Annotated in this window: 52 protein-coding genes (2 of these 52 only partly in view); 23 read left to right on the forward strand and 29 right to left on the reverse strand. The window is 65.3% G+C overall.

Going from position 1 to position 56,824, the window contains the following annotated elements; genetic code table 11:
• Positions 1–1,070, forward strand: the final stretch of a protein-coding gene (locus ACY34H_RS19955) for a glycoside hydrolase family 31 protein (protein ID WP_464979209.1). It extends 1,321 nt beyond the left edge of the window; the window shows 1,070 of its 2,391 coding nt (coding positions 1,322–2,391); the start codon falls outside the window, past its left edge; it ends in the stop codon at positions 1,068–1,070.
• A 301-nt stretch (positions 1,071–1,371) separates the two neighbouring features.
• Here the strand turns inward: ACY34H_RS19955 and ACY34H_RS19960 are convergent, their stop codons facing one another.
• Genes ACY34H_RS19960 through tyrS form a run of 4 tightly spaced genes read right to left on the reverse strand, consistent with a single transcriptional unit; the run spans position 1,372 to position 4,433 of the window.
• On the reverse strand, positions 1,372–2,025 hold the full coding sequence (locus tag ACY34H_RS19960; RefSeq protein ID WP_464979210.1) for a histidine phosphatase family protein: 654 nt from the start codon (positions 2,023–2,025) through the stop codon (positions 1,372–1,374).
• Entirely contained in the window at positions 2,022–2,666 is a 645-nt protein-coding gene (locus tag ACY34H_RS19965) for a YbhB/YbcL family Raf kinase inhibitor-like protein (protein ID WP_464979211.1), read from the reverse strand. Before ACY34H_RS19965 ends, ACY34H_RS19960 begins: the two co-directional genes overlap by 4 nt.
• A 22-nt stretch (positions 2,667–2,688) precedes the next feature.
• The gene (gene dtd / locus ACY34H_RS19970; protein WP_464979212.1) at positions 2,689–3,138 is read right to left on the reverse strand and encodes a D-aminoacyl-tRNA deacylase; all 450 of its coding nucleotides are present in this window, start codon (positions 3,136–3,138) and stop codon (positions 2,689–2,691) included.
• The gene (gene tyrS / locus ACY34H_RS19975; RefSeq protein ID WP_464979213.1) at positions 3,135–4,433 is read right to left on the reverse strand and encodes a tyrosine--tRNA ligase; all 1,299 of its coding nucleotides are present in this window, start codon (positions 4,431–4,433) and stop codon (positions 3,135–3,137) included. The genes dtd and tyrS overlap by 4 nt, the downstream gene beginning before the upstream one ends.
• Positions 4,434–4,588: 155 nt before the next feature.
• On the opposite strand from tyrS, the gene ACY34H_RS19980 reads away from it, so the two are divergent.
• Together ACY34H_RS19980 and ACY34H_RS19985 are read left to right on the forward strand one after the other, a co-directional pair.
• On the forward strand, positions 4,589–5,974 hold the full coding sequence (locus ACY34H_RS19980) for a peptidoglycan DD-metalloendopeptidase family protein (protein WP_464979214.1): 1,386 nt from the start codon (positions 4,589–4,591) through the stop codon (positions 5,972–5,974).
• A 183-nt stretch (positions 5,975–6,157) separates the two neighbouring features.
• Complete coding sequence (locus tag ACY34H_RS19985) at positions 6,158–7,255, forward strand: anhydro-N-acetylmuramic acid kinase (RefSeq protein WP_464979215.1); 1,098 nt, start codon at positions 6,158–6,160, stop codon at positions 7,253–7,255.
• A gap of 6 nt (positions 7,256–7,261) precedes the next feature.
• Here the strand turns inward: ACY34H_RS19985 and ACY34H_RS19990 are convergent, their stop codons facing one another.
• A complete protein-coding gene (locus ACY34H_RS19990; protein ID WP_464979216.1) occupies positions 7,262–7,465 on the reverse strand; it encodes a DUF4287 domain-containing protein in 204 nt (67 codons plus the stop codon).
• Positions 7,466–7,629: 164 nt separating this feature from the next.
• Here ACY34H_RS19990 and ACY34H_RS19995 point away from each other — a divergent pair, with 164 nt between their 5' ends.
• On the forward strand, positions 7,630–8,043 hold the full coding sequence (locus ACY34H_RS19995) for a DUF2061 domain-containing protein (protein WP_464979217.1): 414 nt from the start codon (positions 7,630–7,632) through the stop codon (positions 8,041–8,043).
• A 92-nt stretch (positions 8,044–8,135) separates the two neighbouring features.
• Here ACY34H_RS19995 and erpA read toward each other — a convergent pair whose 3' ends face one another.
• From erpA to rplM, 4 genes are all read right to left on the reverse strand, one after another.
• Positions 8,136–8,498, reverse strand: coding sequence for an iron-sulfur cluster insertion protein ErpA (gene erpA / locus ACY34H_RS20000; protein ID WP_137316107.1), 363 nt, complete (start codon positions 8,496–8,498; stop codon positions 8,136–8,138).
• Between the two features lie 119 nt (positions 8,499–8,617).
• The gene (gene argC, locus ACY34H_RS20005; RefSeq protein ID WP_464979218.1) at positions 8,618–9,655 is read right to left on the reverse strand and encodes an N-acetyl-gamma-glutamyl-phosphate reductase; all 1,038 of its coding nucleotides are present in this window, start codon (positions 9,653–9,655) and stop codon (positions 8,618–8,620) included.
• Between the two features lie 173 nt (positions 9,656–9,828).
• Entirely contained in the window at positions 9,829–10,221 is a 393-nt protein-coding gene (gene rpsI, locus ACY34H_RS20010) for a 30S ribosomal protein S9 (protein WP_119811272.1), read from the reverse strand.
• 9 nt (positions 10,222–10,230) lie between these two features.
• Positions 10,231–10,659 (reverse strand): 50S ribosomal protein L13, encoded by a 429-nt coding sequence (gene rplM, locus ACY34H_RS20015; RefSeq protein WP_107140762.1) that lies wholly within the window; start codon positions 10,657–10,659, stop codon positions 10,231–10,233.
• 277 nt (positions 10,660–10,936) lie between these two features.
• Here rplM and ACY34H_RS20020 point away from each other — a divergent pair, with 277 nt between their 5' ends.
• The 4 genes from ACY34H_RS20020 to ACY34H_RS20035 all read left to right on the forward strand — a co-directional run bounded on the left by ACY34H_RS20020 (position 10,937) and on the right by ACY34H_RS20035 (position 14,841).
• Complete coding sequence (locus ACY34H_RS20020) at positions 10,937–12,370, forward strand: alpha/beta fold hydrolase (protein WP_464979219.1); 1,434 nt, start codon at positions 10,937–10,939, stop codon at positions 12,368–12,370.
• 40 nt (positions 12,371–12,410) lie between these two features.
• Entirely contained in the window at positions 12,411–13,127 is a 717-nt protein-coding gene (locus tag ACY34H_RS20025; protein WP_464979220.1) for an ABC transporter ATP-binding protein, read from the forward strand.
• Positions 13,124–14,308 (forward strand): ABC transporter permease, encoded by a 1,185-nt coding sequence (locus ACY34H_RS20030; RefSeq protein WP_464979221.1) that lies wholly within the window; start codon positions 13,124–13,126, stop codon positions 14,306–14,308. Before ACY34H_RS20025 ends, ACY34H_RS20030 begins: the two co-directional genes overlap by 4 nt.
• A 110-nt stretch (positions 14,309–14,418) precedes the next feature.
• Positions 14,419–14,841 carry an OsmC family protein gene (locus ACY34H_RS20035; RefSeq protein ID WP_464979222.1) on the forward strand — a complete coding sequence of 141 codons (423 nt, stop codon included), beginning with the start codon at positions 14,419–14,421 and terminating at the stop codon, positions 14,839–14,841.
• Between the two features lie 36 nt (positions 14,842–14,877).
• On the opposite strand, the gene ypfJ is transcribed toward ACY34H_RS20035, so the two are convergent.
• The 3 genes from ypfJ to ACY34H_RS20050 form a co-directional block, all read right to left on the reverse strand.
• Positions 14,878–15,744: a KPN_02809 family neutral zinc metallopeptidase gene (gene ypfJ / locus ACY34H_RS20040; protein WP_464979223.1), complete on the reverse strand. Its 867-nt coding sequence runs from the start codon at positions 15,742–15,744 to the stop codon at positions 14,878–14,880.
• A gap of 82 nt (positions 15,745–15,826) precedes the next feature.
• Positions 15,827–16,474, reverse strand: coding sequence for a 2-polyprenyl-3-methyl-6-methoxy-1,4-benzoquinone monooxygenase (gene coq7, locus ACY34H_RS20045; RefSeq protein ID WP_464979224.1), 648 nt, complete (start codon positions 16,472–16,474; stop codon positions 15,827–15,829).
• Positions 16,475–16,658: 184 nt separating this feature from the next.
• Positions 16,659–17,105, reverse strand: coding sequence for a hypothetical protein (locus ACY34H_RS20050; protein WP_137316099.1), 447 nt, complete (start codon positions 17,103–17,105; stop codon positions 16,659–16,661).
• 275 nt (positions 17,106–17,380) lie between these two features.
• Here ACY34H_RS20050 and ACY34H_RS20055 point away from each other — a divergent pair, with 275 nt between their 5' ends.
• From ACY34H_RS20055 to ACY34H_RS20070, 4 genes are all read left to right on the forward strand, one after another.
• Positions 17,381–18,271, forward strand: coding sequence for an ABC transporter ATP-binding protein (locus ACY34H_RS20055; protein WP_464979225.1), 891 nt, complete (start codon positions 17,381–17,383; stop codon positions 18,269–18,271).
• A gap of 9 nt (positions 18,272–18,280) precedes the next feature.
• Positions 18,281–21,862 carry an ABC transporter permease/M1 family aminopeptidase gene (locus ACY34H_RS20060; protein ID WP_464979226.1) on the forward strand — a complete coding sequence of 1,194 codons (3,582 nt, stop codon included), beginning with the start codon at positions 18,281–18,283 and terminating at the stop codon, positions 21,860–21,862.
• 113 nt (positions 21,863–21,975) lie between these two features.
• Positions 21,976–22,482 carry a hypothetical protein gene (locus tag ACY34H_RS20065; RefSeq protein ID WP_464979227.1) on the forward strand — a complete coding sequence of 169 codons (507 nt, stop codon included), beginning with the start codon at positions 21,976–21,978 and terminating at the stop codon, positions 22,480–22,482.
• A 32-nt stretch (positions 22,483–22,514) separates the two neighbouring features.
• Positions 22,515–22,958 (forward strand): DUF3597 domain-containing protein, encoded by a 444-nt coding sequence (locus ACY34H_RS20070; RefSeq protein WP_464979228.1) that lies wholly within the window; start codon positions 22,515–22,517, stop codon positions 22,956–22,958.
• A 42-nt stretch (positions 22,959–23,000) separates the two neighbouring features.
• Here ACY34H_RS20070 and ACY34H_RS20075 read toward each other — a convergent pair whose 3' ends face one another.
• From ACY34H_RS20075 to ACY34H_RS20095, 5 genes are all read right to left on the reverse strand, one after another.
• Entirely contained in the window at positions 23,001–24,539 is a 1,539-nt protein-coding gene (locus ACY34H_RS20075; RefSeq protein WP_464979229.1) for a methyl-accepting chemotaxis protein, read from the reverse strand.
• Positions 24,540–24,781: 242 nt separating this feature from the next.
• Positions 24,782–27,460, reverse strand: a complete 2,679-nt coding sequence (locus ACY34H_RS20080; protein WP_464979230.1) for a DNA topoisomerase III — start codon at positions 27,458–27,460, stop codon at positions 24,782–24,784.
• A 424-nt stretch (positions 27,461–27,884) separates the two neighbouring features.
• Entirely contained in the window at positions 27,885–28,361 is a 477-nt protein-coding gene (locus ACY34H_RS20085; protein ID WP_464979231.1) for a Smg family protein, read from the reverse strand.
• A 54-nt stretch (positions 28,362–28,415) separates the two neighbouring features.
• Entirely contained in the window at positions 28,416–29,582 is a 1,167-nt protein-coding gene (gene dprA / locus ACY34H_RS20090) for a DNA-processing protein DprA (protein WP_464979232.1), read from the reverse strand.
• A 7-nt stretch (positions 29,583–29,589) separates the two neighbouring features.
• Positions 29,590–30,684 (reverse strand): LysM peptidoglycan-binding domain-containing protein, encoded by a 1,095-nt coding sequence (locus tag ACY34H_RS20095; protein ID WP_464979233.1) that lies wholly within the window; start codon positions 30,682–30,684, stop codon positions 29,590–29,592.
• 383 nt (positions 30,685–31,067) lie between these two features.
• On the opposite strand from ACY34H_RS20095, the gene def reads away from it, so the two are divergent.
• The 4 genes from def to metH all read left to right on the forward strand — a co-directional run bounded on the left by def (position 31,068) and on the right by metH (position 37,548).
• Positions 31,068–31,607 (forward strand): peptide deformylase, encoded by a 540-nt coding sequence (gene def / locus ACY34H_RS20100; RefSeq protein WP_464979234.1) that lies wholly within the window; start codon positions 31,068–31,070, stop codon positions 31,605–31,607.
• 11 nt (positions 31,608–31,618) lie between these two features.
• On the forward strand, positions 31,619–32,575 hold the full coding sequence (gene fmt, locus ACY34H_RS20105; protein WP_464979235.1) for a methionyl-tRNA formyltransferase: 957 nt from the start codon (positions 31,619–31,621) through the stop codon (positions 32,573–32,575).
• Between the two features lie 234 nt (positions 32,576–32,809).
• A complete protein-coding gene (locus tag ACY34H_RS20110; protein WP_464979236.1) occupies positions 32,810–33,484 on the forward strand; it encodes a PEP-CTERM sorting domain-containing protein in 675 nt (224 codons plus the stop codon).
• Between the two features lie 293 nt (positions 33,485–33,777).
• Positions 33,778–37,548 (forward strand): methionine synthase, encoded by a 3,771-nt coding sequence (gene metH, locus ACY34H_RS20115; protein ID WP_464979237.1) that lies wholly within the window; start codon positions 33,778–33,780, stop codon positions 37,546–37,548.
• 51 nt (positions 37,549–37,599) lie between these two features.
• Here metH and ACY34H_RS20120 read toward each other — a convergent pair whose 3' ends face one another.
• From ACY34H_RS20120 to rsmB, 10 genes are all read right to left on the reverse strand, one after another.
• Positions 37,600–38,760: an ABC transporter permease gene (locus tag ACY34H_RS20120; protein WP_464979238.1), complete on the reverse strand. Its 1,161-nt coding sequence runs from the start codon at positions 38,758–38,760 to the stop codon at positions 37,600–37,602.
• Between the two features lie 8 nt (positions 38,761–38,768).
• The gene (locus ACY34H_RS20125; RefSeq protein WP_464979239.1) at positions 38,769–39,710 is read right to left on the reverse strand and encodes an ABC transporter ATP-binding protein; all 942 of its coding nucleotides are present in this window, start codon (positions 39,708–39,710) and stop codon (positions 38,769–38,771) included.
• A gap of 67 nt (positions 39,711–39,777) precedes the next feature.
• Positions 39,778–41,070 carry an EAL and HDOD domain-containing protein gene (locus ACY34H_RS20130; protein WP_464979240.1) on the reverse strand — a complete coding sequence of 431 codons (1,293 nt, stop codon included), beginning with the start codon at positions 41,068–41,070 and terminating at the stop codon, positions 39,778–39,780.
• A gap of 25 nt (positions 41,071–41,095) precedes the next feature.
• Positions 41,096–41,902 carry a class II glutamine amidotransferase gene (locus ACY34H_RS20135; RefSeq protein ID WP_464979241.1) on the reverse strand — a complete coding sequence of 269 codons (807 nt, stop codon included), beginning with the start codon at positions 41,900–41,902 and terminating at the stop codon, positions 41,096–41,098.
• A gap of 112 nt (positions 41,903–42,014) precedes the next feature.
• Positions 42,015–42,272: a BTH_I0359 family protein gene (locus ACY34H_RS20140; protein ID WP_130186215.1), complete on the reverse strand. Its 258-nt coding sequence runs from the start codon at positions 42,270–42,272 to the stop codon at positions 42,015–42,017.
• Positions 42,273–42,383: 111 nt separating this feature from the next.
• On the reverse strand, positions 42,384–42,773 hold the full coding sequence (locus ACY34H_RS20145; protein ID WP_464979242.1) for a GTPase: 390 nt from the start codon (positions 42,771–42,773) through the stop codon (positions 42,384–42,386).
• 28 nt (positions 42,774–42,801) lie between these two features.
• Positions 42,802–43,524 carry a response regulator gene (locus ACY34H_RS20150; RefSeq protein WP_464979243.1) on the reverse strand — a complete coding sequence of 241 codons (723 nt, stop codon included), beginning with the start codon at positions 43,522–43,524 and terminating at the stop codon, positions 42,802–42,804.
• An 81-nt stretch (positions 43,525–43,605) separates the two neighbouring features.
• Positions 43,606–45,900: a sensor histidine kinase gene (locus tag ACY34H_RS20155; protein WP_464979244.1), complete on the reverse strand. Its 2,295-nt coding sequence runs from the start codon at positions 45,898–45,900 to the stop codon at positions 43,606–43,608.
• Positions 45,901–46,437 carry a DUF4390 domain-containing protein gene (locus tag ACY34H_RS20160; RefSeq protein WP_464979245.1) on the reverse strand — a complete coding sequence of 179 codons (537 nt, stop codon included), beginning with the start codon at positions 46,435–46,437 and terminating at the stop codon, positions 45,901–45,903.
• 197 nt (positions 46,438–46,634) lie between these two features.
• Complete coding sequence (rsmB, locus tag ACY34H_RS20165) at positions 46,635–47,960, reverse strand: 16S rRNA (cytosine(967)-C(5))-methyltransferase RsmB (protein WP_464979286.1); 1,326 nt, start codon at positions 47,958–47,960, stop codon at positions 46,635–46,637.
• Between the two features lie 539 nt (positions 47,961–48,499).
• Here rsmB and argS point away from each other — a divergent pair.
• From argS to ACY34H_RS20200, 7 genes are read left to right on the forward strand one after another with little or no spacing between them, the layout of a single operon-like run.
• Positions 48,500–50,212: an arginine--tRNA ligase gene (gene argS, locus ACY34H_RS20170; RefSeq protein ID WP_464979246.1), complete on the forward strand. Its 1,713-nt coding sequence runs from the start codon at positions 48,500–48,502 to the stop codon at positions 50,210–50,212.
• Positions 50,213–50,238: 26 nt separating this feature from the next.
• Positions 50,239–50,922, forward strand: coding sequence for an SPOR domain-containing protein (locus ACY34H_RS20175; protein ID WP_464979247.1), 684 nt, complete (start codon positions 50,239–50,241; stop codon positions 50,920–50,922).
• Positions 50,923–50,932: 10 nt separating this feature from the next.
• Positions 50,933–51,616, forward strand: coding sequence for a thiol:disulfide interchange protein DsbA/DsbL (locus ACY34H_RS20180; protein WP_464979248.1), 684 nt, complete (start codon positions 50,933–50,935; stop codon positions 51,614–51,616).
• Positions 51,616–52,410, forward strand: coding sequence for an SDR family oxidoreductase (locus ACY34H_RS20185; protein ID WP_464979249.1), 795 nt, complete (start codon positions 51,616–51,618; stop codon positions 52,408–52,410). The genes ACY34H_RS20180 and ACY34H_RS20185 overlap by 1 nt, the downstream gene beginning before the upstream one ends.
• Positions 52,407–53,204 carry a biotin--[acetyl-CoA-carboxylase] ligase gene (locus ACY34H_RS20190; protein WP_464979250.1) on the forward strand — a complete coding sequence of 266 codons (798 nt, stop codon included), beginning with the start codon at positions 52,407–52,409 and terminating at the stop codon, positions 53,202–53,204. The genes ACY34H_RS20185 and ACY34H_RS20190 overlap by 4 nt, the downstream gene beginning before the upstream one ends.
• Positions 53,201–53,980 (forward strand): type III pantothenate kinase, encoded by a 780-nt coding sequence (locus ACY34H_RS20195; RefSeq protein ID WP_464979251.1) that lies wholly within the window; start codon positions 53,201–53,203, stop codon positions 53,978–53,980. Before ACY34H_RS20190 ends, ACY34H_RS20195 begins: the two co-directional genes overlap by 4 nt.
• Before the next feature lie 7 nt (positions 53,981–53,987).
• Positions 53,988–54,671, forward strand: coding sequence for an SPOR domain-containing protein (locus tag ACY34H_RS20200; protein WP_464979252.1), 684 nt, complete (start codon positions 53,988–53,990; stop codon positions 54,669–54,671).
• A 52-nt stretch (positions 54,672–54,723) separates the two neighbouring features.
• Here the strand turns inward: ACY34H_RS20200 and ACY34H_RS20205 are convergent, their stop codons facing one another.
• Together ACY34H_RS20205 and rodA are read right to left on the reverse strand one after the other, a co-directional pair.
• Entirely contained in the window at positions 54,724–55,770 is a 1,047-nt protein-coding gene (locus ACY34H_RS20205) for a septal ring lytic transglycosylase RlpA family protein (protein WP_464979253.1), read from the reverse strand.
• On the reverse strand, positions 55,770–56,824 hold the 3' portion of the coding sequence (gene rodA / locus ACY34H_RS20210; RefSeq protein WP_464979254.1) for a rod shape-determining protein RodA. It continues 61 nt past the right edge of the window; the window shows 1,055 of its 1,116 coding nt (coding positions 62–1,116); its start codon lies off the right edge, out of view; it ends in the stop codon at positions 55,770–55,772. Before rodA ends, ACY34H_RS20205 begins: the two co-directional genes overlap by 1 nt.

The following is a 56,824-nucleotide window of genomic DNA, read 5'->3' on the forward strand; positions in this document are numbered from 1 at the left end:
GCTTGCGTTTTTCGATCGGCACGGGCGACCGCTACCGCAACCTGTATCCGCTGGTGCACGTGGAAGGCTTTGCCGAGGGCATGCGCGCGTGGAAGCCGAACCGCCGCGTGCTGATCCTGTCGCGCGCCGCCTATCTCGGCTCGCAGCGCACCGGCGCGCTGTTCTGGTCGTCCGACATCAAGTCCACGTGGGAAGCGCTGGCGCGCCAGATCCCGGCCGGCCTGAACATGACCGCTTCCGGCATCGCCTACTGGGGCAACGACATCGGCGGCTGGCAGAACCTGCCGCAGACAACGGAAGCCACCAGGGCGCCGCTGCTCGATCCATCGGACGCCCGCAACGTCGTCGGCCAGAACCACGATTACCCGGAACTGCATACCCGATGGTTCCAGTACGGCACGTTCACGCCGACGCTGCGCCTGCATGGCTCGCGCAAGGAAGCGGAGCTGTGGTCGTTCGGCAAGCAGGCCGAGGCGGTGATGGCCAAGTTCAACGCCCTGCGCTACCAGCTGATTCCCTATATCTACAGCCAGGCGAAAATGACCTACGACACCGGCGCGCCGTTCATGCGCCCGCTGTGGATGGACTTCGGCGGCGATCCGAACGTGGCCAATATCGGCACGCAATACATGTTCGGCCCCGCATTCCTGGTGGCGCCGGTGACGGAACAGGGTCAGACGGAAAAGAACGTCTACCTGCCCGCGGGCACCGACTGGTACAACTGGTGGACCAACGAAAAGCTGGCCGGCGGGCAATGGGTAAAGGTGGCCGCGCCGATCGACCAGATCCCGGTCTTCGTCAAGGCCGGCTCGATCGTGCCGCTGGGCGCCGCCGTGCAGTCGACCGCCGGCAGGCAGGCGATCGAACAGATCCTCGTCTACCCCGGCGCCGGCGATGCCGAGTTCACGCTGTACGACGACGACGGGCTGTCGTACGACTATGAAAAGGGCAAGGGCGTGGTCAGCGGCAAGCTGCGGTGGAAGCAGTCGGACGGCACGCTGAGCGCCAGCGGCGGCCCATCCGGCTTCGCCGCCGCGGCACCGAAGCTGGTAAAGGTCATCGGCCGCTGACAAATAAATAGGACGGACCCAAACAAATAGGGACGGACCCTGTTTTTAGGGAAATTTCTGGCAAACATGCTGAAAAATAGGGACGGACCCTGTTTTTAAAGAAATACCCTGAAAAACATGTGGTCCGGTGCCCTTGCTGCGTCCCTGAATGTCGATTGCTGTTTCGCTGGATACGCCGGCCTGGTGGTGCAGAACATTCATGCCCACCCTATTGGTGTTGCCTCAAAAACAGGGTCCGTCCCCATTTTTGTATTGGTGTTGCCTCAAAAACAGGGTCCGTCCCCATTTTTGCGGCAACTTTTCAGACGATGTCGTCGAGCGCCTGGGCCAGGTGGTCGACGTTGCCCCAGTGCGTAAGGGCCAGCTTGCCGTCGGCGAAGGTGAAGCGGTTGATGCTGGCGTTGCGCACCTGGAAGTCGCGCGGGCTGTCGAGTGTCATTTCGCGGGCGGCGCGGTAGGCGCATTCCAGCACGCCGCCGTGGGCCACGATGGCGATCTTCTGGCCGGGATACTGCCCGGCCCAGCGGCCGATGGCGGCGATGCAGCGCTCGTAGAAATGGCGGAAGCTTTCGGCATGGCGCTCGCCGTGCGGCATGATGGAATCCACGTGCCGCCCCTGCCATGCGGCGAAGTGATCGGGATAGCGCTCCTCGATTTCCGTATATAACAGGCCTTCGAATACGCCATAGCCGCGCTCGCGCAGTGCGCGGTCCGTGTGGAACGGCACGTGGTGATATTCAGCAACCGCCTCGGCGGTGTGCATCGCGCGCTGCAGGTCGGAAGCCACGATGGCCGCCAGTGGCTCGGCGGCCAGTGCCCGCGCCAGCGCGGCGGCCTGGCGCCGGCCGGCGTCGTTCAGGCCGATGTCCAGGTGGCCCTGCAAGCGGCGCACGGCATTCCATGCCGTTTCGCCATGGCGTATCAGCAGCAGCTCGGTGCTTGTGTCTTCCCTCATGCGCGCTTCAGGGTGGGGTTGAACAACGAATAGGTGCCGATGATCTGTGCTTCGTCGAGGATATGGCCGTGCAGCGCGGCGAGCGCCTGCTGGGCCGTGAAATCGCCTTCCACGGGCAGTTGCGGCACGTCGATCGCATACAGGCGGAAGATGTAATGGTGCACCCGCTCGTCGTTCCACGGCGGGCATGGGCCGTCGTAGCCGAAGTAGCTGCCGTTCATGTCCGGATCGCTGGCAAACCAGCCGGTGTAGTCGTTCAGGCCGTGGCGCAGGCGGTTGCCGCCGTTGGCAATGACGGGGCCGGGTTTGCCGCGCGGCGTGACGCCTGCCGCGTGCGACCCGGCAGGCAGGCTGGACAGCGAGGGCGAAATGTCCACCAGCGCCCAGTGATAGAAGTCGCCGCGCGGCAGCTCCAGCGGCAGCGTCCTGCCTTCCTGGTTGACGTCCGTGCCGACCGTCGGCGCGTCGCCGTCGATGCACAGCAGCACCAGCGATGCCGTGCCGGGCGGAATATCGTCCCACGCCAGGTGCGGGTTACGGTTGCCTGCCAGGCGCACGTGCGTTTCCGGATCAGGCTCGGCAAACGCGAATTCGGCGGGAATCGCGGCGCCATTCTTGAATGAATCGCTCCACAGTTTCATGAATCGTCCTTTGGGTTCGTTATTATTTACTTGGACCTGTCTGGAGCCAAAAGGTTACCGGACCATCGTTGGTCAAGGTCACTTTCATGTCGGCACCGAACTGCCCGGTCGCCACGATGCCATGGCGGGCCCGGGCCTGCCGCACGAAATGATCGAACAGGCGCCGGCCGTCTTCCGGCGCGGCGGCCGGCGAGAACGACGGGCGGGTGCCGGAACGGGTATCCGCGGCCAGCGTGAACTGGGGCACCAGCAGCAGGCCGCCGGCCACGTCGGTGACGCTGCGGTTCATCTTGCCGGCATCGTCGGAAAACACGCGGTAGGCCAGCAGCTTGGCCAGCAGCGCGTCCGCTTCCTTCTCGGTGTCGCCCTTCTCGGCGCAGACCAGCACCATCAGCCCGCCATCGATGGCACCGACGACGGCGCCATCGACGACGACCTGCGCCGCCGTCACGCGCTGCAACAGGCCGATCATGCCGACAGGACGATGCGGGCGAACTTGCGCTTGCCGACCTGCAGCACGAACGTGCCGGCTTCGGCCTTCAGGGCCTTGTCGCTGACGACTGTGCCGTCGATGCGCACGCCGCCCTGGTCGATCATGCGCATCGCCTCGGAGGTCGATGCACACAGCCCGGTTTGCTTGAGCAGCTGCGCCACGCCCAGCGGCGCGCCGCTGACGGCGATCTCGGCGATATCGTCCGGAATGCCGCCTTTCGAACGGTTGACGAAGTCGGCCAGCGCATCCTCGGCCGCCTGGCGGGAGTGGAAGCGCTCGACGATTTCCTGGGCGATCGCCACTTTCGCGTCGCGCGGGTTGGCGCCGCCTTCGATGGCCTTCTTCAGCGCCGCCACATCATCGAGCGAGCGCCACGACAGCAGTTCGTAGTAACGCCACATCATCGTGTCCGAGATGCTCATCACTTTCGCGAACATCGTGTTGGCCGGCTCGGTGATGCCGATGTAGTTGTTTTTCGACTTCGACATCTTGTCGACGCCGTCGAGACCTTCCAGCAGCGGCATCGTCAGGATGCACTGCGGCTCCTGGCCCCAGTCCTTCTGCAGTTCGCGGCCGACCAGCAGGTTGAACTTCTGGTCGGTGCCGCCCAGCTCGAGGTCGCTCTTAAGCGCCACCGAATCGTAGCCCTGCATCAGCGGGTACAGGAACTCGTGGACCGAGATCGGTGTCCCATTCTTGAAGCGTTTCGCGAAATCGTCGCGTTCCATCATGCGCGCCACGGTATAGCGCGACGCCAGCTGGATCATGCCGCGCGCGCCGAGCTGGTCGCACCATTCGGAGTTGTAGCGGATTTCCGTCTTCGCCGGATCGAGCACCAGCGAAGCCTGCTTGAAGTAGGTCTGGGCGTTCTGTTCGATCTGTTCGCGGGTCAGCGGCGGCCGCGTGGCATTGCGGCCCGACGGATCGCCGATCATCGACGTGAAGTCGCCGATGAGGAAGATCACCTGATGGCCCAGGTTCTGCAGCTGGCGCATCTTGTTCAGCACCACTGTATGGCCCAGGTGCAGGTCGGGCGCCGTGGGGTCCAGGCCCAGCTTGATGCGCAGCGGCACGCCGCTCGCTTCGGAACGCGCAAGTTTCTGAGCGAATTCACTTTCGATCAGCAGTTCGTCCACTCCCCTCTTGGCGATGGCGAGCGCTTCTTGTACGGTGTCACTGAGAGGCAATGCCGGCGTGGAAGCGGAAGTAGCGGAAGTAGCGGGAGTAGAAACAGCGGCTGCTGGAGCGCCTGGCGCCGGGGAATTTGTATCCATGTATCCGAAAATTTTCTCAAAATGTTGGCGTAGCGCAGGAGTTTGTTATAATGCCCGATCCCGTCAATCTTGCCCAACGAAAACTAAATAAATCAACAAGTTAGAACAAAAAAGCAAAAATTCAACAGTTCAAGCGGCAAATTTTAACTGATTGCATGAACCCTATACATAAGTTCACAAGCTCGCGCTTGTACCATCTGCTAGGTTCGACCCGCAAGGCCCGCATCGTCAGCGCGTCCGCAGTGGCCCTCGCCTTGTGCGCCTTCGGCGCCGCCGGCGTGGCTCCGCTTGCTCCGGATGCCAGCGATCTGCCGGTTAAAACGATCTCGCAAGATCTTGCCTCCCCGAACCTCGCCTCCCAGATCACCGCCCTCGACGAACAGGACGGCACGCAGAAATACGTGCGCGAAGAGCGCATCCGCGCCGGCGACACGCTGGCGACGCTGCTGCACCGCCTGGGCATCGACGACGATGCCGCGGAAACCTTCATCAAGAAGGACAAGACCGCCAAGGGCATCATGCAGCTGCGCAGCGGCAAGCGCGTGCTGGCGCAAACGGACGACAACGGCCAGCTGCTGTGGCTGCGCGCCAGCGTCGTCGATGGCCAGGATGTCCCCGTCAAGAATATTTCCGTCATCCGCAAGGGCGATGCGTTCGTGGCTGAAGCAGCCCCGGCCAAGCTGGAGCGCCGTGTCGAGATGCATGCGCGCGAGATCAAGACCACGCTGTTCGCAGCCACCGACTCCGATGCGGACGGTGCGCGCCTGCCGGATTCGGTCGTGCGCCAGATCCTGGAAATGTTCTCGACCAATATCGATTTCCGCTCCGATGTGAAGCGCGGCGACCGGTTCAACGTGGTGTACGAAACGTTCTGGCAGGATGGCGAATTCGTCAAGGCGGGCCGTATCCTGGCCGGCGAGTTCACGAACCGCGGCGTCACGTATCAGTCCGTGTGGTTCGACGATCCGTCCACCAAGGGCGGCGGCGGTTACTACAGCCTGGACGGCAAGTCGCTGAAGAAGGCGTTCCTGAAGTCGCCGCTGGAATTCACCCGTATTTCTTCCGGCTTCTCGATGCGCGTGCATCCGATTTCCGGCAACTGGAAGGCGCACAAGGGTATCGACTTCGCAGCGCCGACCGGCACGCCGATCCGCGCCGCCGGCGACGGTGTCGTCGACTTCGCCGGCAAGCAGGGCGGCTACGGCAACGTGGTCGTGCTGAAGCACTGGAACAACTACAGCACCGCCTACGCACACATGAGCCGCTTCGCTTCCGGCCTGAAGAAGGGCCAGAAAGTCAGCCAGGGCGACCTGATCGGCTATGTGGGCTCGACCGGCTGGTCGACCGGCGCGCACTTGCACTATGAGTTCCGCGTGGGCGGCCAATCCAAGGATCCGACCAAGCTGAACGTGATTGCCCAGGCACCGCTGACGGCAGCCGAGATGGCGCGGTTCAAGATGGTGTCGAATGAAATCGCCCACCGCTTTGCGCTGCTGCGTCCGCAAGGCGCAAACCCCACCGATACGCTGGCGCAGAAATAAGCCCCACGCGACAAGCACCGGCTATCCGGTTGAAAGACGGCGCCCCGAGAGGCGCCGTTTTTCATTCCTCCCTCACTGTGAAACCAGTGTACGCGCGTGCCGCGACCGCGACCGTTAGCTGGCTAACACTGATGCACATCAGGCACAATGCCGCCATCTTCACTTCACTTCCGCGGATACACGATGAGCTTGTTCATAGGGTTAATGTCGGGCACCAGCCTCGACGGTGTCGACGGCGTGCTGGTCGACTTCTGGGCCGGTGCCGCCCGCACGATGGCCACGCACCACGTACCCTATCCACCGGCGCTGCTGGACGAACTGCGTGCACTGCAGGCCGCCGGTCACAACGAGCTGGAGCGTGAAGCGCTGGCCGGCAACGGCATTGCGCGCATGTATGCACAATGCGTGGCGGCGCTGCTCGAACAGTCCGGCATGCAGGCGGCGGACGTGCGCGCGATCGGCGCCCACGGCCAGACCGTCCGTCACCGCCCCGAGCTCGGGTATACGCGGCAGACCATCAACGGCGCCCTGCTGGCAGAGCTGACCGGCATCGATGCGATCGTGGACTTTCGCTCGCGCGACGTGGCGGCCGGCGGCCAGGGAGCACCGCTGGTGCCGGCCGCGCACCACGCGCTGTTCGGCGAGCCGGGCAAGACGCGCGCGCTGGCCAATATCGGCGGCATCGGTAATATCAGCGTGCTGCAGGCAAGCGGCCACGTCACCGGCTTCGATACCGGCCCGGGCAATGTGCTGATCGACGAGTGGACGCGCCTCCACCTGGGCAAGCCGTACGATGCGGACGGCGCCTGGGCCGCCTCCGGCCACGCATTGCCGCACTTGCTGGCCGTGCTGCTGTCGGAACCTTATTTCACGCTGCCGCCGCCAAAAAGCACGGGGCGCGACCTGTTCCACCTGGACTGGCTGCGCACGCGCCTGGCCGGCTTTGCCGGCGCAGCACCGGCCGACGTGGCGGCAACGCTGACACGGCTGACGGCGGTCTCGGTCGCGCACGCCATCCACACCCATGCGCCGGACACGGATGCGCTGTACGTCTGCGGCGGCGGTGCCTTCAATGGCACGCTGCTGCGCATGCTGGCGGAAGAGCTGGGCGAGCGCGTCAATGTGCAGACCAGCGCGGCACTGGGGGCCGATCCCTCCCACGTTGAAGCCCTGTGCTGGGCCTGGCTGGCATGGCGCTTCGACGATCGCAAGCCGGGCAACCTGCCTTCGGTGACCGGCGCGCGTGGCGAACGCGTGCTGGGCACCCTGTATCCGCGCTGAACCCTGCTACCGCTGTGCGAGATGAAAGGCCACGAGCGCGTTGGCATGCCCATGGCCGAGCCCATGCTCGCTCTTCAGCCAGTTGACCAGTTCCATGTGTATGCGGCTCCCCTGCAGGCCCAGCAGGGTGAACCAGTGCGCGACCGGATGGCCGTACCTGGCTTCGATCGAAGGGAAATAGGACGCGGGGCCTTTGACTTGATCGGACATGTCATCTCCTAGTGGTGGGTTCCCTGTAACGACGTTCGAGCGCCGCTATGATCGACAGGAGCGTCATTGTAAAAATCAATCGCACTGGTGAACACAATCAATTTTGATATTTGAACGAGAATCGTTATCATCTGTCTCAACAGTTATCCAATGCAGAGGCAGCCATGATCGTCGCAGCGAAAAAACTCAGCCAGGTCACCACCCACATGGCCATCGCGTTCACCCTGATGTACCTGATGACAGGATCGGTGGCGTTCGGCGGCCTCGCTGCGATTCTCGAGCCGGTCATCAATGTGGCGTTCCTGCCGATGCACGAAGGCTTCTGGCGCCGCATCAGGGCACGCTCCGCCTATAACGCAACCGCGCTGCTGGCGGCCGAAAAGCTGAGCCAGACGCTGTTCCACATGGCGGTGGCGTTCGGCGTGATGTTCTGGGCCACCGGCTCGATGGCTTTCGGCGGCGTTGCCGCCGTGCTGGAGCCGATCCTGAACGTGATCGCGCTGCCATACCACGACCGGCTGTGGGACCGCCTGGAAGAGCGCCTGGCCGCCAATGCGCGGCTCGCCGCGGCCGCCTGATTCCAAGACGAGGCTCGGGGCCTCTTCCGCTTTCCTGGACGAAAAAAAAGGCGGTCAGCTCGCGCTGACCGCCTTTTTTGCTCGAGCGAAACTTACACCGAGAACGAGGAACCGCAGCCGCAGGTCGACTGGGCGTTCGGGTTCTTGATCACGAACTGGGCGCCTTCGAGGTCGTCCTTGTAGTCGATTTCGGCGCCGATGAGGTACTGGTAGCTCATCGAGTCGATCAGCAGCTGGACGCCGTTCTTGACCATCGTGGTGTCGTCTTCGTTGACGATTTCATCGAACGTGAAACCGTACTGGAAACCCGAGCAACCGCCACCCTGCACGAATACGCGCAGTTTCAGGTCGGGATTGCCTTCTTCTTCGATCAGCTGGGCCACTTTATCGGCCGCGCTGTCGGAAAAGACGATCGGTGCCGGGATCACTTCTTGCGCTTCGGCTACTGCATTCATTGGAAACTCCCACTAAAAATCGTTGCGTCCATTATAGACCTTTGCGCGACGCCCTGCTCCGGCCCGCCCCATTTCTCCAGGGATATGAGGCGAAGATGCACCACTTCAATGGCGAAAGTTCAAGGCAGCAGCGCGATCGTGTCCAGGCCCAGGCTTTCGTCGAGGCCGAACATCAGGTTCATGCACTGCACGGCCTGGCCGGAAGCGCCCTTCACCAGGTTGTCCTGCACCACGAGCACGATCACGGTGTTGCCGTTGTCCGGCCGGTGCACCGCCAGGCGCAGCATGTTCGAACCCTTGGTGGTGCGGGTTTCCGGGTGCGAGCCGAACGGCATCACGTCGATGAATTTCTCGCCGGCATAGGCGTCCTCGAACAGCTTTTGCAGTTCCTCGTTGCTGATGTCCCTGGTCAGCTTGCCGTACAGCGTGGAGTGCATGCCGCGGATCATCGGCACCAGGTGCGGCGTAAACACCAGCGATACCTTGTCGCCGGTCAGCCGCTGCAGCTGGGCGGTGGTTTCCGGGGTGTGGCGGTGACCGGCCACGCCGTAGGCCTTGAAATTGTCGCTCGACTCGGAGAACAGGATGCCGATCTCGGCCTTGCGGCCGGCACCGGACACGCCCGACTTGCAGTCGGCGATCAGGTTGCCCGCATCGATCGCGCCGGCCTTCAGCAGCGGCGCGAAACCGATCTGCATGGTGTTCGGGTAGCAACCCGGGTTGGCGATCAGGCTCGCGCCCTTGATCTCTTCACGGTTCAGCTCGACGAGACCGTACACGGCCTGCTCCAGCAGTTCCGGCGCCGTATGGTCGATCTTGTAGGTCTTCTCGAACACGGCGCGGTCCTTGATGCGGAAATCCGCCGCCAGGTCGATCACCTTGACACCCTTGGCCAGCAGTTCCGGCGCCTGCGCCATCGCCACACCGTGCGGGGTGGCAAAGAACACGACGTCGCATTGCGTCAGGTCCGCCTTGTCCGGCGCGGAAAACGCCAGGTTCACGCGGCCGCGCAGCGACGGGTACATGTCGGCCACCGGCAGGCCATCTTCCTTGCGCGACGTGATTGCCGTCAGCTGCACTTCGGGATGGACTGCCAACAATCGCAGCAGTTCCACGCCGGTGTAGCCGGTGCCGCCGACGATGCCAACTTTGATCATGTTCTTGTTCCTTGCAAAAGATGAATGAGTGAGAGCGAATTTTATCAGCCTACGGTGACAGGCGTCTTACCCCTGCCGAAATGCAAAAAAGCCGCTGGAGACCAGCGGCTTCTTCTGTTGCCAGCCCGGCGAACCGGGCGGCGGCAGGACAGGAAACGCGAATCGGAAACCGATTAACGCTTCGAGAACTGCTTAGCGCGACGTGCTTTACGCAGGCCGACTTTCTTACGCTCGACTTCACGGGCGTCACGGGTAACGAAGCCGGCACGTGCCAGATCGCCCTTCAGTGCTGCGTCGTAGTCGATCAGTGCGCGGGTGATACCGTGGCGCACTGCACCTGCCTGGCCGGACTCGCCGCCGCCATGCACGTTGACCTTGATGTCGAAACGCTCGACGTTGCCGGTCAGTTCCAGCGGCTGACGGATCACCATCAGGCCGGTTTCGCGGGAGAAGTACTCGGAAGCAGGCTTGCCGTTCACGATGATCTGGCCGGTGCCGACCTTGATGAACACGCGAGCCACTGCACTCTTGCGACGGCCGGTGCCGTAGTTGTAGTTACCGATCATGTCAGTTCCTTAGAATTCGAGTGCTTTGGGTTGCTGGGCAGCGTGCGGGTGCGAACCTTCGGCGTACACTTTCAGCTTCTTGATCATTGCGTAGCCCAGCGGGCCCTTCGGCAGCATGCCCTTGACGGCCTTTTCCAGGGCACGGCCCGGGAAGCGCTGTTGCATTTTCAGGAAGTTCGTTTCGTAGATACCACCCGGGTAGCCGGAGTGACGGTAGTACGTCTTCTCGGTGGCTTTGGTGCCGGTCACGCGCAGTTTGCCTGCATTGATGACGACGATGAAGTCGCCGGTGTCGACGTGAGGGGTAAATTCTGGCTTGTGCTTGCCGCGCAGTCGGCGTGCCACTTCGCTGGCAACACGGCCGAGGACTTTGTCCGTCGCGTCAATCACGAACCAGTCGCGCTGGACTTCATGGCCCTTAGCGGAAAAAGTTTTCATGTTTGACTTCCTAATGAAGAAATAAATAAACGCTCAAAACGGTGGTTCCGCGCCAAGGTGCAAACACCTCGATTCAACGGACGCATCCTTCTTATGACTTTTCCTGAGCGAACGGAAAGCTGGCGATTATAGCGTGCCGCGCGCCGCCGGGTCAACCCGCCAGGCAAGGAACTTCCCCGCCCCCGGCACCCGGACCGCCGCCCGGCGTGCCCTCGGTTGCTCATCCGGCAATTCCCGCGCTAGTATTGCCCACCGATATTGTCGAGAGGGCTTTGCAGTGAGATTCTCCCTGGTCACCACCCTGCTGCTGGCCGCGCAGCTGGCGCTGCCGCAGGCGCATGCCGCGACCACGCCCCAGGCCGGCCGCACCTGCCACCTGCCCGGCGTGGAAGAAGCGCTGCGCTGCCTCACCGTGCAGGTGCCGCTCGACTACGGCAAGCCGGGCAAGACGATCACGGTGCATGCCACGGTTGCCCCGGCCTTCCGCGAAGCGGCACGGCGCGACCCGCTGTTCGTGCTGGCCGGCGGCCCCGGCCAGGCCGGCAGCGATATCCTGCCACTCGTGCATGCCGCGTTCCGCCGCGTGCGCGCCACCCGCGATATCGTGCTGATCGACCAGCGCGGCACCGGCCTGTCGGGCAAGCTCGATTGCAAGTCGCCGCCCGAGATCGACACGATGACGGAAGAACAGCTCGACGCGGATGCCCGGCGCTGCATCGAATCGCTGGGCGCGCCCTACGGCAGCTACACGACGGATGCGGCAGCCCGCGACATCGAACGCGTGCGCCTGGCGCTGGGTTACCCGCAGGTCAACTTGTGGGGCGGCTCGTACGGCACCCGCCTCGCGCAGCATTACGCTCGCCTGTTCCCGTCGAACGTGCGCGCCATGGTGCTCGACGGCGTGGCCGCCCCGGACCAGGTGATTCCCGCCGGCGGCCGCGATGCCCAGGCCGCGCTGGAGACCACCTTCCGCCAGTGCGAAAAGGATGCGGCCTGCGCACGCGCCTTCCCCGCGCTGCGCGCCGAATTCGCCGCGCTGGCGGAGCGCCTGGCGAAGGCCCCGGCCAGGATCGAGATGGCCGATCCGCGCACGGCCGCGCTGCGTCCCGTCACCATCAGCCTGCGCCGCTTCACCGCCACCGTGCACCGCGTGCTGTACTCGCAGGCGGATGCGCACACGCTGCCGTTCCTGATCCATAGCGCCCATGGCGGCCGCTGGGAGCCGTTCATCGCCCAGAGCAATCGCGACAGCGATTTTTCCACCGACGGCGCGATGGCCGGCCCGCTGTATCTCGCCGTGGTGTGCGCCGAGGATTTCCCGCGCCTGACGCCGCAACTGGTGGCCGATGACACGCGCGGCTCCTTCCTCGGCGCGCCGCAGGTCACGCAACTGGCCACGCTGTGCCCGGTCGTCAACGTGAAGCCGGTCGCGTATGCGGCGCCGGGGCGCATCGACGCGCCGGCGCTGCTGCTGTCCGGCGCCCAGGACCCGGTCACGCCGCCGCGCCGCGCGGAAGCGGCGGCGAAGCTGATGTCGGCGGCCCAGCACCTGGTGGTGAAGAACGGCGGCCACATCGTTTCTCCCCTGGGCTGCGTGCCGCGGCTGATGCGCGAATTCCTCGATGCGCCGCACCAGCGCGTGGCCGCGCGCTGCCTGGACGAGATTCCCGCGCCCACGTTCCAGCTGAACAGCGCCGGCCCGCAACCCTGAACGGATCAATGGCAGACAAGCGATGATAGAAGTCCACGATGTGACGAAACATTTCGGCAAGGTGCAGGCGCTGTCCGGCGCCACGTTTACGGCGCGCGACGGCCAGGTGACCGCGCTGCTGGGCCCGAACGGTGCCGGCAAGACCACGCTGCTGCGCCTGCTGGTCGGCCTGCTGCGGCGCGACAGCGGCACGATCCTGATCGACGGCATCGATCCCGGCACCGATCCGCTGGCCGCGCGCCGCAATATCGGCTTCCTGACCGACCAGTTCGGGCTGTATGAAAAACTCTCCACCCGCGAGTACCTGCGCTACTTCGGCGAACTGAACGGCATGGACCGCCGCGTCATCGAGCAGCGCATCGACGAGGTGACGGCCCTGCTGTCGCTGGAAGATATCCTGGAGCGCCGGTCGAAAGGCTTTTCGCAGGGCCAGCGCATCAAGGTGGCGCTGGCGCGCACACTGCTGCACCGCCCGCGCAACCTGCTGCTCGACGAGCCCAGCCGCGGCCTCGACGTGATGAGCACCCGCGCGCTGCGCCGCGCCCTGGACGCGCTGCGGGCCGACGGCTGCTGCGTGATCATGGCCACGCACGTGATGCAGGAAGTGACCAACTCCTGCGACGACGTGATCGTGATCGCGCGCGGCGCCACGGTGGCGCAGGGCACCCCGCAATCGCTGTGCGAACGCACCGGCATCGCCAGCCTGGAAGATGCGTTCGTGAAGCTGGTCGGCACCGACGAAGGGATTACCGCATGAGGCCATTGTTCTTCGTCGTCTTCGTGAAGGAACTGCGCGAAACGCTGCGCGACCGTCGCGCGCTGTCGCTGCTGCTGCTGTTCGTGCTGTTGTATCCGGTGGTAGTGGGCGGCATCCTGTACCAGCAGATCAATCGCGCCACGGCATCGGACAAGGAAGGCATCGAGCTGACCGTGATCGGCGCCAGGCAGGCGCCGACGCTGATGACGCAGCTCCGGCAAAAGAACGTCAACATCACCGAAGCAGAGCCGATGGCGGAGGAACAGATCACCGCCCTGCTGCGCGCACAAAAGACGGCCGCCGTGCTGCGGCTGTCGCCCGCCTACGCCAGCGATTACCGCGACATGCGTCCGGCGCGCCTCGAACTGTGGCACGACTCGGCCTCCGATAATTACCGCAAGGTGCGCGACATCGAGGATGTGCTGCGCGCCTACGGCAACACGATCGCCGGCGCCCGGCTGCTGGCGCACGGGGTCTCGCCGGCCACGCTGTTTCCGGTGCAGGTGCAGCGCTACGACACGGGCACCAGTGCTTCGCGCTCGGCCGCGGTGATCGGCACCATGCTCGGCATGTTCTTCATTCCGGCATTCTTCTTCGCGCTCAGCCCCGCCGTCGACAGTACCGCCGGCGAGCGCGAACGCCGTTCGATGGAAGTGCTGCTGGCGCAGCCGGCACGCACGATCGACCTGGTGGCCGGCAAGTGGCTTGCCGCGTCCGCCGTGGCGCTGGCCGGACTCACGCTGGAACTGTGCGTGGCGCACGGCATCCTGAAATGGCTGCCGCTCGAGGAGATCGGCATGTCGTGGCGGCTGTCATGGAGCGACCTGGCGCTGGTATGCCTGGTTTCGCTGTCGCTGCCGCTGCTCGCCGCCGCGCTGGAAATCGCGCTGGCGATCAACGCGAAGACGTTCAAGGAAGCGCAGACCACGGCCAGCTTCGCCATGATAGTGCCGATGATCCCGGTGATCGTGGTACCGATGCTGGACCTGGCGACGCAGCTGTGGATGTACATGGTGCCGCTGCTGTCGCACCAGACGCTGCTGCGCGAGCTGGCCAAGGGGCAGGCCGTGGGCCCGCTGCCGTTCCTGCTGACGTTCGGCAGCAGCCTGCTGCTCGCGCTGCTGTGCATCGGGTTCACCACATGGCGGATGCGCAGCGAGCGCTACCTGATGGGCGTTTGAATGGACGTATGAATGGACCTGTGAGGCGGCCCGGTGCCTCTCCGGCAGCCGGCGCCGGGCTGCTTTACAATGCCCTGCACGTTTATTGTCAGGATTACTCGGAGATCGAAATGGAAGTCAAAGTCAGCTGGAACGGCCCGTCGGGCATGAGTTTTCGCGCCCAGACGGGGTCGGGCCACATGGTCGTGATGGATGGCGCGCCGGAAGGCGGCGGCCACAATCTGGCGCCGCGGCCGATGGAAATGGTATTGCTGGGCACCGGCGGCTGCACGGCCTACGATGTGGTGCTGATCCTGAAACGCGGCCGGGCCGACGTGCGGGGCTGCGATGTGACGCTGCAGGCCGAGCGCGCCGATACCGATCCGAAGATCTTCACAAAGATCAATTTCCACTTCGTCGTCACCGGCAAGGACCTGAAGCCGGAAGCGGTGGAACGCGCCGTCAACCTGTCGCACGACAAATACTGCTCGGCCAGCATCATGCTGGCCAAGACGGCCGAGATCACGCACTCCTTCGAGATCGTCGAAGCGTAATCCCCCCGTAGCTGCCGCGCCTGAAGCCGGGTTGCACTACAGCTGCCGCGCCTTGAACGTATCGCACTGCGCCACGTCGCCCGACTCCAGGCCGGTGCGGAACCAGCGCGTGCGCTGCGCCGAGGTGCCGTGCGTGAACGAATCGGGCACCACATAGCCCTGCGCCTGGCGCTGCAGCGCATCGTCGCCGATCGCGGTGGCGGCCGACAGCGCCGCTTCCACGTCGCCCTGCTCGAGGATCTGGCGCGAGCGGTCGGCATGGAACGCCCATACGCCGGCATAGCAGTCGGCCTGCAGTTCCAGCCGCACCGACAGCGCGTTTCCTTCCGCTTCACTGGCGTTCTGCTGCGCCTGGTGTACCTGGTCCGATACGCCCAGCAGGTGCTGCACGTGGTGCCCTACTTCATGCGCGATGACGTAAGCCTGCGCGAACTCCCCGGAAACCTGGAAACGCTCCTTCATCAGGCGGTAGAAGGCGAGATCGATGTACACCTTGCGGTCGGCCGGACAGTAGAACGGCCCGGTGGACGACTGGCCGGTGCCGCACGCGGTGGAAGTGCGGCCGGTGAACAGCACCAGCGTGGGCGGCTGGTATTGCGCGCCCTGGGCGCTGAACAGAGCGCCCCAGGTATCCTCGGTGTCGGCCAGCACCGTCCTCATGAAGCGGGTTTCGGTGTCGTTGGCGGTGGCCTTCGGCCCGGTGGCCTGCTGCTGCGGCGCGCCGCCGTCCGCCATGCCCAGCAGGGTCAGCGGATTGACGCCGAAGACAAAGGACAGGATCAGCGCGATGACGACGCCGCCGATCGACAGCGAACCACCGCCAAAGCTGAATCCTCCGCCCCCGCCGCCACCGCCGCGGCGGTCCTCGACGTTATCGCTTTCCCGGTTGCCTTCCCATTTCATGATGTTTCTCCGTGATCATTTTGATCACACTATACGATGGCGAGCGCGGCACGCTGCGCATGTTAACGTGCGGCAATACCGATCAGATGTGGTACGTGGTACCCGTCATCAGCTTCGACATCGCCGTCATGGCGACGCGCACCGGCAGCGGGGTCTGCGCCGCGCCCATTTCCTGCGCAGCCTTGCCGTGCGCGATCTCGTCGATGCGCATCTGCTCGACGATCGCGCGCGACTTGGCATCGCTGGCGGGCAGGCTTTGCAGATGGCTTTCCAGGTGCTTCTCCACCTGGCGTTCGGTCTCGACCACGAAACCGAGGCTGTGCGGATCGCCCATCCTGGCGGCCATGGTGCCCAGCGCATAGGCGCCGGCATAGAACAGCGGCGCCAGCACGCTGGTCTGCGAATTGAGTTCCTTCAGCCGCTGCGCCGTCCAGGCCAGGTGGTCTTCTTCCTCGCGGCTCGCTTCCTCGAACTTCTCGCGCAGCGTATCGCTCTTGGCAAAGCGCGCCTGCGAGTTGTACAGCGCCTGCGCCATCACTTCACCCACGTGGTCGACGCGGATCAGGCCGGCGCTGTGCTTGCGCTCCTCGTCCGTCAGCGTGGCGTCGTCCACGTGCGCGGCCGGTGTCGGACGCGAGGCGGAGGCCACGCCGGCCAGCACGCGCAGCGCCTTGTCGGTGCTGCAGATGAAGCGGTCGAGGGGGGTATGGAAATGGAATTTGGAGCTCATGGCAGGCGATCCATCTTGTTCGGACAAGCAGATTATAAAGGCCGGCCAGCGGGGCAGGCCGCACGATGGGCGGGACAAATCGTCCCAGCGGAGCGCCCCCGGCAGCAGATGGAAACGTCGCCCGCTCGAAGGCGTTATTCGCCTTCTCGTGGACGAACAATTTTTCGGTGCCCGCTCGAAGTCGTTATTCGCCTTCTCGCAAGATGCGCTGGCGCTCGATCCAGTCGGCTACCGGGCCGCGCACGTCGAGGCCGGAAAAATCCTTGGCCACGCCCAGGTTCAGGCCCAGCAGGAAGGGGATCGACTCCACCGGCACGTGCGGCAGGTAGTCGCCGAATGCCCGCGTGAAACGCTTCGAGTCGAGCACGGCGACCACGCCCTCGCCACTCATCCATTGCAGGATGCTGGTGATGCTGTGGCCGGGGCCGATCGAGCGGTAGATGAAGCGGTTGAAGGCCTTGTCCAGCTTCTTGAAGTCGAGCGTTTCCTTCGTCATCAGCGTGGCCAGGTAGCACAGGCCAAGCGCCAGGCGAAAGAAATCCGTCGCCTCCCCGGCGGAGAGGCCGCAGCGCGTGACCGTCAGGATCTGTTCCTGCAAGGCGCTATCGAGTTTGCTGTTCTCATGACTCATGGCGCAACTATATCGCAAGCCCGATCGGGCAGCACGATCCTGGCCCGCCACGTTTTCCACCTTGTCACCAGCGGTTGCGCTTGCTACCCTTGGCCACCTTTCAGCTCGACAGTAAGAACCGGCTCGGCCAATCCCCCGTTTGCGCACTCTGGCGCCCGGATTGCGCGGGCTGTCGCAAGGCGGCAACCCTTATGTCGACGATTCAATACAATGCTGTACAAAGGAACGGATGGCAGCGACGGCTCCATGCTGCGCCGCATAACCCAGGAGTAAGCATGGAACTACGCATCCGCAACCTGTCGAAGACCTACGCCAACGGCGTGGTCGCGCTGGACAACATCACGCTGGCCATCCCGGCCGGCATGTTCGGCCTGCTGGGGCCGAACGGCGCCGGCAAGTCGACGCTGATGCGCATCCTCGCCACGCTGCAGGAATGCGATACCGGCTCGGTCTTCTTCGGCGACCTCGACGTGCTCGACGAAAAAGACGAAGTGCGCCGCCGGCTTGGCTACCTGCCGCAGGATTTCGGCCTGTACCCGAAAGTCACCGCCTATGAACTGCTGGATCACTTCGCCGTGCTGAAGGGCCTGTCGCACCGCACGCGCCGGCGCGAAGTGGTCGACGGCCTGCTGCAGCAGACCAACCTGTTCGACGTGCGCAACCAGAAGCTGGGGACCTTCTCCAGCGGAATGCGCCAGCGCTTCGGCATCGCCCAGGCCCTGCTGGGCGACCCCAGGCTGATCATCGTCGACGAGCCGACCGCCGGCCTCGATCCCCAGGAGCGGGTGCGCTTCCACAACCTGCTGTCCGATATCGGCGACGAGCGCACCGTGATCCTCTCCACGCACATCGTCAGCGACGTGGCCGACCTGTGTTCGAACATGGCCATCATCAACAAGGGGCAACTGCTGCTTACCGGCGCCACGCAGGAGCTGATCGATGACATCAGCTGCAAGATCTGGGCACGTTTCATCGACAAGCGCGAGCTGGCCTACTTCCAGCAGCGCCACACGATCATCTCCACACGGCTGCTGTCCGGCCGCACGCTGATCCACGCCTACAGCGACGACGACCCGGGCGATGGCTTCGAGGAAGCCATCGGCGACCTGGAAGACGTGTACTTCGCCACCATCGCCGGCCGCCATGCGGCCGACGCGTGCGACTGAAAGGGCGCCATGCTGGAAATCGCGCTGTTCGAAGCGAAGCAGCGGCTGCGGCTGCTGTCGACGTGGGTGTACTTCCTGATGTTCCTGGCGCTGGCGATGCTGTGGATGGCCGGCGCCGGCGGCGTGTTCAAGGAGTTCAGCCTGACGTTCGGCGGCAAGGTGCTGATCAACGGGCCGCGCTCGATCATGCTGGCCGCCAGTGTGCTGGGCAGCTTCGGCGTGATCGTGATTGCCGCCGTGATGGGCCGCGCGGTGCAGCAGGACTTCGAATACGACATGCACCACTTCTTCTTCTCGGCGCCGCTCAGGAAGTTCCAGTACATGTTCGGACGCTTCCTTGGCGCCTGGCTGGTGCTGGTGGTGATCTTCTCCAGCATCCTGCTGGGCATCCTGCTGGGCCACTGGCTGCCGGGCATGGACCCGGAACGGCTCGGCCCCTTCAGGCCCGAAGCCTACCTGCTGCCCTACGTGCTGATCCTGCTGCCGAACCTGTTCATCTTCGGGGCCATCTTCTTCGTGCTGGCGGCGCTGACGCGGCGCATGCTGCCCGTGTACATCAGCAGCGTGGTGATGCTGATCGGGTATATCGTGGCGCCCGGCCTGGCGCGCGACCTCGACTACAAGATGGTGGCCGCGCTGATCGATCCGTTCGGCACCGCCGCGCTGCTGCGCCTGACCGAATACTGGCCGATCGCCGAACGCAGCACGCGGCTGGTGCTGCCTGAAGGGGTGTACCTGCTGAACCGCGCGATCTGGTGTGCGTTCGCGCTGGTGGCGCTGCTGCTCGGCTACTGGCGCTTCCATTTCGTCAGCACCGTCGACAGCCACGGCGCGGCGCGCGGCGAAGGCGATGTGCCGCTGCGCATCAGCGCTGCCGCCACGCGCACCGCCGAAACGCCCGATTTCGCGTCGCGCAGCCTGACACTGCTGCTGTTCAAGTTCAGCTGGATGAACCTGCGCGAAACGGTGAAGAACGTGTACTTCTTCGTGCTCCTGCTGGCCGGCGTGCTGCTGATGTATGCCAGCGCGCTCGAGCTGGGATCGATGTGGGGCACCACCACCTACCCGGTCACGTACATGGTGATCGAAACGATGTCGCAGGCGTTCGCGCTGGTGATGCTGGTGGTAACCACGTTCTACGCGGGCGAGATGGTATGGCGCGAACGCGAGCACCGGATGGCGCTGATGCTCGATGCGCTGCCGGTACCGGGCTGGCTGCCCATGGCGTCGAAGCTCATGGCGCTGGTCGCGCTGCAGGCGCTGCTGCTGTTGCTGGTGATGGCATGCGGCATGTCGGTACAGGTGTTCCGCGGCTATTTCCATCTCGAACCGCTGCAGTACCTGCATAACCTCTACGCGGTGCAGCTGCCGTTCTATGCGCTGCTGGCGGTGCTGGCGATCGCGATGCAGGTGCTGATCGGTCACAAGTACGTGGCGTTCTTCGTGATGATCCTGTACTACATGGCCACCATCGTGATGCCGACGGCGGGCTACGACCATCCGATGGTGCTGTATGCGTGGACACCGCCGATGCGCTATTCGGACATGAACGGTTTCGGCCACTACCTGGTGCGCGAGCACTGGTATCACCTGTACTGGGCCGGAGCGGCGCTGATGCTGGCAGTGGCCACGCGGGTGTTCTGGCCGCGCGGCGCCAATGACGAATGGCGCACCCGCCTGCAGCTGGCGCGCCGCGCGCTGACCCTGCCCGTGCTGGCCGGCTTCGGCATCGGCTTTGCCGTGATGGCGACGACCGGCGCGATCCTGTATTACAACCTGAACGTGGCCAACGAATTCCAGTCGCCGTTCCGGCGCGATGCCCACCGCGCGGACTACGAACGCAAGTACAAGGCCACGGCCGGTCTGGCGCAGCCGCGCATCACCGACGTGGCGCTGCGCATGGAGATCATGCCGGCGCAGCGCCGGCTGGTGGTCAAGGGCCGCTACCTGCTGGCCAATCGCGGCGCGGTGCCGATCACCTCGGTCCTTGTCAGCATCGATCCCCAGGCCGAGCTGCGGCCGCTGGCGTTCGGCACCGGCAGCCGCGTCACGCTGGCGGACCGGGAACTGGGCTTCTATCGCCATGCCCTGGCGCAGCCGCTGGCGCCGGGCGCCACGCTGCCGCTGGACTTCGAGATGTCCTGGGCGCCGAACGGCTTCTTCGGCCTCGGCAAGGACACTCCGGTGCTGGCCAACGGCACCTTCTTCAACAATACGATCCTGCCGCACATCGGCTACCAGCGCGACCGCGAACTGAGCGATCCGCGCGACCGCAAGCGGCACGACCTGCCGGTACAGGACCGGGCGCTGCCGCGCGACGACCCGAAGGGCCTGGCCAGCAACATGCTGGGCAGCGATGCCGACTGGGTGACGTTCGATGCCGTGATCGCCACGGATGCGGACCAGACCGCGATCGCTCCCGGTACGCTGGAAAAGGAATGGACGAAAAACGGCCGCCGCTGGTTCCACTACCGGATGGACAAGCCGATCCTGAATTTCTATTCGTTCCAGTCGGCCCGCTACGTGGTCAAGCACGACTGGTGGCAGGACGTCGGCATCGAGATCTACTACCATCCCGGCCACGAATACAACCTGGACCGGATGACGAAAGGCGCGAAGGATGCGCTCGATTACTACACGCGCAATTTCGGGCCCTACCAGCACAAGATCCTGCGCATCGTCGAGTTCCCCCGCTACCGGTCCCATGCGCAGTCGTATCCGAACACGATTCCGTTCTCGGAAGGCATGGGCTTCATCGCCGAAGTGGACGACCGCGATCCGAAGGACATCGACTATCCGTACTACGTGACGGCGCACGAGCTGGCCCACCAGTGGTGGGGCCACCAGCTGGTGGGCGGCAATACGCGCGGTGCCACCGTGCTGTCCGAAACGCTGGCGGAGTATTCCGCGCTGATGGTCATGAAACGCACGTTCGGCCCCGGCCGCATGCGCCGCTTCCTGCGCTACGACCTGGACATGTACCTGCATGGCCGCGCCATGGAGAACAAGAAGGAGCTGCCGCTGGCGGACAATGAGGACCAGGACTACATTCACTACCGCAAGGGCAGCCTGGCGATGTACCAGCTGCAGGACGTGATCGGCGAGGAACGCGTCAACGCGGTGCTGCGCGGCCTGCTGAAGCAGTATGCCTACCGTGGCGATCCCTACCCCAGCGTGACTGCGCTGGTGGACGGGCTGCGTGCCGTGGTGCCCGCGGCCCAGGCTTACCTGATCGACGACCTGTTCAATGCGATCGTCCTGTACGACAACCGCGCGCTCGAGGCCACGGCGAAGCGCCGCGCCGACGGCCGCTATGAAGTGCGGCTGACCATGCACGCGGCGAAGCTGCGCGCGGACGAACTGGGCGCCGAAAAGGAAACCCGCCTGGCCGACCTGATCGACATCGGCGTCGACGACGAGGACGGCAAGCCGCTGCTGCGCGAACGCCGCCTGATCGATCGCCGCGAAAGCACGGTCACGCTGGTCGTCGCCGGCCGGCCGGCCCGGGCCGGCATCGATCCGGACAACAAGCTGATCGATCGCAAGCCGGACGACAACATGATCGCCGTGGACATGGCGGCACCGCAATGATGGAACGGAGCGCGGCGACGGCGGTTATCGCTGCCGTTGATAGTTAAGCCGCGAACAGACCCGCGCCGCGATCGACGCTATGCTGGCGGCTGTCCTTCACTCAGGAGACGGCAATGGCATTCGATCTCGGCAATCTGTTACAGCAATATATCGGCGGGGCCATCGACCCCGCCCGCGCGGAACAGGATTTCCCGCAGGCGGCACAGCAGGCGCCGCGCGGCGCAGTTGCGCAAGGTGTCACCGAAGCGCTCCGTTCCGACCAGACCCCGCCGTTCGCACAGATGGTCAGCCAGCTGTTCGGCCGCAGCGACCCGCAACAGCGTGCCGGCATGCTGAACCAGCTGCTCGCCAGCGTCAGCCCGGCCATGCTGGCGGCGCTGGCCGGGGGCGTCGGCAACCTGTTCGGCCAGAACGGCCAGCCCCAGGTGACGCCGGAGCAGGCGGAAAAGATCACGCCGCAGCAGGTGGAGGAAATCGCCACCACGGCCGAGCAGCACAACCCGGGCATCGTCGACCGCATCGGCGATTTCTATGCCGAGCACCCGCAACTGGTGCAGGCACTGGGCGGTGCCGCGCTGGCGATCGTGCTCGGCAAGATCGCGCAAGCGAACCGCAACTGATCCAACCCACTCATCCTTACAGGAGGCATTCCATGGGTATCCTCAGCAATATCTTCCACAAGATCTTCCCTTCGTCGCACCCGGCCGTGGCACAGCAAAAACAGGCACCGGCACCTGCCGCCGCCCCCGCGGCAGCGCCGCAGGCCGCTCCTGCTTCGCCGGCCACCGCGACCGCGGCCCAGTCGCCGGCCGCGCCGGCACAGCCTGCCGCATTGTCGGAAGTGGATGTGGAAGCGATCCTGAACGGCAAGGCGCAGCAGGCAGGCCAGCCGCTGAACTGGCGTACCTCGATCGTCGACCTGCTGAAACTGCTGGACCTGGACAGCAGCCTGCAGGCCCGCAAGGAACTCGCACAGGAACTGCACTACACGGGCGACACGGGCGATTCGGCCAAGATGAACGTGTGGCTGCACCGGCAGGTGATGAACAAGCTGGCCGCCAACGGCGGCAAGGTGCCGGCCGACCTGAAGGATTGATACCGCCGATGGCGGTGGCGCGGGGATCCGCCGAAGCAGGCCTCACGCCACCTTGAACACGGCCACCACGGCCGCCAGCGCTTCCGCCTGCTGCCGCATCGATGCGGCGGCGGCGGCGGCTTCCTCGACCAGCGCGGCGTTCTGCTGCGTCACGCCGTCCATGTCGGCGATGGCCCCGTTCACCTGCTCGATGCCGGCGCTCTGCTCCGCGCTGGCGGTGGTGATTTCGCCCATGATGTCGGTCACGCGCTGGATGCTGTGCACCACTTCGGCCATCGTTTGCCCGGCCTGCTCGACGAGCCTGCTGCCAGCGTCGACCTTGCCGACCGAGTCGCCGATCAGCGTCTTGATTTCCCTGGCGGCGGCCGCCGAGCGCTGCGCGAGGTTGCGCACTTCGCCGGCCACGACGGCGAAGCCGCGCCCCTGTTCGCCGGCCCGCGCCGCCTCCACGGCGGCATTCAGGGCCAGGATATTGGTCTGGAACGCAATGCCATCGATGACGGCGATGATGTCGACGATTTTCCTGGCCGACGCGTTGATCGATTCCATCGTCCGCACCACTTCGCCGACCACCGCGCCGCCGCGCACGGCGACTTCCGAGGCGCTGACGGCCAGCTGGTTGGCCTGGCGCGCATTGTCCGCGTTCTGGCGTACGGTCGACGTCAGCTCTTCCATCGACGATGCTGTTTCCTCCAGCGCGCCGGCCTGCTGCTCGGTGCGTGCCGACAGGTCCATGTTGCCGGCCGCGATCTGGCTCGATGCGCTCGACATGTGCTCGGTGCCGCTGCGTACCTGGGTAACGATGCTGGCCAGCCCGTCGTTCATCGTCTTCAGCGCGCCCAGCAGGCGGCCGGTCTCATCGCTCGACGTGACGGCGATATCGCTGCGCAGGTCGTTGTTGGCCACGCTGGAGGCGATCTCCACCGCCCGGTTCAGCGGCACCACGATGCCGCGCGTCAGCCACCAGGCGCAGAACGCCCCCAGCGCCAGCACGAAGGCGCCGCACAGGATCAGGAACCGGCGGTTGCCGCGGAACTCTTCGTCGATATGCACTGCCTGCGCATCGATCGCCCTGCGCTGCAGTTCCAGCAATTCGTTGAGGATGCCCTGGTAGGCGGCGGCATCGGGCTGGAACGTCTTCATCAGCACTTCGTCGGCCTCGTCGAACTTGCCTTCCTTCTTCAGTGCCACGATCCTGTCGCGCGAACCGGTGTAGCGCTTGCGCGCCTCGCCGATGCGCGCAAACGCTTCGCGTTCCGCCGGCGTGGCCAGCAGTGCTTCGACCTTCTTCTGCAAGCCGTTGATTTCCTTCGTGGAGTTGGCGAGGTCTTCGGCAAAGAACGCACCCAGCGACGGATCGCTGCTCTTGGCGATCGCCGACGTCCGCCGCACGCTGGTGTGGATCAGCCGGTACCAGTCGCCGACCATGCGCTCCTTGGCCAGCGGCTCGCGCATCATGTCGCGCGTTGCGTCGGCAACGGCCTGCATGTGGTAGATGCCGAAAGCGGTCATCAGGATGGTCATGGCGAGAACGAGGCCGAAGCCCGCGGCGAGGCGGGTGCCGATGGTCAGATTTTTCATGGAGAAAAGCACGCGAGGTGCGGATGAGTTGCCTGAAAACGCAGCAGTCTATCACATGCTTACTTGCCAGACGGCAATTTTAAACGAAGTGTCGCGTGGCATCCATACCGGCAATTACAGGCAATTGCCATTGTCTTGGCATGATACTTACAGGTGTTATATGGACTATCAGCAGCCTGCGCCGAAAAGCGAAACGGGGCCGCAGGGGCCCCGTTTCGTCCTGCCGGACCAGCTGGTTCGGCTTACTCCGTCGGCACGGCCTTCTTCGCCGCCGCCTTCTTCGCCGGCGCTTTTTTCGCCGCCGTCGTCTTCGTCGCCGCCGATTTCGCCGCAGCCGTCTTGGTGGCCGCGGCTTTCTTCGCCGCCGGCTTCTTCGCCGGTGTCGCCTCGTCGGCCTGCGTTTCCGTTCCTTCCGGCGCAGCGGCCGCCTTGCCCTTCGCGGCCGGCTTTTCCTTGCGCGGCTCGAATTCAAAGCTGATCTTGCCATCCTTGCCGCGCACGAGGAAGGCCTTGAACGGCCGGCGCGTGCGCTGCGAGACAAAGCCCGGCAGCAGGTCGGTCTTGCCTTCGTTCAGCAGCTTGGCCATCTGTTCCGGCAGGATCTCCTGCTGCAGGATGATGCGGCCGCTGCGGAAGTCGCACGTCTTCGGCTTCGCCACGCTGTGCTCGCAAACATAGGCCAGGCCCATTTCATACACGCCGCCGTTGCACTTCGGGCACGGGCCCAGCGCTGTCTGGCCGGTGAAGTCGACGCCTTCGCCATCCTCGCCTTCGTCGTCGTTCTGGCCGAAGTCGAATTCGAGCTTGAAGTTGTTGATGTCCTCGTCGCGCGCGATGCGCAGGATGGCGGCGAACGGCCGGCCCATCTTCGAGCGGAAGCCCTGCAGCGGACCGATGGTGCGGTTCTTCAGCAGCTCTTCCACCTCGGCGATTTCAAACTGCCGGCTGCCCGGCGTCTTCGTCATCGAGAATTCGCACTTCGTGCAGGCGAAGCGGCGGTAGTTCTCCTTGACCACGCCGCTGCAGTTCGGGCACGGCGTTACCAGCGTCGCATATTCGCCAGGGATCGTGTCGTTGTCGTATTCCTTGGCGCGCTTGACGATAATCTGCGTCATCTGCGCGATCTCGCGCATGAATTCCTCGCGCGAGATACGGCCCTTTTCCATCTGCGACAGCTTGTATTCCCACTCGCCGGTCAGTTCCGGCGCGGTCAGTTCGCTGACACCCAGGCCGCGCAGCAGCGTCATCAGCTGCGATGCCTTGGCCGTGGACATCAGTTCGCGGCCTTCGCGGATCAGGTATTTTTCCGTCAGCAGGCCCTCGATGATCGCCGCGCGCGTGGCCGGCGTGCCAAGGCCCTTGCCGGCCATCGCATCGCGCAATTCATCCGAGTCGACCAGCTTGCCGGCGCCTTCCATCGCGGACAGCAGCGTCGCTTCCGTGTAGCGCGCGGGCGGCTTCGTCACGAGGCCGTTCGCATTGACCTTGTCGGTATGTACCTTCTCGCCCTTGGCCACCGGCACCAGGTTGCCGCCACCTTCCTTGTCGTCGGTGGTGTCCTTGCCGTACACGGCCAGCCAGCCGGGGTTGGTCATCACCTTGCCCTCGGTCTTGAACTGGTGGCCCGAGACTTCGGTGAAGCGCGTGGTCACCTGGAATTCGGCGGCCGGGAAGAACACGGCCATGAAGCGGCGCGTGACGAGGTCGTACAGCTTCTGTTCCGGCTCCGACAAGCCTTTCGGCGCGATGCCGGTAGGGATGATCGCGAAGTGGTCCGAGATTTTCGTGTTGTCGAAGATGCGCTTGTTCGGCTTGACCCAGCCCTTGTCCAGGATCTGCTTGGCGAACTGGTGGTAGTTGGGGTTTTGCTTGACGACTTCCAGCGTGGACTTCACGGTGGGCAGGTAGTCCTCGGGCAGGTGGCGCGAATCGGTACGCGGATAGGTCAGTACCTTGTGCTTCTCGTACAGCGCCTGTGCCAGGCCCAGCGTGTTCTTGGCCGAGAAGCCGAAGCGGCCGTTGGCCTCGCGCTGCAGGCTGGTCAGGTCGAACAGCGCGGGCGCCATCGAGGTGGTCGGCTTCGATTCCTCGCTGACGATGCCCGGCTTGCCCTTGCATGCCAGCGCGATCGAATCGGCGGCCGCCTTGCTCCACAGGCGCTCGGCCCGTTTCTCCGGATCGTTCTCGTCCTTCTTGAAGCCCGTGTCGAGCCAGCGGCCTTCGTACACGCCGGCGGCGCAGACGAATTCGGCGCGTACTTCCCAGTAATCGCGCGGCACGAACTTCTTGATCTTCTCGTCGCGCTCGACGACGATCGACAGCGTCGGCGTCTGCACGCGGCCCACGGTGGTCAGGTAGAAGCCACCCTCTTTCGAGTTGAAGGCCGTCATCGCGCGGGTGCCGTTGATGCCGATCAGCCAGTCGGCTTCCGAACGGCAGCGTGCCGCGTCGGCCAGCGGCAGCATTTCGTCATCGCTGCGCAGGTGCGCGAAGCCATCGCGGATCGCGTTCGGCGTCATCGACTGCAGCCACAGGCGCTTGACCGGCTGCTTGGCCTTGGCGTTCTGCGCGATCAGGCGAAAGATCAGTTCCCCTTCGCGGCCCGCGTCGCATGCGTTGATGAGGGCCGTGACATCTTTCCGCTTGATCAGTTTGTTCAAGACCTTGAGACGGCTCTCGGTCTTGGCGATCGGGTTCAGCGCGAAGTACGGCGGGATCATCGGCAGGTGCGCGAAGCTCCATTTGCCGCGCTTGACGTCGTACTCTTCCGGCACCGCGATTTCCAGCAGGTGGCCTACAGCGGACGACAGCACGTATTCTTCGGACTCGAAATACTCATCGTGCTTCGTGAAGCCGCCAAGCGACTTCGCGATATCGTTCGCGACAGAAGGCTTCTCGGCGATGATGAGGGTTTTGCTCATGATTGTTGTTCTCGGTTTGCTTTTGCTTGGTTGCTGCGGGGGCCAGCGTCGCGCGCGGCGCGTCGGCCGGCCTCCGGGGGTATGGCAGGCGCATGATACATGGGCATCGCGCTTCGTGCCGGATTTTTCGCCCCGGGCATTATTGTCAAGGGGCCAATCATAATCGCGCAGGCGGGAAAACCGCAAGCATCCACACCAATGCAATCCGGCCGCAAAGGCGGCCGGCGGGAATACTTGCAGATATTTATTTTCAGTGATGGGCCCGGGAAGACGGGAATGCGCCGACGGCCGATCCAGGCACTGCGAACGAGCGCTGCATCAGGACAGCAGCAGCGGGAACAACTTCAAGGGAGCCACGAAGGCAAGCGCGGCAAGCGCACCATGGACCGCGGCGGTTCCTGCGTGCCACGGCTGGCGGCAGGGATCAGTGCAGCAGGCGCGGCGCCTGTTCTTCGTCCGAGCCGAACAGGTCGTCGAACATCAGCGCGTCCGGCTCCTTGCCCTGGCTCCACAGCAGCATCAGCACGATGATCTTCAATTTGCCCAGGTTGACGGGCGATTCCTCGAGCGCCAACGCGCGCTCGATGACGATTTCGCGTTGCAGCGGAGACAGCACGCGCGCGCTTTCCAGGAACGCGATAAAGCCGATGGCTTGCGTGCCAAGAGCATCCTGCTCTTCTTCGACGTAGAACCGCGTGCCGGTCGACGAGGTCGCCGATGTCTGTTCGACACCTGCCATCTCGCCGGCCATCTCGGTCAGGTCGTTCAGCCAGACCAGCGCCTCGGAAATCTCCACGTCGTCGAAACCGACAGCGGAAAGCTTCTTCGCCAACGCAGCCGGTTCGGGGCATGCATCGGGGCGATAATAGGTCTCGTAGAGATAAACAAGGATGTCGAACATGGCGCTACTCTATCAGCATAAATCGGCGCGGCACAAGACCCGCACCCTTGCTTTTCACCTTTTGAGTCGCTGAAAAACACCACCTGGCAACCGTTCCACAACACCTGCTAACTCTAGTGCAAGCAAACTTGCCTGAGTGTCAGCCGGATCGAGATTCAGCCTTGCCGCCAGTTCATCGGCGGGCACTGGATCGTACGTCAATGCGGCTAACAACACATCGGCCGCCTGCGTCAGTTCTTCGAGTATCGCTTCCTCGCCGCGAACATGCCCGATACCGAATGCTTCCAGGATATCGTGCACCGTCTCGACCAGCCTGGCGCCATCGCGTATCAGCTTGTGACAACCTTTCGCCAGTGACGAATGAATCGATCCGGGAATCGCGAACACATCGCGACCCTGCTCGTTGGCAAGACGCGCGGTGATCAGCGAGCCCGATTGCTCCGCCGCCTCGACCACCAGCACGCCACGCGACAGGCCGCTGATGATGCGGTTGCGGATCGGGAAATTCTGCTTGCGCGCGGGCGTGCCCAGCGCGAATTCGCTGAGCACGCAACCGGCTGCGCGGATGCGCGCATCGAGGGCCGCGTTCGATGCCGGATACCTCACGTCGATGCCGGTGCCGACCACCGCGACGGTCGAGCCAGGGCCTGCCAGGCCGCCCTGGTGCGCGGCGGCGTCGATACCGAGCGCAAGACCCGACACGATCGTGAAGCCGGCCTCCGACAAGGCACGCGCGAAATTGCCGGCGTTGGCCTTGCCCTGCTGCGTGGCAGTGCGGCTGCCGACGATGCCGATCGCCTTGCCATACAGCAGCGCGAGATTGCCCTGCGCATGCAGCAGCACCGGCGGATCGGCAATCTCTTTCAGTTGCGGTGGATAGGCTGCGTCATTCAGTGTCAGCAGATGATTGCCTGGCTGGCTGGCCCAGAGCAATGTGGCTTCGGCGACCGCGCGTGCGCGCGGTGCGAACGGCGCGGCGATGGCTGCCGCCGGCAACTCGACACCGACGCCGGCGAGACGCTGTTCGCGTGCCGCTTCGATCACGGCGGGCGCCGTGCCGTGCGCTCGTATCAGTTGCGCGGCCGCATGGCGCGGCAGGCCCGGCATCATCGCCAGGCGCAGCCAGGCCAGCAGCTCATCAGCACCGGAAGCCGTGCAATGCATGCTGCAATCGGCGCCCGTTCCAGCGCCATGCGTAAAGAGGGTTTCCGTGGCTTGCACGGCGGGGTCACTCCGGAGTTCTGGCGACGTCGCCCACCACCACCGGTTCGGTCGCCTGCATGATCAGGCCATACGAAATGCGCTTGAACACACGAAAGATAAACAAGGTGCCGACCTGTTCGTCCGGCAGCTTGACCTGTGGGTTGCCGAGGTTGTGCCAGCCTTTGCTGGCCGACTTGTCGGTGACCGTCTGCCCGACATGGTACAACTGGAGGGTGGCACCGACGTCGAGCCCATCAAGTTTTCCGCGATTGATCGAGACCACGTGGTTCTGGCCCGCGTGCACCACGCCGTCGTAAATGGCCAGCACGCGCGCCTCGACCGGCACCGCCGGCGGGTGTGGCACGTAGTTCTGCATCGGCACCGGCTCGGTACGCATCAGCTGGTCGCCCACGCCCATCTCTTCCCTGGCGCCGGTGACGAGGAACGTATGCACGTCCGTGCCGGGCGCAGCTTCCTTCTGCAATGCCAGCGTGCCGAGGTATTGCGCCTCCTGTCCCACCACGGCCTTCGTGACCGGGTCGCGCAGCGCCTTGCCTGGCCGGAAGACCTGGAACGAGGTGGCACCCTTCAGGCTGCCGCGCACATAGGCCTTGTCATCCTTGCCGAGGAATACCCGGTTGCCGGCGGTGGCGACGATGCGCGGCGCGTCCTTCAGCTCATCCGCCTCGACGATCAGCGGCTGCGCCAGGAACGGTTCGATGGCACCGGGCGGAATGGCGGGAATGGCATCCTTGCCCAGGCCCTCGGTACGCGCCTGCGGCGACAGCTTCGCCACCCCGGAATCGCTGCTGCCCAGCTTGTTACCCAGCCGCAGGCGCCCGGCGACGCGGTCGAACCAGATGACCTGGCCGGGATAGATCCAGTGCGGATCGGCGATCCCGGCACGGTTCATGCCCCATACGTGCGGCCAGCACCAGGGCTTCTGCAGGAACGTTCCGGCGATATCCCACAGGGTGTCGCCCTTGGCGACGATATGCTGGTCCGGCGCGTTCGCCCGGAACTCGCAGCGGGCCTCCTGCGCGGCAGCGGCCCCGGCGGTGGTTCCGCAAAACGCCATCGCGGCCAACAGGCGCGCCCCGACTGTGCTAAAATTTTTCATTGAATATGTCCGTTGATTCGGCACCAAAAACGCCCGGTTATTGCTTCTTCGACGCTTTTTTCTCAATACCGTTTTTCCCATATCATTTCTTCCATATTGCTTGACGAAGTCACCATGGGAGAAAGCGAAGTGTTCGAAGAAGTTGCCGAACGGAATCATTCTGCCCAACTTACCCTGAGCTGACAAGCCGAATAACGCCGCAATGCGTGTTGGCATGATTCAGGCGTTGCTTTGTTGTATGGCCGAATCGTGAACGAATCGACGACATCCATGACGCCTGCTCCAGCATGTTTTTACAGTGTTAACTGCATCTTTCACTGAAGCCTGCGTTTTTAGTACTCTGCTACTGCCATCCCGCTTCCAGCATTCATATCAGATCACCCATGTCGAAACTGAACATCCTCCGCTATCCCGACCCGCGCCTGACCAAGGTCGCCAAGCCCGTCACCGTGTTCGACGAGCGCCTTGCGCGCCTCGTTGCCGACATGGCCGAGACGATGTACGACGCACCCGGCATCGGCCTGGCGGCCACGCAGGTCGACGTGCACGAGCGCGTGATCGTCATCGACATCAGCGAAACCAAGGATCAGCTGACCGTCTTCATCAACCCCGAAGTGCTGTGGGCCAGCGACGAGAAGCAGGTCTACGACGAAGGCTGCCTGTCGGTGCCCGGCATTTACGACGATGTCGAACGCCCGGCCAAGGTCAAGGTGCGTGCCCAGAATGAAAAAGGCGAGTTCTTCGAAGTGGACGCGGATGGCTTGCTGGCGGTCTGCATCCAGCATGAAATGGATCACCTGATGGGCAAGGTATTCGTCGAATACCTGTCGCCGCTCAAGCGCAACCGCATCAAGACCAAGCTGCAGAAAGAAGAGCGCGGCATCGAACGCGAGCGCCAGTTGCGCAGCGCTGCCCGCCGCTGAACGGGCGCCCGATGAAGGTCGTTTTTGCCGGCACCCCCGAATTCGCAGCCGTGGCGCTGCGGGCCATCCACGCCGCGGGCTTCGAGATTCCCCTCGTGCTGACGCAACCGGACCGTCCGGCCGGCCGCGGTCTCCAGTTGCAACCCTCGGCCGTCAAGCAGTATGCGGCGGCCCAGGGCATCCCCGTCGCACAGCCGCTGTCGCTGCGGATGGATGCCAAGGATCCGCAGCGCGCGCAGGAAGCAAGGCAGGCACACGAACTCCTGCTTGCCACGGACTATGACGTGATGGTGGTGGCCGCCTACGGCCTGATCCTGCCGCGCAGCACGCTCGACATCAAGCCCTGCATCAACATCCACGGTTCGCTGCTGCCCCGCTGGCGTGGCGCCGCGCCGATCCATCGCGCGATCGAGGCGGGCGACCATGAAACCGGCGTGACCATCATGCAGATGGAGGAAGGGCTCGACACCGGCCCGATGCTGCTGATCGAGCGCACGCCGATCGGCCCGCTGGATACGACGGCCGTACTGCACGACCGCCTGGCGGCGATGGGGGCCGGCATGGTCGTCAAGGTGCTGCACAAGATGGAACATGACGTGATCGAAGCGGTGCCGCAGCCGGAAACAGGGGTCACCTACGCGGCCAAGATCGCCAAGGAAGAAGCCGCGCTGGACTTTACCCGGCCCGCACGCGAAGTCGACCGCAAGATCCGCGCCTTCAATCCATTCCCCGGCGCCCATGCGGTGGTGAACGGCACGGTCATCAAGCTGTGGGGCGCCGAGCTGCTGGAAGCGGACAGCACGGCCCCAGCCGGCCAGGTGCTGGCCGCGGATGCACAGCACGGCATCGTCGTGGCCTGCGGCAGCGGTGCGCTGCGCCTGACCCATCTGCAGAAGCCGGGCGGCAAGCGCCTGCCGGCCGCCGAATTCATCAAAGGCTTTGCACTCGAGGGCTTGCGTTTCGAGTGACGCATTTCAGCGGGGCGGCAGCCCCGTCCCAAGCAGGGAACATGCTACCGACGCTGTTCCACTGCGACTTCTTCCCCCCCCGCCATTTACAGCCTCGATACATGCAGGCCGTCGCCGAAAAAGCGTTCTTTGTCACATTCCATTGGCGCCAATGTATTAATGCCAGTAATTTAGATATCTTCCATTCAACATTTACGTTGTATCGGCACAAACTCGGCGATTATATGTACCGGAGTGAAGGCCCCAACAGTTACTATGTTTACTCCTCTTCACCTTTTGTTGAGAAGAATCATGTTCAGATCACTTGCATTTGCCACATTGCTGGCTGCCAGCTTCACCGTTCACGCGGCACCGGTGTGGACCTTTTCGTATACCGGTTTCCTGGAAAAGAACACCGGGGTTTTCTCCGATACCTATACGCTCAGTGGTTCATTTTCCGGCCAGGATAGAAATCGCGATGGCTACTTGGAAAAAAACGAGATCACCAGCTTTTTCCTGAATGGCGTGGATTACATCGGCTGCGCCGGTGCCAGCAACGAGTTTTATAGCTGCGGCACCGACAGCTTCCGCTACAAGATGCGTGGCAGCGAGCTCGCATTTTCGGCCGGCGTGAGCGGCCGCGACCCGGAAGGCTATTCGAGCGGCGGCCATTATTTCACTGCCGGCGATGGCGAATACGAATATAACTATTCCCCCTATTCCGCCAGCGAAAGTGCCTACCTGTGGACTGACCAGACCAGGTTCACCATCGGCATGGGCAAGGGCCGCAGCCCCCTGATGGCCGCCCCGATGCAGGTGCTGGCGGTGCCGGAACCGGGCACGTGGGCGATGCTGGCCACCGGCCTGCTCCTGGTGACGGGCATGGCACGGCGTCACCGCCGCCAGCCGCTCCAGCCAGTCCGCGGCTGATTTTTCCGCTGTCCCCGGCGCTCATCCGCCACCTGCGGCGCCGGCCCGCCCCGGCGCCGGTCCACGGCAGCATACCCGCTGCCGCATTCCCTCTTCATGCAACCCCGCCGCGCAGGTACCGGTGCCGACATCCGCTGGCCGGCATGCAACGCTGCGCGTTAGCGTAGCCGCCGGCAAGGCACGGGCGGCCTCGTGGCCGATTTCCGGCCGCAGGGGCAGCCACTCCCCGCCGGAGCGCGCATGCCGCTTTGCCGTATAATCAGTACCCCCTTTCCGTTCCCCGACCGATACCAATGAACCAGCCCGCCAGCCGTCCCGCCTCCCAGACCGAAGCGCAGTTGCGCGACATCCTGTCGCGCCGCATCATGTTCCTCGACGGGGCGATGGGCACCATCATCCAGCAATACAAACTCGATGAAGCGGCGTATCGGGGCGAACGCTTCGCGGACTTCGCGGCACCTGCCGACAGCGGTGCGCGCGAGCTGTTCGTGAAGGGCAACAACGAGCTGCTGAACCTGACGCAGCCGCACATCATCCAGGAAATCCACGAACGCTACCTGGCGGCCGGCGCCGACCTCATTGAAACCAACACGTTCGGCGCCACCGGCATCGCCCAGGACGATTACCACATGGCGCATCTCGTCCGCGAGATGAACCTGCAGGCCGCGAAGCTGGCGCGCGCGGCGGTGGACAAGTACAGCACGCCGGACAAGCCGCGCTTCGTGGCCGGCGCGCTCGGCCCGACGCCGAAGACCGCGTCGATCTCGCCGGATGTCAACGACCCGGCCGCCCGCAACGTCACGTTCGACCAGCTGGTGGCATCGTATTACGAGCAGCTCGGCGCACTGGTCGAGGGCGGTATCGACGTGGTGCTGGTGGAGACCATTTTCGACACGCTGAACTGCAAGGCGGCACTGTTCGCGATCGACCAGTATTTCGACGATCACCCGGAACAGGAGCGGCTGCCGCTGATGATCTCGGGCACCGTCACCGATGCGTCCGGTCGCATCCTGTCCGGCCAGACCGTGCCGGCCTTCTGGAATTCGGTGCGCCACGCCAGGCCGGTCACGATCGGCCTGAACTGCGCGCTGGGCGCGGCGCTGATGCGCCCCTATGCCGAAGAGCTGTCGCAGATCGCCGATACGTTCGTCTGCATCTACCCGAACGCCGGCCTGCCCAATCCGATGAGCGACACCGGCTTCGACGAGCTGCCGGCCGATACGTCGGCGCTGCTGCGCGAATTCGCCGAGGCCGGCTTCATCAACATGGCCGGCGGCTGCTGCGGCACCACGCCGGACCATATCGCCGCCATCGCCGACCTGCTGAAGGACATGAAGCCGCGCGCCCTGCCGCGCATTCCCGTGGCGCAGCGCCTGTCCGGCCTGGAGCCGTTCACGATCGACGACGACTCGCTGTTCGTCAACGTGGGCGAGCGCACCAACGTCACCGGCTCGAAGGCATTCGCGCGGATGATCCTGAACGAACAGTACGACGAAGCGCTGTCCGTCGCGCGCCAGCAGGTCGAAAACGGCGCCCAGGTCATCGACATCAACATGGACGAGGCAATGCTCGATTCGCTGGCGGCGATGACGCGCTTCCTGAACCTGATCGCCTCCGAGCCGGACATCTCGCGCGTGCCGATCATGATCGACTCGTCGAAATGGTCGGTCATCGAAGCCGGCCTGAAATGCGTGCAGGGCAAGTCCATCGTCAACTCGATCTCGATGAAGGAAGGCGAGGCGGAATTCATCCGCCAGGCGCGCCTGTGCCGCCGCTACGGCGCCGCGGTGATCGTGATGGCGTTCGACGAGACGGGCCAGGCCGATACCTTCGAGCGCAAGATCGAGATCTGCGAGCGCGCCTACAAGGTGCTGACGGAAAAAGTGGGCTTCCCGGCCGAGGACATCATCTTCGACCCGAACATCTTCGCCGTCGCCACCGGCATCGAAGAGCACAACAACTACGCCGTGGACTTCATCAACGCCACGCGCTGGATCAAGGACAACCTGCCGCACGCGAAGATCAGTGGCGGCGTGTCGAACGTATCGTTCTCGTTCCGCGGCAACGACCCGGCGCGCGAAGCGATCCACACGGTGTTCCTGTACCACGCGATCAAGGCCGGCATGACGATGGGCATCGTCAACGCGGGCATGGTCGGCGTGTACGACGACCTGCCGGCCGAGCTGCGCGAGCGCGTCGAGGACGTGGTGCTGAACCGCCGCCCCGATGCCACCGAGCGGATGATCGAATTCGCCGGCACGCTGAAGGCCGGCGGCAAGCAGGAAGCGGCGACCCTCGAATGGCGCTCGGCGCCGGTGGAGAAGCGCCTGGCGCATGCGCTGGTGCACGGCATCACGCAGTGGATCACCGAAGACACCGAAGAGATGCGCCAGCAGGTGCTGAACAGCGGCGGCCGGCCGATCAACGTGATCGAAGGGCCGCTGATGGACGGCATGAACATCGTCGGCGACCTGTTCGGCCAGGGCAAGATGTTCCTGCCGCAGGTGGTGAAATCGGCGCGCGTGATGAAGCAGGCCGTGGCCCACCTGATCCCGTACATCGAGGAAGAGAAGCTGGCCGAGGAAAAGCGCACGGGCATCGTCGCCAAGCCGAAGGGCAAGATCGTCATCGCCACCGTCAAGGGGGACGTGCACGACATCGGCAAGAACATCGTCTCGGTGGTCCTGCAGTGCAATAACTTCGAAGTGGTCAACATGGGCGTGATGGTGCCCGCGTCCGAGATCCTGGCGCGCGCCAAGGTGGAGAATGCCGACATCATCGGCCTGTCCGGCCTGATCACGCCGTCGCTCGAGGAGATGGCGCACGTGGCCAAGGAAATGCAGCGCGACGAGCACTTCCGCATGCTGAAGATCCCGCTGCTGATCGGCGGTGCCACCACCAGCCGCGCCCACACGGCGGTGAAGATCGCCCACAACTACGAGGGCCCGGTGGTGTACGTGCCGGATGCATCGCGTTCCGTATCGGTGGCCCAGTCCCTGCTGACGCCGGACGCGCGCGAGCGCTATGTGGAAGAACTGCAAACCGACTACGCGCGCATCCGCGAGCAGCATGCCAACAAGAAGGCGCTGCCGACGGTGACGCTGGCCGCCGCCCGCGCGAACAAGGCAAAGCTCCAGTTCGCGCCCGTGAAACCGAAGTTCGTCGGCCGCCGCCTGTTCCGCAACGTCGACCTCGCACTGCTGGCGCAATACATCGACTGGGGCCCGTTCTTCCAGACCTGGGACCTGGCCGGCCCGTTCCCGGCGATCCTGACCGATGAAGTGGTCGGCGAGGCTGCCACCAAGGTGTTCGAGGAAGGCCAGGCGCTGCTCAAGCGCATCATCGAGGGCCGCTGGCTGACCGCCAACGGCACGGTCGCGCTGCTGCCAGCCAACAGCGTGAACGACGACGACATCGAAATCTACACCGACGACAGCCGCAGCGAAGTGGCGTTCACCTATTACGGCCTGCGCCAGCAGGGCGTGAAGCCGGTGATCGACGGCGTGCAGCGCCCGAACCAGTGCCTGGCCGATTTCATCGCGCCGAAAGCCTCCGGCGTGAAGGACTACATCGGCATGTTCGCCGTCACGGCCGGCCTGGGCATCGAGAAGTACGAGAAGCGCTTCGAGGATGCGCACGACGATTACTCGTCGATCATGCTGAAATCGCTGGCGGACCGCCTGGCCGAGGCATTCGCCGAATACCTGCACGAGCGCGTGCGCAAGGACCTGTGGGGCTACGCGACGGACGAGCGGCTGACGAACGAGCAGATGATCCGCGAGGAATACGCTGGCATCCGCCCCGCCCCCGGTTACCCGGCCTGCCCGGAACACACGGTGAAGGCCGAGCTGTTCCGCGTGACAGGGGCCGAGGAGATCGGCATGGAGCTGACGGAATCGTTCGCGATGTTCCCCGGCGCCGCCGTGGCCGGCTTCTACTTCGCCCATCCACAGTCGAAGTACTTCACGGTCGGCAAGATCAACGAAGACCAGCTGAACGACATGGCCGAGCGCCGCGGCGTGCCGAAGGCCCAGCTGGAGAGCTGGCTGGCGCCGAACCTGTAAGCCACCGGGGACAGGTGCCTGTCCCCTTTCGTATCTTCCCGCCTGTATTCTTCAGGCGTTCCGCGCTCCGGCGCGGAAGCACCACGCGGCCAGTGCGCCGAACAGCGCGGCAAACGCCAGCTGCACCCCGGCGCAGCGCAGCGCGGCCTCGATGCCGAGGCCGCGCCACGTGACGGCATCGAGCCCGTCGATCGCCCAGCGGGCCGGCACGGCCAGCGATACCTGCTGCAGCCATTCGGGAAAAATGAACGACGGCACCCAGGCACCGCCCAGCATCACGATCATCAGCGTGGCGAACGTGGCGATGCCGCGCGTCGCTTCAGGCGTGCGGCCCAGCGCGGCGACCAGCAGCCCGAACGTGGCCGTCATCAATGCGAAACTTAGCGTGACGAGCACGAAGCCGGCCGGGCTCGTGATCGTTACCCCGAACAGCAGCACGGCGCACAGGAAGATCGCCACCAGCAGGGCCGCCGCGATGATCGTGCCCGACAACAGCCGCGACAGCAGCACCTGCCCTTGCGTGACGGGCGCGGCCAGCAGCCGGCTCCAGATGCCGGCACGGCGCGCCGCCAGCAGGCCGATGCCCCAGTCCACGCCCATGAACAGGATGAACTGCACGCCCATGCCGGCAAACGAGTGGGCGTAGGCGTCGTAGGCCGGGCCGGCGCTGACGGCCTCGTCGCGCAGGGCGAACGGCATTCCCGCGCCGGCCGGGAGCGCCGCGCCCAGGCCGGAGGCCCTGGCAATCATTTCGGCATTCACGTTCTGCATGGCGTGATGCGTCAGCAGGCCTTTCACCATCGCCAGCACGGCCGCTTGCGATGGATCGAACAGCAGCGGCAGCGTGGGTGCCAGGGCCGTGCCGGTCAGCGCGCCGGCCGCCGCGTCGCCGAATCCCGGCGGGATCACCACGGCCACGGTGGCCTTGCCGGCGGCCACCCGGGCGCGCGCGGCATCGAGCGGCAGTACCTGCACGCGCAGGTTCGCATCGGCCTGCAGGCTGGCCACGAGCTTGGCGGCCAAGCCCGAGCCATCCTGCTGCACGACGGCGATGTCGATCCTGCCGGTCTGGCCGTTGCCGGTGCCGCCGAACAGGGAGCCGAAGAACGCGGCCACGATGACCGGCACCAGCAGGTGGATCGCCAGCGCGCGGCGGTCGTTGACGTAGAGGAGCAGGTCCTTGCGGATCAGGGCGAGAATGGCGGTCATCATGGGCTCCTTCAGTCGCGCAGCGAGCGCCCGGTGAGATCGAGGAAGACGTCCTCGAGGCGCGCGCGCGCGGTGGCGAAATGCACCGGCAGCTGGCCGCGGTCGCGCAGCCAGTCGAGCACGGCGATCGCCTGGGCGCCATCCTCCAGCCGCACATCCCACGTGGTGCCTTCGCCAAGCACGCCCGCCACGCCCGGCAAACGCGTCAGTCCGCCGGCCAGCTCGCCGGCCAGCGGTGCCGCCAGTTCGACGTGCAGCGCGGCGCGCGCCGGCAGCCGCGCGTACAGCGCCGCCGGGCTCTCGTCCGCCAGCACCCTGCCGTGGTCGATGATGACGATGTGATCGGCCAGCCGCTCCACTTCTTCCATGTAGTGGCTGGTGTAGACGAGCGCCGTGCCGGCGCGCTGCAGCGCCGCCAGCGTGTCGAAGATGGCATTGCGGCTTTGCGGATCGACGCCGACCGTGGGTTCGTCGAGGATCAGCAGGGCCGGCTCGTGCAGCAGCGCGGCGGCGATGTTCAGGCGCCGCTTCATGCCGCCGGAAAAACTGGCGGGCCGGTCGCGCGCCCGGTCGGCCAGGCCCACGAGTTCCAGCACCGCCGCGCAACGCGCCGCCAGCGCGGCGTTCTTCAGGCCGTACAGCGCGCCGAACAGTTTCAGGTTGTCGATCGCCGGCAGGTCGTCATACAGCGCCAGGTCCTGCGGTACCAGGCCGATGTGGCGCCGCGCATCGTGGTGCCGCGTGCCGACCGGCTGGCCGGCGAGCAGGACCGCGCCGGCATCGGCATCGAGGATCCCCGCGAGCATGCCGACGGTCGTCGATTTGCCGGCGCCGTTCGGCCCCAGCAAGCCCACCGTCTGGCCGCGCCGCACCTGGAACGACACATCGTCGACGGCGCGCCGCTTGCCGTAGCACTTCACCAGCTTGCGCACATCCAGCAATACGTCCTGCATCGTTCTCCTCAATTGAAAACGGCACCGCGCCGCGATGCCGTCCGATACCAGTGATGGTGCCGCGCGCTCAGATCGCGTAGCGCACCACGTTGTCGCTCCACTCGAAGGCGGACATTTCCAGCTCCACCAGTTCTTCGGTGGACATCTCGAGGTCGCGCAGCGCCGGCATGATGGCGTCTTCCATGTCCTCGATGCGCTCGATGCATTCGGCCAGCTTCAGCAGCTCGCCAAAGAAGCCGCTGCGGTACACCAGCGCCTCGGCCACTTCGTCGCCAACCGCGATCTGGGTCAGCAGCTCGGCCATCGGGATCGAGAACAGCGTGTCCATCAGCGACATGATACCCACCGTGAACGCAATGTCGGCCACGTGGCGGTGCGCCGGGCGCAGCTTGTGGGCCAGCAGTTCCAGCAGCCGGCCGCGGGTGGTGGCCAGCATCAGCAGCGGGGTCTGGTGGCCGCCGCGCTTGCCCGGTTCGGCATACAGCATGATCTGCAGCCAGCGCTGCAACTGGCGGCGGCCGAGGATCGCCACGGCCTGGCTCAGCGAATCGATGCGCTGGCGCGCGCCCACCGCCGGCGTGTTCACCAGGCGCAGCAGGTTGATCGCCAGCGACGCATCGCGCTTGATCGCCCGTTCGATCTCGATATTGTCGGCGTCGGACACGACCAGCGTCATCAGCTCCATCACGGCCAGCTGCGACGGCGACAGCTTCTTGCCGCTCATGATGGCCGGCCTGGCGAAATAATAGCCCTGGAAGTAGTCGAAACCCAGGTCCAGGCACGTCGCGAATTCCTCGCGCGTTTCGACTTTTTCCGCAACCAGCCGCTTGCCGGCGCCTTTCAGGCTGGCGGCCAGGGCGGCCAGCGCGGCGGGCTGCGCGTCGGCCTGCCAGCCACGCATGCTCAGCTTCACGAATTGCGTCATCGGCAGCATGGCCTGCAACTGCGCGCTGTCGCCGCGCACATCGTCCAGCGCGAACTGGAAGCCGTGGCTGGCCAGGTCGGCCATCCGCGCCAGCACCTCGGGCGTGGCCTGCAGGGTCTCGACGATCTCCAGCACGATTTTCTCGCGGGGCAGGAAGCCGAAGATATCGCTGTGGAGCGCATGTTCATCGATATTGACGAACCCCAGCCCGTCGCCGATGACTTTTTCCACGCCCAGCTGCGACGCATGGGCGATCACGGCCGCCGTGGCGGACAGCTCGCTGGTATCGATGTGCGCGGGGCCGACCGGGCCGTTACGGAACAGCAGCTCATAGCCGAACAGTGCGCCGTGGCGGTCGAGGATGGGCTGGCGGCCGAGGTAGAACTCGCGCACGCGCAGGGACGGGGACTGGCTGGCGCCGGACAGGTCGATCATGGGAAAACGTTCTCTCTATTTTTTATTATTTTGACAGCCCCGGCGCCACAGGGGGCGGAAATATGTTTTTCTGAGGTAATCCATCCACAAAACACAGCATTTCGCCGGCCGCGCATGCCGTCCAGCGCTCGTTCGTCGTCAGCGGCTGGGTGACGATGATCGCCACCCGGTCGTGCGGCGTGGTCACCTGCGAAAAGTCCACGCGCACGTCTTCGTCGGACAGGATCGCCGTGTCGAACGGGTGCTGGCGCACCAGCCAGAACAGGTTGGTGGAACAATGCGAAAACAGCGCCGAGCCATCGGACAGCATCATGTTGAACGTGCCATGGGCGGCAATGCCGGGGACCAGTTCGCCCAGCGCGGCGCCGAGCTCATCCAGCGCCGGGCGGGTATCGCCGAAGCGGCGGCGCAACTCCTGCAGCAACCAGCAGAACGCCCGCTCGCTGTCGGTGGTGCCGACCGGCCGGTACGGTCCGTCGAGGACGGGATTGAATGTCTTCAGGTCGCCGTTATGGGCGAACACCCAGTAGCGGCCCCACAGCTCGCGCATGAACGGATGGCAGTTCTCCAGCGCCACCTCGCCTTGCGTGGCCTTGCGGATATGGGCAATGACGTTGCGCGACTTGATCGGGTAGGTCTTGATCAGCGTGGCCACCGGTGAATCGACGGCCCTCTGGTGATCGACGAAATGGCGCACGCCGGCGCCTTCGAAAAATGCGATGCCCCAGCCATCGTGGTGGACATCGGTTCGGCCGCCGCGCAGGGCGAAGCCGGTAAAACTGAACACAATGTCGGTCGGCACATTGCAGTTCATTCCCAGGAGTTGGCACATGGTATGACGTGGTAAGGTATTGCCGACCGTCACCTTACCACAGCTGCGCCACTGGAGATCCGGGCGCCGGATATGTGTTGCGAATGGGTACCGATGTTCAATGCCGCAGAAGTTAATGCAGTAAGACAGGTTGACTCATCAGCGAGTCGTAGTTGCCGAGGAATTCGTCGATTTCCTCCATCGTGGGTTCGTTGGCGATCAGCTGGTTGACATCGCGCCGGAAGTTCTGCGCCAGGACGCCGGCAATGAAGATTTCACGCTTGCCGCCCTTGTCGACGATTTCATAGCCGCCGAAGCGCAGGGATTCGAGATCGCGATCCGGTCCGAACTCGACGACGCTGTACTGCTCGCTGTTGTAGATGAGGTTCATATCGCTTCCTTCTCTCAAGGACGAAACCGGCGGGTTCCGTATTGTTGGGCTTTCCATTTCACTTTCGAGGTGGGGCTGTGGCAGCCCATTTCAAGAGGCGAGCCGGCGAAGTCAGGAAGCGAAGGCAGATGCCGCGACATCGTCGCAGAGGGACAGCAGCGTATCGTAGGGCGGCGCCGACAACATCGCGCGCAACTGTCCGACATGGGTGGCATCAGCCAGGCTGATATAAAGCTGCGCCGGCTGGCGCCGCAAGAGACGGTTCAATGTAACACGCAATATCACGTTACCGGCGCAGCATAGGCAGCCGGGGGCGATACGGTGCACTTGCACGCCGGGCGCCTCGGCAAGCGGGGAATGCGGATCGGCCAGGCCTTCGATGATGACGGCCGCCGGCGCGGGTGGCGGCAGTGCGCCGCCACCCGCAATGCCGGCTGACGGGGCGGCGGGCAGGCGCGCCGCGATCGCGGTTTCACGATCGAGGGCGCGCCGGCCAGTCACCAGCGTTGTGGGAACGGGAGACGGCAAATCAGACTTGCTGGTTTTTCTTGGCGAGCTTGCCCGGCTCCACGCCCAGCTGTTTCAGCTTGCGATACAGGTGGGTGCGTTCCAGGCCCGTCTTCTCGGCCACGCGCGTCATGCTGCCGCCTTCGCGCCCCAGGTGGTGCTCGAAGTACATGCGCTCGAAGGCATCGCGCGCCTCGCGCAGCGGCAGGTCGAACGACAGGCTGAACATGTGGCCTTCGCCACCGCTGCCACGCGCCACCGCGATGCCGTGCGCGCCCTGCGGTGGCATCGGCGGCACCCCAAAGCTCGGTGGCGCCGCTTCCTCGACGGGCGGCAGGGCGGCCGGCCGCTGCGCCATCACGGGTGCTCGCACCACTTCCTGGCCGCGCGCCAGCCCGGCCTGCACCGCCTTCAGCAGCTTCTGCATGGCGATCGGCTTTTCCAGGAAATTGAGCGCGCCGATGCGCGTGGCCTCGACCGCGGTGTCGATCGTCGCATGGCCGGACATCATGATGACCGGCATCGTCAGCAGGCCGTCGCGCTGCCACTCCTTCAGCAGCGTGACGCCGTCCGTATCCGGCATCCAGATGTCGAGCAGGACCAGGTCGGGGGCCCCGGCCGCGCGGGCCAGGCGCGCCTGCTGGGCATTTTCCGCCAGCGTGACCGCATGCCCTTCGTCACCGAGGATTTCCGAGAGCAGCTCCCGGATACCCATTTCATCATCAACTACGAGAATGTTTGCCATCTATCCCTGCCCTTCTGTTCTTTTGCACCGGTTGCCCGGCATTGTGCTGGTCGTGACAACGATTTTATGTGTCCTTCAATATTATGCCAACTGCACCGGTGCCAACTTTAACAGCAAAATCAGTACCGAAGCGCCACAACCGTCCGGATGGTTCTGGATGTCGATCCTGCCGCCATGCTCGTCGACGATCTTCTTCACCATGGCCAGGCCCAGGCCGGTGCCGCGCGCTTTCGATGTCACGTACGGCTCGAAGGCGCGCGCCAGGATCTTCGGTGCGAAACCGGGGCCATTGTCCGAGATCGACAGCCGCACCGCAATGCGCGTGCCGCCGTCCGCGCTCTGGTAATGGATCGCCTCGGTGACCACGTCCACGCGCGGCGCGCGGGTGCCATCAAGCACTTCCGGCAGGTCGGCCAGCGCATCCTGGGCATTCTGCAACAGGTTGTGGATCACCTGCCGCAACTGCGTTTCGTCGCCCATCACCATCGGCAGGTAAGGCGCCAGGTGCGCGCGGATGATGTCGTTCCCATCGCCGGCCACATACAGGTGGAGGATTTCCTCCACCAGGTCGTTCAGGTCGAGCGGCTCGAGCTGGGCCGGCGGCGTGCGCGCGTAATCGCGGAAGTCGTCGACCATCCGCTTCATCGCGGCCACCTGGTTGACGATCGTGCCGGCGCTCTTGTTGAGCAGCTCCACGTCGGCCGGCCCCAGTTTGCTTTCCAGCTTCATCTGCAGCCGCTCGGCCGACAGCTGGATCGGCGTCAGGGGATTCTTGATTTCGTGCGCCAGCCGGCGTGCCACCTCGCCCCATGCGATCGAGCGCTGCGCCGAGATCACGTCGGTGATGTCGTCGAATACCACGATGTAGCCGCCGCCGCCCTCCAGCGGCAGGCGCGAGCCGCGCGTCAGCAGGATCAGGTCGCTGTCGTCCGGATTGCTGGCCAGCCGCGGGATTTCGATCTGGCGCTGCCAGTGCAGGCGCTGCACGTTGCGGCCGGCCGCCGATTGCGCGCTCTGGGCGGAAAACGCGGCGATCACGGCAGCGGCAAATTCGTGCATGCCGTCCACGTCGGCCAGCGGCTTGCCGATCAGGGTCACGCCGGCCTTCTGCAGGATCCGTTCGACCGAGTCGTTGCACGTCACGAGCCGGAATTCCGTGTCCAGCACCATCACGCCGGCCGACATGTTGGCCAGCACGGACTCCAGGTGGGCCTTGGCGTTCTGCAGCGCGATGCGGTTGCGTTCCACCGCACTGCGCGCCTCGGAAAGCTGGCGCGTCATCGTGTTGAAGCTCTGGGTCAGCGTGCCCAGTTCGTCGGAACTGGCGACGATCGGGCGTGGCGACAGGTCGCCCTCGGCCACCGCGCGGGTGCCTTCGGCCAGCAGCAGCAGCGGCTGCGCCAGGTCGTTGGCGATCAGGAAGGCGGCGGCGATCGCACCGAACACGGCCAGCAGCAGCGTCAGCGTCAGCGTATAGACGTACATGCGGCGCAAGCCATCGCGGGCAACGTAGCGCTCCTTGTATTCGCTGTAGGCGGTGCGCAGCATTTCGCCGTCGCTCGCCAGTTGCGGCGCGACCGCCTGGATGATCTGCAGGTAGCGCGGCGCGAGGCGCCCGCCGGACGGCTGCACCGGATCCGGCACCGGCATCAGCACGCGCAGCCGCAGCACGTTGTTCGGATCGGGCAGCATGGCCGCCCCGCGCTCGTCGCGCGCTTCGCTGCCGCCTTCGGGCACCGCGTATGGCGGCTCTTCCTGCGCCTTGGCCATCATGGCGGCGCTCGGCAAATCGCCGGACAGGTTGGTGCGGCGCTCGCCGATGGCGGAGACGATCAGGCCGCCCTCGGCATCGACGATGATCGCGCTCTGCGTGCGCGGATGCTCCTTGACGAAGCGTGCCAGCGCCGACGGCGCCGCGTAGAACGGCAGCGAAGCCAGTTCCTGCGCCGTCTTGTCCGCCTCGCCCTTCAGCTCCGTCAGCGACGCATCGAGCGCCGAGCGGCCCAGGTCCAGCCCCGCCTCCAGCGCTTCCTCGACACGCACGTTGAACCACGAATCGATCGAGTGCGACACGAACTGCACGGAAACCAGGAAGATCACGAGCCCCGGCAGTACGCCGATGGCGGCGAACAGCATCACCAGCCGCGTCATCAGCCGCGAGCCGAACTTGCCGCTCTTGTAGCGTGAGTAGAGCCGGAACAGGGAAACGCCGACCAGCAGCAGCAGCGCGACGGCCACCGCCGCATTCAGGCCCAGCAGCCAGGAATAATGGCGTTCGAAGAAACCGGAACTGTCGGAAGCGGACGCCAGCAGGAACAGCAGGATGCTGCACACGGCGCCTGCAACGACGAACAGATACCGCAAGGCCTTGGTCACTTACTCCGCCCTGTACTGGAAGGTTCTCTTCTGCGAAGCCAGGTTCCAGTCGCGGTTGTTGAAAGCGTTGACCTGGATCGGCTTGGGCAGGTAATCGCGGTCCATGCCCATGCTGAGGGTGACGTTGTAGATTTCGCCGACCTTCAGCGCGCCGCGCGGCGCCACCACCCAGCGCGTGGGCCGGCGGATGAAGAACAGCGCATCATCCAGCGTTTCGAAGTTCTGCCGCACGCTGCCTTCGATCCGCACATGGTACTGGCGCGTCAGCACATCGTACCAGAGCTTGTGGGTGCGCCTGGCGGTCACCGCCTTCTCGTCGAACCAGTACCAGCGCGGCCGCGTGAAGGTGATCTGCGTCGAGAAGTTCAGCGCGACGCCATATTGCAGCGCGTCTTCCAGGCCGTGGTTCAGGTCGAAGGAGTACGCGGCGGACAGGCGGTAACCCTCTTCCGCCGCTTCGATGTAGGCGCGGGTTATTTCGACGGTTCCTTGAGCACGGGCAGCCTGCGGCAGGGCGCAGGCCAGCATCAGCAGCATTTGCCAGCAGAGGAATCGAACGAATCGGGGGATCACTTGCGCTTGTATGTGGTTAGGGCCGAAAACAGGAGCCAGTAACGTGATACAGCAAATGAATACTGCTGATACTGGCCGGAATTGCTACGCATCCCTGGATCGATACATGTAAGAACTTCAGCATCTGCACTTTTCAGCATCTGCTTCAGCTTCTGTGAACGTCATGCATCCTTCTGGAACAACGCGTAAAACAGTCCATCGTGATCCTGTTCGGCACCGCCCACGGGCAGCAGCTGACCGGGCGCATCGAGTCGCGTGGCGCGATTGCGCACCGCGAAAGCGGCCGCCTGCGCCTCGGATTCCTGCGGCCACAACGAACATGTCACGAACAGCAATTTACCATTGGGCTGCAGCATCTGCCAAAGATTGTCGAGAATTTGCGCGGAAAGTGTTGCAAGTTGGAGCGTATCGCCCTTGCGGCGCAGCCAGCGGATATCCGGGTGGCGGCGCACGATGCCGGAAGCGGTGCATGGCACATCGGCCAGGATGCGCTCGAACGGCTGCCCATCCCACCAGTCGCGGCCCTGTGCCCCGGCTGCCTGCAGCGTGGCCGACAGTTCCAGCCGGTCCAGGTTTTCCTGCACGCGGGCCAGCCGCTGCGGGTCGACATCCAGCGCGGTAACGTTCGCGTTGGCCAGTTCGAGGATGTGGCCGGTCTTGCCGCCTGGTGCGGCGCAAGCGTCCAGCACGCGCATGCCGTCCTGGACATCGAGCAGCTGCGCGGCGAGCTGGGCGGCGGCATCCTGCACCGACACGTGACCGCTGTCGAAGCCGGGAATCAGATGCACGCCGACCGGCTTGTCCAGCCGCACCGCCGAGGCGCCGATGCGGCGCGCACCGATGCCGGCCTGGGCTAGCTGCTCCAGGTAAGCCTCGACCGTGCCCTTGCGGGTATTCACGCGCAGCGTCAGCGGCGGTGCTACGTTGCCGGCCGCAAGCACCTCCTCCCACTGCTGCGGATACGCGGTGATGGCCGCGTCGATCCACCATTGCGGGTAGTTCCAGCGCGCCTGCGGCTGCTGCAGCACGTCGGCCAGCAGCGTATCGCGTTCGCGCAGGAAGCGCCGCAGCAGCGCGTTGACCATGCCTTTCGCCCGCACGGTATCCGGGTGGGCGCCGGCCGCGGTCACGGCCTGGTCGACGACAGTGAAGGCTTCGTACGGCGCCGGGCCATCCTCGCCCGCCCCCATCAGCGGCAGCGCCGCGGCCAGCAGCGCGCCGACCATCGGGTCCGGCGCCTTCGGCGCCATCGCGGCCACCAGCGCGTCGCTGCGGCCCAGCTGGCGCATCGCCCGGTAGGCCACGTCCTGGATCGCGCCGCGCGCCTGCGGCGTGGCGGCGGGATTGGCGAACACGCCGGCCAGCGCCTGCGGCAGCGCCATGCCGCCGCGCACCTGGACCACGGCGGCGGCCGCGCCCAGCAGCGCAAACGCCAGCGAATCGGACTTCAGCTCGGCCTGGAACTCGGTTTGCAGCCGGGGCTTCAGGTCGCGGTGATGGCTGGCGCGCGGGCCGGACGGCGCTTCCGGCCGGGCGCGGGGCTGCTCATCCCGAAGCCGCTCGGCCGGGCGGGATTCGGCCCTGCGTGCCGCGCCCTTCGCACGGGTGGCGTCCCAGGGGCCGGCTGCGGGCCGTTGCGCCGCTGGCGCGGCCACGGGGGCCGACGCGGCTGGCTGCGCGGCTGGCCCGGCCACCGGCTTGGCCGCTGGCTTGGCGGCTGGCTTGGCGGCTGGCCTGGCCGGCGGTTTGGCCACGCCGGCAGTGTTGGCGGAAGCCGGTTTGCGGGCAGCCGGCTTTTTCGTGGCCGGAGCTGGCTTGCTCTTCAGCGACAGCGTCGGGCGCTTGTTCATCGTGTGCTTTCGTGGTGCTCTGTCAAGGGCGGGATTGTAGCAGTGCGGCGCTCCCGGCACGCCACTTGTCAATTATCAAGCGGGAACGCAAACCGGTATAATGTCCGATCTTCGAGACGCGTTTTGCGCGTTTTTTACACTGTTTTACTTCCGTCCAGATCCGACCGAATCCGCCCATGCTCGCCCAACAAAAACAACAGATCGCCGCCCTGTTCCAGGCCGCCCTCGCCCCGCTGCTGGAAGGCACCTCCGTGACCGCCAACGTGGTGCTCGAGCGCCCACGCGACCCGGCGCATGGCGACGTCGCCTGCAACATCGCCATGCAACTGGCGAAGCAGCTGAAAATGAACCCGCGCGAGCTGGCCACCAGGATCGTCGCCGCGCTGCTGGAAAACCCCGAAGGCAAGTCGCTGGTCGCCTCGGCCGACATCGCCGGCCCCGGCTTCATCAACCTGCGCGTGGCCGACGCCGCCAAGCAGGCCGTCGTCAAGGCCGTGCTGGCGCAGGGCGCCGCATACGGCCGCGGCGAAGCCGGCACCGGCAAGAGCGTGATCATCGAATTCGTGTCGGCCAACCCGACCGGTCCGCTGCACGTGGGCCACGGCCGCCAGGCGGCGCTGGGCGACGCGCTGTCGTCGCTGTTCGAGGTACAGGGCTTCGGCGTGACCCGCGAGTTCTACTACAACGACGCCGGTGTGCAGATCCACACGCTGGCCACTTCCACGCAGGCACGCGCCCGCGGCTTCAAGCCGGGCGACGCCGAGTGGCCCGACCCGGCCTACAACGGCGACTACATCGCCGACATCGCCGCCGACTTCCTGCTCAAGAAAACCGTGTCTGCCAGCGATGGCGCCCCCGTCACCGGTTCCGGCGACGTGGACGACCTGGAATCGATCCGCGCGTTTGCCGTCACCTACCTGCGCAACGAGCAGGATATCGACCTGCAGGCATTCGGCGTCAAGTTCGACAATTATTACCTGGAATCGTCGCTGTACAAGGACGGCAAGGTGGAAGCCGCGGTCGGCGCGCTGGTGGCCAACGGCCACACCTACGAGGATGGCGGCGCGCTGTGGCTGCGCACCACCGACTACGGCGACGACAAGGACCGGGTGATGCGCAAGACCGACGGCACCTTCACCTACTTCGTGCCGGACGTGGCTTACCACATCGTCAAGTTCCAGCGCGGCTTCACCCAGGCGATCAACGTGCAGGGCTCCGACCACCACGGCACCATCGCGCGCGTGCGCGCCGGCCTGCAGGCGGTCGGCATGGGCATCCCGCAGGGCTACCCCGACTACGTGCTGCACAAGATGGTCACCGTGATGAAGGATGGCGCCGAGGTGAAGATCTCCAAGCGCGCCGGCTCCTACGTGACGGTGCGCGACCTGATCGAATGGTCCGGCGGCGGCGACATCGCCAGGGGCCGCGACGCCGTGCGCTTCTTCCTCATCTCGCGCAAGGCCGATACCGAATTCGTGTTCGACGTCGACGTGGCGCTGAAGACCAGCGACGAGAACCCGGTGTATTACGTGCAGTACGCGCACGCCCGCATCTGCTCCGCACTGGCGAACTGGGGCGGCGACGAGGCGCAGCTGGCGAACGTCGACCTGTCGCTGCTGACCCAGCCGCACGAAGCCAGCCTGCTGGCCAAGCTGGCGGAGTACCCGGAAATGCTGCAGCGCGCCCAGGCCGAACTGGGCCCGCACCAGGTCGCGTTCTACCTGCGCGACCTGGCCAGCGAACTGCACAGCTACTACTTCGCGCACAAATGGCTGCTCGATGACGACGAAGCGCTGAAGCTGGCCCGCCTGGCGCTGGCGCTCGCCACCCGCCAGGTGCTGCGCAACGGCCTGGCACTGATCGGCGTTTCCGCGCCGGAGAAAATGTAAGACGACCTGAAAGGACTTCCCGCACAATGAGTTTCCGCTCTTCCCCCCGGCTGCCGCAACGCCAGCAGGGCAGCACGCTGGTCGGCATCATCATCGGCCTGGTCATCGGCCTGGTCGTCGCGGTGATCGTGGCCCTGATGATCACCAAGGGGCAGTCCCCGTTCACCGAACGCACGTCGCGCGCCGGCAAGCCGGCCGAATCGTCCGGCAAGATCGCCGATCCGAACAAGCCCATGTACGGCAACCGCGACGCGGTGCGCAGCGCCAACCGCGACTTCGAACGCGAGCAGAAGCAGCCGCCACAGGAAAGCCAGCCGCCGATGCCGGCCGCCGATCCGCTGCAGGCCGTGGTCGACCGGATCCAGAACGGCACTGAGCCGAAAGCCGCCACGCCGGCCGCACCGGTGCCGCCCAACACGGCCGCGCCACCGACGCAGTCGGCAGCGCCGGCGCCTTCTCCGGCAGGCGAGGACAAGTGGGTGTATTACCTGCAGGCCGGCGCCTACCGCGAAACCGCCGATGCCGAAGCGGTGCGCGCCAAGCTTGCACTGCTGGGCTTCGAAGCGTCCGTGACCGACCGCACCACCGATTCCGGCGTGCTGCACCGCGTGCGCGTGGGCCCGTTCTCGCAGGTCGAGACCATGAACAAGGTGCGCAGCAAGCTGTCCGAAAACGGCGTCGACGTCGCCGTGGTCCGCAACCAGAAATGATGGAGCAACGATGCACATGCTGAAACAGATCCTTTCCGCCGCCGTGTTCTGTGCCGCAGGCCTGGCCTTTGCCGCCGGCGCGGCCGCCTCGCCAGCCGCGCCGAAGGAAGGCGCCGAGTACAAGGCGCTGCCGGCGCCGCAGCCGACCGACACCGGCAAGAAGGTGGAAGTGATCGAGTTCTTTGCCTACTGGTGCCCGCATTGCCACACCTTCGATCCGATCCTGTCGGCCTGGGTGAAGAAACAGGGCGACAACATCGTCTTCAAGCGCGTGCACGTGCCGTACAACGAGCGCCTGGCGCCGCAGCAGAAGCTGTACTACGCGCTCGAATCGCTGGGCCTGGCCGACGCCATGCAGGCGAAAGTGCTGGGCGCGCTGCATGGTGGCGGCCAGCGCTTCACCAGCGACGAGGAAGTGTTCGACTGGGTGGCGCGGAACGGTGTCGACAAGCAGAAATTCATCGACGCCTACCGCTCGTTCGGCGTGGCCGGCAAAGTGCGCCGCTCAAGCGCGCTGATGGACAGCTACAAGGTCGAATACTGGCCGCTGATCGTCGTCGACGGCCGCTGGCAGGCTTCGCCGAGCCTGACCGGCGAAGCCAACAAGAACCTCGATACCGAGGCCGCGCAGCAGCAGGCCACCACGCAAGTGCTCGACTTCCTGGTCGCGAAGGCGAAGGCCGAGAAGAAGTAATGGCCGAAAGTGCGGCCGCCAGCGGCCTGCGTGTGTTCATCACCGGCGCCTCCAGCGGCATCGGCGCCGCCCTCGCGGCGCGCTATGCGCGCGACGGCGCCACCCTCGGCCTGTTTGCCCGCCGCGAAACGGCGCTGCGCGAGCTGGCGCTCTCCCTGCCCTCTCCCAGCCTGCATCGCATCTATCCCGGCGACGTCTGCGACCACGCGGCGCTTGCCGCCGCGGCGCGCGACTTCATCGCCTGCGCGGGCGGCATCGACATCGTGATCGCCAGCGCCGGCATCTCGCACGGCACGCTGACCGAAGTGGCGGAAGACCTGCCGGTATTCGAGGCGATCATCGCCACCAACGTCACCGCCACGGTCGCCACGTTCGGCCCGTTCATCGACGCGATGCGCGAACAGGGCCACGGCACGCTGGTCGGCATCGCCAGCGTTGCCGGCGTGCGCGGGCTGCCGGGCGGCGGCGGCTACAGCGCGTCGAAGGCTGCCGTCGTCACCTACTGCGAAGCGCTGCGGCTGGAAATGCGCCGCCACGGCATCCGCGTGGTAACGATCGCGCCCGGTTATATCGACACGCCGATGACGCGGCATAACAAGTACCGCATGCCGTTCCTGATGGCGCCGGAACGCTTTGCCGACCGGGCGGTGCGCGCCATCGGCGGCGGCGTGCGCTACCGCGTGATCCCGTGGCAGATGGGTATCGTGGCGAAGCTGCTGCGCTGGCTGCCGGACGCGCTGTATGATCTCGCCTTTGCCCGCGCGCCACGGAAAGCGCGCAAGAACGCCTCATGACCGATTCCAACTCCCTGCCGGACGCCGCGCGGATCCGCGCGCGCTGCGCCGCCAGCGCTTCCCATGTCGCCATCGAAGCGGTGGCCGAGACGGGTTCCACCAATGCCGACCTGCTGGCGCGGCTGCCGGCCGGCGCACTGCCCGGCCCTGTCCTGCGCATCGCCGAAGTGCAGACCGCCGGCCGTGGCCGCGCCGGCCGGCCGTGGCTCTCGGCGCCGGGCGCGTCGCTGACGTTTTCGCTGGCATGGCCGTTCAAGGGCCCCCTGCACCGGCTGGCCGGGCTGCCGCTGGCGGTCGGCGTGGCACTGGCCGAAACGGTGGCATCGCTGGATGTGCCGGTGCAGCTGAAATGGCCGAACGACCTGATGAAGGATGGCGCCAAGCTGGCCGGCATCCTCGTTGAAACAGGCACCGCGCCCGATGGCGCGCCATGGGCCGTGATCGGCTGCGGCATGAATCTCGCCATGCCGGACGAGATGGAAGCGGCAATCGGCCGCCCGGTATCGTCGGCGCCGTGGCTGGCGCGGATGGACCGCAACGAACTGGTGGCACTGCTGCTGTCGCGCCTGGCCGCCGTGCTGGCGGAGTTCGACGACACCGGCTTTGCACCGTTCCGCGACCGGTGGAACGCGCTGCAGGCCTGGCGCGGCCAGCCGGTGAACATCCTCGACAACGGCAACGTGGTGCAGCAGGGCCTTGCCGCAGGCGTCGACGACGCCGGCCGGCTGCTGCTCGACACGCCCGCGGGCCGCGTGGCGGTATTGTCCGGCGACGTTTCGCTGAGGCTTGCATGAGCGCTTGCGCCGGCACCTGGCTGGTGGTCGACGCCGGCAACACCCGCGTCAAGTGGGCGCTGGCCGATGCCGGCGCGCCGGCCGGACAGTGGCGCCTGCACGGGGCGATGGCGCACGGAATGCTCGATACGCTCGGCAGCGAGTGGCAGGCAACGGGTATCGCGCCGGCGCGCGTGCTGGTGGCCAACGTGGCCGGCGGCGGCGTGCGCGCCGCGATCGAAGCCGCGCTGCGGCTCTGCGCGCCGGATGCGGCGGTCGAGTGGTTCGCCTCCGTGCCGCGGCGTGCGGGCATCCTGAACGGCTACGCCAATCCCGCGCAACTGGGCTGCGACCGCTTTGCCGCCGCGATCGGCGCACGCGCGCTGGCACCGGGACGCGACCTGGTCATCGCCAACTGCGGCACGGCGACGACCGTCGATGCGCTCGCGGCGGATGGCACATTCATCGGCGGCATGATCCTGCCGGGGCTGCGGCTGATGTCCGGCGCGCTGGCGCGCAATACGGCGCAACTGCCGCAGATCGATGCCGGCACCGCCTTGCCGCCCACGTTCGCGGACAATACCCATGACGCCATCCTGTCCGGCTGCCTGGCGGCGCAGGCCGGCGCGATCGAACGCGCGATTGCCGCGCACGGCGGCGCGCCATGTATCATTTCCGGCGGCGCCGCGCCGCTGATCGCGCCCGCACTGACCATGCCGGCGCGCCATGTGGACAATATCGTAATGCTCGGCCTGCACGCGGCACTGCTGGCTGGCGGATTGGATCAAACATGCTGAGTTTGCGATGCTGAAGTTCTGTTTCTTTGCGCTGCTGGCCGCCAACGTGGCGGTGTTTGCAATGGGCCAGGGCTTCGTGGGCAATATGGCCGACGGCGAACGGGAACCCGCGCGCCTGGCCAAGCAGCTGAACGCGAAGGCGCTGACAGTGATTCCGCCGGCGCAGGCCAGTTCCGCCGCGGCCGCCGCCGCGCCGCCCGGACCACCGCCGAAGGATGAAGCGGTGGCCGTGGCCTGCATCGAAGTCGGCAACTTCGTGCTGGCCGATGCGCGCCGCTTCGAGGCCGAACTGGCGCCGCTGGAACTGGGCGACCGCCAGTCGCGGCGCAACGTGCCGGGCCAGGAAGTGTCCAGCTACGTGGTCAACATCCCGCCGTTCGCCAACCGGGAAGCCGCCAACCGCAGGGCCGCCGACCTGCGCGCGAAGGGTGTCGACAACTTCTACATCATCCCCGAAGGCCAGCCGATGCACCTGGCGATTTCGCTGGGCGTATTCAAGCAGGAAGCCGCCGCGCAGACGCAGCTCGCCGCCCTGGTCAAGCAAGGCGTCGCCGGCGCCCGCATCACGCCGCGCTACGTCCCCTCGAAACAGCTCGTCTTCCAGTTCCGCGACATCGGCACCACCACCCGCGCCCGCCTCGAAAGAATCGCCACCGGCTTCAAAGGGCAGCAAGTCCGCAAGTGCCAATAAAAGTTTCCCAAAACCGGGGTCTGACCCCGGTTTTGGGAAACTTTCCGCATTACTAATTGATCTCGCGCTGCACGATCAGTGGCTTGAGCCGCAGGGCGGTGGGCAGGCGGGCGGCGGCGGCGGCAGCTTCTTCGCGGGAGACGAAGGGGCCGCCGTACAGCCGGTACAGCGGTCCGACTTGCACCACGGAGAAATCGCTGCCGCGGGTGGCGCCGGCGACCCGTTCGCGCATCATGGCGGCGCTGGATTCCTTGGCGTAGGCACCCAGTTGCAGGTAATAGCCGTTGGAGGACGGCGCCGCGGTATCCGGCGCCGTGTCGCGCGACAGGATGAAATCTTCCAGTTCGTCCGGCCCGGCGTTGGCCAGCAACGGGGCGCCCGGCTGCAGCGCGCTCAGGGGCACGCCTTCCACCGCGGCGATGACGACGCCAGCCTTGCGCGCTGCGATCATCCTGTCGATTTCGTCCGGCATCAGGCGCGTCACTTCGAGCTCGCTGCTGCCGTTGACCAGCAGTCCCAGTTTCAGCGCCGCCGTGTAGGAAACATCGATCACGCGCGACGACTTGAACGGCCCGCGGTCGTTGATGCGCACCACGACGGATTTGCCGTTCGACAGGTTGGTCACCCGCGCATAGGACGGAATCGGCAGGGTCGGATGCGCCGCCGACATCTTGTACATGTCATACAGTTCGCCGGACGACGTGCGCTGTCCATGGAACTTCTTGCCGTACCAGGTGCCGAGCCCGCGCGCGGTATATGGCTTGTCGTGCGGGATCGGCTCGTACGTTGTGCCGAACACTGTATAGGGACGATTGGCGCGCGGCAGCGGCGGGTCGTTGCGGACCTCGGCATCGGGCGTTTGCAGCAGGTTCGGCGGCGGGTTTTCGCCCGGACCGTCGTCCTTGTAATAGCCGCCGCGGCCGGAGCCGGCCGCCGGCAGGTCGGGCACGCCCGGTTCGCGGTGTTTCGGCTTGACCTTCGGCGCGCCCGGCAGCTTGCCGACGACTTCCGGGCCGCCGCAGCCGGCCAGCGCCAGCATGGCCGCCAGCAATGCGCACGTCCCGGCACGGGACCAGTGAACAGAAGACCGGCGCGCCATCAGGTCTGCACCAGCTTGCGGTGACGCTGCACGCTCATCAGGATGCCGGACACGATGCCCAGTGTCAGCAAGGCGGTGCCGCCATAACTCATGAATGGCAGCGGCACGCCCACTACGGGCAGGATGCCGCTCACCATCCCCATGTTCACGAATGCATACGTGAAGAAAATCATCGTCATCGCTCCTGCCAGCAGGCGAGTGAAAAAGTTGGGTGCGTTGGCCGCGATCATCATGCCGCGGCCGATCAGCAGCAGGTACAGCAGCAGCAGGAACAGGTTGCCCACCAGGCCGAACTCTTCGGAGTACACGGAAAAGATGAAGTCCGTGGTGCGCTCGGGGATGAATTCCAGGTGCGTCTGCGTACCCTTGGTCCAGCCCTTGCCCACCACGCCGCCGGAGCCGATCGCGATGGTGGACTGGATGATGTGGAAGCCCTTGCCCAGCGGGTCGGCTGTGGGGTCGATCAGTGTCATCACGCGTTCGCGCTGGTAGTCGTGCATCATCGACCAGGCCACCGGCAAGAAGCAGGCGCCGGCCACCGCCAGCGCCAGCATCGCGCGCCACGGCAAGCCGGCGAGATAGATCACGGCGAAGCCGGCGGCGACCACCAGCAGCGACGTGCCCAGGTCCGGCTGCCGCATCACCAGCGCCACCGGCACCAGCAGCAGCAACGCGCCCACCACGTAGGAGTGCCAGCGCAGATGACCCTGCTGGTTCTGGAAGTACCAGGCCAGCATCAGCGGCACGGCGATCTTGGCCAGCTCGGAAGGCTGGATGTCGATGATGCCGATATGCAGCCAGCGCCGCGCGCCCAGCTTGATGGTGCCGAACAGCGCCACCGCCACCAGCAGCAGCACGGTCACCGCATAGGCGGGCACCGCGATCCGCATCAGGTTCTGCGGCGAGATGTTCGACGTGATCCACATGACCAGCACGCACATGGCGATATTGCGCAACTGGTCCTCGATCTTGCCTTCGATGCCCAGGCTGGCCGAATACAGCGTGATCAGGCTGGTCGTCAGCAGCAGCATCAGCAGCAGCAGCAGCGGTGGAT

This window comes from Pseudoduganella sp. jia 9 (assembly GCF_055502615.1).

Bases quoted from the DNA above. Each gene is read 5' to 3' on its own strand.
- tyrS (WP_464979213.1), bottom strand. From the start codon at position 4,433: ATGGATACAAATTCCCCGGCGCCAGGCGCTCCAGCAGCCGCTGTTTCT.
- ACY34H_RS20180 (WP_464979248.1), top strand. From the start codon at position 50,933: ATGCACATGCTGAAACAGATCCTTTCCGCCGCCGTGTTCTGTGCCGCA.
- ACY34H_RS20190 (WP_464979250.1), top strand. From the start codon at position 52,407: ATGACCGATTCCAACTCCCTGCCGGACGCCGCGCGGATCCGCGCGCGC.
- ACY34H_RS20060 (WP_464979226.1), top strand. From the start codon at position 18,281: ATGCTGGAAATCGCGCTGTTCGAAGCGAAGCAGCGGCTGCGGCTGCTG.
- ACY34H_RS20185 (WP_464979249.1), top strand. From the start codon at position 51,616: ATGGCCGAAAGTGCGGCCGCCAGCGGCCTGCGTGTGTTCATCACCGGC.
- ACY34H_RS20075 (WP_464979229.1), bottom strand. From the start codon at position 24,539: ATGAAAAATCTGACCATCGGCACCCGCCTCGCCGCGGGCTTCGGCCTC.
- argC (WP_464979218.1), bottom strand. From the start codon at position 9,655: ATGATCAAAGTTGGCATCGTCGGCGGCACCGGCTACACCGGCGTGGAA.
- ACY34H_RS19980 (WP_464979214.1), top strand. From the start codon at position 4,589: ATGAACCCTATACATAAGTTCACAAGCTCGCGCTTGTACCATCTGCTA.
- ACY34H_RS20065 (WP_464979227.1), top strand. From the start codon at position 21,976: ATGGCATTCGATCTCGGCAATCTGTTACAGCAATATATCGGCGGGGCC.
- ACY34H_RS19965 (WP_464979211.1), bottom strand. From the start codon at position 2,666: ATGAAACTGTGGAGCGATTCATTCAAGAATGGCGCCGCGATTCCCGCC.
- ACY34H_RS20130 (WP_464979240.1), bottom strand. From the start codon at position 41,070: ATGATCGACCTGTCCGGCGCCAGCCAGTCCCCGTCCCTGCGCGTGCGC.
- rpsI (WP_119811272.1), bottom strand. From the start codon at position 10,221: ATGATCGGTAACTACAACTACGGCACCGGCCGTCGCAAGAGTGCAGTG.
- ACY34H_RS20200 (WP_464979252.1), top strand. From the start codon at position 53,988: ATGCTGAAGTTCTGTTTCTTTGCGCTGCTGGCCGCCAACGTGGCGGTG.
- ACY34H_RS20135 (WP_464979241.1), bottom strand. From the start codon at position 41,902: ATGTGCCAACTCCTGGGAATGAACTGCAATGTGCCGACCGACATTGTG.
- rplM (WP_107140762.1), bottom strand. From the start codon at position 10,659: ATGAAAACTTTTTCCGCTAAGGGCCATGAAGTCCAGCGCGACTGGTTC.
- ACY34H_RS20160 (WP_464979245.1), bottom strand. From the start codon at position 46,437: ATGCTGCTGATGCTGGCCTGCGCCCTGCCGCAGGCTGCCCGTGCTCAA.
- ACY34H_RS20150 (WP_464979243.1), bottom strand. From the start codon at position 43,524: ATGGCAAACATTCTCGTAGTTGATGATGAAATGGGTATCCGGGAGCTG.
- ACY34H_RS20050 (WP_137316099.1), bottom strand. From the start codon at position 17,105: ATGAGTCATGAGAACAGCAAACTCGATAGCGCCTTGCAGGAACAGATC.
- ACY34H_RS20205 (WP_464979253.1), bottom strand. From the start codon at position 55,770: ATGGCGCGCCGGTCTTCTGTTCACTGGTCCCGTGCCGGGACGTGCGCA.
- fmt (WP_464979235.1), top strand. From the start codon at position 31,619: ATGAAGGTCGTTTTTGCCGGCACCCCCGAATTCGCAGCCGTGGCGCTG.
- ACY34H_RS20070 (WP_464979228.1), top strand. From the start codon at position 22,515: ATGGGTATCCTCAGCAATATCTTCCACAAGATCTTCCCTTCGTCGCAC.
- ACY34H_RS20030 (WP_464979221.1), top strand. From the start codon at position 13,124: ATGAGGCCATTGTTCTTCGTCGTCTTCGTGAAGGAACTGCGCGAAACG.
- dtd (WP_464979212.1), bottom strand. From the start codon at position 3,138: ATGATCGGCCTGTTGCAGCGCGTGACGGCGGCGCAGGTCGTCGTCGAT.
- ACY34H_RS20055 (WP_464979225.1), top strand. From the start codon at position 17,381: ATGGAACTACGCATCCGCAACCTGTCGAAGACCTACGCCAACGGCGTG.
- ACY34H_RS20035 (WP_464979222.1), top strand. From the start codon at position 14,419: ATGGAAGTCAAAGTCAGCTGGAACGGCCCGTCGGGCATGAGTTTTCGC.
- ACY34H_RS20125 (WP_464979239.1), bottom strand. From the start codon at position 39,710: ATGCAGGACGTATTGCTGGATGTGCGCAAGCTGGTGAAGTGCTACGGC.
- ypfJ (WP_464979223.1), bottom strand. From the start codon at position 15,744: ATGAAATGGGAAGGCAACCGGGAAAGCGATAACGTCGAGGACCGCCGC.
- metH (WP_464979237.1), top strand. From the start codon at position 33,778: ATGAACCAGCCCGCCAGCCGTCCCGCCTCCCAGACCGAAGCGCAGTTG.
- ACY34H_RS20080 (WP_464979230.1), bottom strand. From the start codon at position 27,460: ATGAGCAAAACCCTCATCATCGCCGAGAAGCCTTCTGTCGCGAACGAT.
- def (WP_464979234.1), top strand. From the start codon at position 31,068: ATGTCGAAACTGAACATCCTCCGCTATCCCGACCCGCGCCTGACCAAG.
- ACY34H_RS20140 (WP_130186215.1), bottom strand. From the start codon at position 42,272: ATGAACCTCATCTACAACAGCGAGCAGTACAGCGTCGTCGAGTTCGGA.
- ACY34H_RS20095 (WP_464979233.1), bottom strand. From the start codon at position 30,684: ATGAAAAATTTTAGCACAGTCGGGGCGCGCCTGTTGGCCGCGATGGCG.
- argS (WP_464979246.1), top strand. From the start codon at position 48,500: ATGCTCGCCCAACAAAAACAACAGATCGCCGCCCTGTTCCAGGCCGCC.
- ACY34H_RS19990 (WP_464979216.1), bottom strand. From the start codon at position 7,465: ATGTCCGATCAAGTCAAAGGCCCCGCGTCCTATTTCCCTTCGATCGAA.
- ACY34H_RS19985 (WP_464979215.1), top strand. From the start codon at position 6,158: ATGAGCTTGTTCATAGGGTTAATGTCGGGCACCAGCCTCGACGGTGTC.
- ACY34H_RS20120 (WP_464979238.1), bottom strand. From the start codon at position 38,760: ATGATGACCGCCATTCTCGCCCTGATCCGCAAGGACCTGCTCCTCTAC.
- ACY34H_RS20085 (WP_464979231.1), bottom strand. From the start codon at position 28,361: ATGTTCGACATCCTTGTTTATCTCTACGAGACCTATTATCGCCCCGAT.
- ACY34H_RS19960 (WP_464979210.1), bottom strand. From the start codon at position 2,025: ATGAGGGAAGACACAAGCACCGAGCTGCTGCTGATACGCCATGGCGAA.
- ACY34H_RS20175 (WP_464979247.1), top strand. From the start codon at position 50,239: ATGAGTTTCCGCTCTTCCCCCCGGCTGCCGCAACGCCAGCAGGGCAGC.
- coq7 (WP_464979224.1), bottom strand. From the start codon at position 16,474: ATGAGCTCCAAATTCCATTTCCATACCCCCCTCGACCGCTTCATCTGC.
- erpA (WP_137316107.1), bottom strand. From the start codon at position 8,498: ATGAATGCAGTAGCCGAAGCGCAAGAAGTGATCCCGGCACCGATCGTC.
- ACY34H_RS20195 (WP_464979251.1), top strand. From the start codon at position 53,201: ATGAGCGCTTGCGCCGGCACCTGGCTGGTGGTCGACGCCGGCAACACC.
- ACY34H_RS19995 (WP_464979217.1), top strand. From the start codon at position 7,630: ATGATCGTCGCAGCGAAAAAACTCAGCCAGGTCACCACCCACATGGCC.